Source organism: Enterococcus sp. DIV0755f (assembly GCF_051713725.1).
Taxonomy (GTDB): Bacteria; Bacillota; Bacilli; order Lactobacillales; family Enterococcaceae; genus Enterococcus_D; species Enterococcus_D casseliflavus.
Map to the genome: position 1 here is coordinate 2,028,014 of NZ_JBIOQL010000001.1, position 57,671 is coordinate 2,085,684.

Below are 57,671 nucleotides of genomic sequence, written 5' to 3' on the forward strand. Positions count from 1 at the left end.
GAACAAGTCTTGATGGCGCGTGCACAAGATGAAGCCACCTTTGAAAAAATTCTCCATCTAATCAACGACTTTAAAGATTATTTCCTTGCATACGGTGAACCAGTCTATGAAAATCCTTCTCCTGGCAATAAGGCAGGCGGTATCACTACGCTAGAAGATAAGTCATTAGGCTGTACCCAAAAATCTGGGACTTCCGCTGTCGTCGATGTCTTAAAATATGGGGAAAAACTCCGTAAGCCAGGCTTGAGCCTGCTGGAAGGTCCAGGAAACGACCTTGTTGCCGCTTCTGCACTGGCTTCTGCCGATTGCCAACTCGTCTTATTTACCACTGGTCGCGGCACGCCATTTGGTGCCTATGTGCCGACCATGAAAGTTGCCACGAATCAAGAGATTTATCATAAGAAACCCCACTGGATGGATTTCAACGCTGGCCGCTTGTTGGAAGAGCCGATGGAGGTCGTGCTGGAAGATTTTATTCAAGCGATCATCGATACTGCCAGTGGAAAACCGACGCGTAATGAAGCCAACAACGTTCGTGAGATCGCCATCTTTAAAAATGGCGTGACACTATAATCAAAGAAAAGAGGTCCGACATGTTTTTAAATGAAAACTATTTATTGCCAAATGAAATTGCTCAAACACTATACCATGACTATGCCAAAGAGCTGCCGATTATTGATTACCACTGCCACCTAGACCCGAAAGAAATCTATGAGGATCGGCCGTTTAAAACTATCACCGAGGCATGGCTAAGTGGTGATCATTACAAATGGCGATTGATGCGCGCTTGTGGCGTACCCGAAGAAGCGATTACGGGCAATGCCAGTGATTATGAAAAATTTTTGGCATGGTGTCAAACAGTGCCAAAATTGGTGGGAAATCCCCTTTACAGTTGGACCCATTTAGAATTAAAGCGATTTTTTGAGATCGATCTTCCCGTTACTGAAGAAAACGCCGAAACTTTGTGGAGGCTATGCAACGAAAAATTGCAGCAAAAAGACTTTACCCGAAGAGCTTTGATTGCTCGTAGTAACGTCGAGATCGTTTGCACCACAGATGATCCAGTCGATGATCTTCACTATCATCACCAATTAAGCCAAACAGAACAACGTTTTCGGGTCTTGCCGACCTTTCGACCTGACAAAGCGTTACAAATCGACCATCCGAATTTTCTTACCTATGTTACCAAACTCGAAAAGAGTGTCGAAAACGCGATCACTACCTACGATGCTTTCTTGAGAGCCTTGCGGGACCGTGTAACCTACTTTCACCAGCATCACTGCCGCTTGTCTGACCATGCACTGGATACTTTAGTGTATGCTGCAGACGAACAGTTATCCCTTGAAGCAATTTTTGCCAAATCATTAGCTGGAGAATCTTTGGAGGAAAACGAAGTCTCGTTCTTCAAAACCAATGTTCTAGTTGAACTGATGAAGCTGTATCACGAACATGGTTGGACGATGCAACTGCATGTCCATGCGTACCGTAACTGCAATCAACGAATGTTTGAGCGCTTGGGACCAGATACGGGCTACGATGGCATCAATGATCAACCACTGACTCAAAGCTTGCAGAAATTATTGAACGCTGCTGATGCGCAGGACCATTTGCCTCAAACGATTCTCTACTCCTTAAATCCCAATGACTATGATGCACTCGTCGCTTTGATGGGGTGCTTCCAGCAAGAAGGCAATAATAAATTGCAGTTAGGATCTGGCTGGTGGTATAACGACACCCGCGCAGGCATGCGTCACCAATTGACGAAATTCGCAGACGGCAGTGTGATCTTTAACTTTGTCGGCATGCTGACGGATTCAAGAAGCTTTTTGTCTTACACCCGTCATGAATATTTCCGACGCGTCTTTTGTGAATGGCTTGCTGAGATCGTTGTACGTGGTGAAGCACCTGCTGATCTTCGTCAGCTAAAACCATTAGTAGAAAATGTCTGTTATCAAAACGCCAACAACTACTTCAAATTTTAGGAGAAAGACAATGGAAAAAATCGTCATCGTCGGTGATTCCACCGCATCGATCAAAGAGCCTAGCGCTCGTCCAGAAACGGGTTGGGGTGAAAAGATCTCACGCTATCTCCCCCAGCATCAAATCGTCAACTTGGCAAAAAATGGGCGTTCCTCCAAAAGCTTCATTGAAGAAGGACGCTTGTTGCAGGCAAAAAAAGAACTATATGCTGGTGATTATCTCTTGATTCAATTTGGACACAACGATCAAAAAACAGATAGTCGTGGTACGACACCTGTAGAATATCAGCATAATTTAGCAACCTTCGTGCAAACGGCACGCCAGCAGCAAGCGACACCGATCCTATTGACCTCGATCACTCGTTTGCATTACGTGGACCAACAGCAACTTGATCCTTTGGCAGTCGGTCCTTACCCAGAAGCAATGCGTGCTTTGGCTACCTCCTTGGATGTGGTCTGTCTGGATCTTTTTGCCGCAACACAACGGTTCTTTTCAGCACTGGAACCACAACAGGCGAAAACCTATTTTCTTCATTTAGAAAAAAACCAGCACCCCAATTATCCAGCCGGCATTACGGATAACACGCATTTGAATGACCAAGGTGCTACAGCCGTCGCCAAATTAGTTGCCAAATGTTTGACAAATGCTCCATTACCGCTTGCACAACAAGTTTTGTTAGATTGAAACTCATTGTTCGTGTTGAATCTTCCCCTAACATAAATACGCTACCTGATTTGATAAAGAGCTACTCAAGCAAAACGCTGCGAAGAACATTTTCCTTCACAGCGTTTTGCTTTTGATTCTTTTTAAAAGATTTGTTTGCAGTTCCTTTGCTTCAACTCATTTATTTTTAAAGCCCTTCATTTCTTAGGTGTTGCACCATAAAAATGGGAACGATTGCAATCGTCCCCATCCTTACTACTGATTGTTTTATTCAGGTTGTTTCCCGATATACGCCAAGATACCGCCGTCTACATATAAGACATGGCCATTGACAAAGTTTGATGCCTCAGAAGCTAAGAAAACCGTTGGTCCTGCTAAATCTTCTGGCTCACCCCAACGGGCAGCAGGTGTTTTCGCTACGATAAATTGATCAAATGGGTGACGAGAACCGTCTGGTTGGATCTCTCGTAATGGTGCGGTTTGCGGTGTTGCAATATAACCAGGCCCGATCCCATTACATTGGATGTTAGCTGAACCAAATTCAGCACAAATGTTTTTCGTCAACATTTTCAAGCCGCCTTTAGCCGCTGCGTAACCAGCCACCGTTTCTCTTCCCAATTCACTCATCATTGAGCAAATGTTGATGATTTTTCCATGTCCTTTTTTGATCATTGACGGTAAGACTGCTTTTGAAACGATAAATGGAGCGTTCAAGTCCACGTCAACGACTTGGCGGAAGTCTTCAGCAGACATCTCCAACATCGGAATTCGTTTGATGATCCCAGCATTATTGACTAAGATATCGATCACGCCAACTTCTTCTTCGATCTGCTTGACCATTTCGTTGACTGCTTTTTCATCCGTTACATCACAGACATAGCCGTGGGCTTCGATCCCTGCTTCACGATAGTTTGCTAATCCTTTATCCACTGATTCTTGATCCAAGTTGTTAAAAACGATCGTTGCTCCTGCTGCTGCTAATGAACGAGCGATCGTAAAACCGATCCCATAGACAGCTCCTGTCACTAATGCGATCTTACCATCTAAACGAAATTGATCCATTGAAAAATCCATAATTGATAAACCCTCTTTCTTTTTATTTTAAGTCGTCCATTGCCACCATATCCATGTCGGTATAGGTGATATTTTCGCCACACATTGCCCAGATAAAGGAGTAGTTACTGGTTCCAACACCCGAATGGATCGACCAGCTTGGAGAAATAACTGCTTGTTCTTCACTAACGACTAAATGCTTCGTTTCATCTGGTTTGCCCATCATATGGAACACTTTTGTGTCTTCGTTGGCAAAATCAAAATACACATATGCTTCCATCCGACGTTCATGTGTATGACTTGGCATCGTATTCCAAGCACTGCCTGGTTCTAAGATCGTGTACCCCATTTGTAATTGACAGCTTTCACAAACATTTGGGTGAATGTATTGATAAATTTTCCGTTCATTTAATGTCAAGCCCTCGCCTGTCTCCATTGGTGTGACTTGATCGATACTGATTTTTACATTTGGGTATTTCTTATGTGCTGGCACGCAAGATAGATAGAATTTCGCTGGATTTGCTGGATCATCTGAGTGGAACAAGACTTGTTTGGTTTCCTTGCCGATATAGTAGCCGTCTTGTTTTTTCATTGGTTCTTTTTGGCCATCGATCGTGATCGCACCAGGTCCTCCAATATTGATGACGCCTAATTCGCGACGTTCTAAGAAGTATTCCACCCCTAATTCGCTGCTTAATTGCACTTCTAACGCTTCTTCTGTCGGTGTCACTCCGCCAAAGATCATCCGATCATTGTGGGTATAGGTCAGCATGATTTGTCCTGGTGTGAAAATTTTCTCTACCAAAAATTCTCTGCGTAATTCCTCGGTACTATAGTGACGAATATCAAGTGGACTATGGGTATAGCGTGTTTCCATGTGTTGCATGTTTTATTCCTCCTATCGGATAATTTTTCCTGAACCTGTTGCAATAAATTCTTGTATCTCATTGGCGCTAAACTGATTACAGTCGCCATGGATCGTATGTTTCAAAGCAGATGCTGCAGTGGCAAAATCAATGATTTCTTGGTCTTGTTTCTTCGTGACAAGACCATGTAGGATACCAGCTGAAAAGGCATCGCCGCCTCCGACGCGATCAACGATTGGATTGATCTCATGGGTAGCAGAAACGACATAATTGCCGTTGTGCCATAGGCTTCCTGTCAATTGATTGTGACTTGCTGAGAGCACCTGACGACTAGTTGAATAAAAGAGCTGGATATTTGGATATTTCCGATGCATTTCTTGATAATAGTAGTCATCTTCGACTTCCTCTGTTGGAGCTGATACATCCATAAAGACTTGGGCATCTAACTGTCCTGCCGAGCAATAATCGACATAAGGGAGCACTTCTTGCAAAAAGACGCGCGCTTCAGCGGTCGTCCACAGCTTTCCACGATAATTGATATCAAAACTGATTTTACAACCAGCTGCTTTCGCTTCTTTGATCAACGTCAGTAAAAGTGTCTGCCAAGTCGTTGAAAGAGCTGGCGTGATCCCTGAAAGGTGAACAATGTCAACCCCATCAAAAAGGTCAGATTGCCACTCATTTTCTTTCATTTGAGCAAAGCTAGAGCCTGCGCGATCATAAACCACTCGCGCTGCTCGTTCCCCGATACCGGTTTCAATATAGTAAGTACCTAGTCGGGAACCGCCACGAAGCAAGTGGCGACAATCGACGCCATAGCTTCGTAAATGATGAAAAACGGCGTCTCCTAAAGCATTCTCAGGCACTTTACTAGCAAAAGAAACGCGATGACCAAAATTCGCTAAGGAAATCGCAACATTGGCTTCTCCACCGCCATAATGGGCAGCAAACATCGAACTATGGGCGATTCGGTCGCCTAACGTTGTCGATAGACGCAACATGATTTCTCCTAGTGTCAGAATGTTTGCCATCTTACTTTCCTCGAATCTCTTTTAATTTTGCCGCATATTGTTTCGCTACTTCTGTTACTTTGTCAAAATCCCCACTTGCTGCTGGCGCTAACAAATTCCCCCCTACACCAACGGCTACGACACCCGCCGCAAACCATTCTTGCATGTTGTCTAAGCTGACACCACCGGTCGGCATAATGTTTAATTGTGGCAATGGCGCTTTGAAGGCCGAGATGATACTTGGTCCATACGCACTACCTGGGAATAGTTTAATGATATCTGCGCCTGCTTTTAAGGCGTCCTTCATTTCTGAAATGGTCATGCAACCAGGCAGATACGGGGTTTGATATAAATTACATAATTCAGCCGTTTCTTGATCAAAGGTTGGGCTTACCACATATTGTGCTCCTGCCATGATCGCTAAGCGAGCGGTCACTGCATCAAGAACGGTCCCCGCACCAACGACTACCTCTGGATTATCTTTGAAGGTTGCTACTAATTCAGCGATTACATCCGCCGCTTGAGGCACTGTAAAAGTCAACTCAATGCCAGTGATCCCCCCTGCAACGATCGCTTTACTTGCTTGTAGTGCTTCTTCTTTTGAAGCGCCACGCACAACAGCGATCACGCCGCTTTCTTTTAGTTTCATTAAATTCGCTACTTTTTTCATTGAGACCCTCCATTTATTTCCTATTTGGAAAATGGTATTTATTATAAAGAAACTTACACGTTTATTATACCGTTCTCGTTTTTATTTGCAAGGGCTTTCCACTAAAAAGTTTATAATGCTTGTTCAATTTGTTGTTTTGTCGCAATAATCGCATCGATCAATGTCGTTTTGTATTCTGGGGTCAAGCGGTATTTCGGTAGGCTGATAGAAAACGCCCCAACGATCTCCTGATCTTTTATCAGTGAGGCGCCGATACAATAGATTTCTTGTTCCATTTCTTCATCATCAAACGCTACTTGGTTTTCTTTTGCCTGTTCCAATTCTTTCTTCAACTTCAACTGATTCGTAATGGTGTTTTCCGTATAAGCGGTTAAAGGCGTTGCTGCCAAATATTCTTCCACTTGAGGGGCATCAAACTCCGCTAAAACGGCTTTCCCCATGGCAGAGCTATACAACGGTCTTGTGATCCCTACTTTTGAAGACATGCGGATCGTTTGATTGTGGGGCTCCAATTTATTGACATAAAGAATCTCATTGGCAGTCAAGACCCCTAAGTGGATCGTTTCATCCGCCGTTTTCTGCAATGCTTCCAAGTAAGGCAAGCTGATTTCCACTAAATCAAGCTCTTGAATGTTTTGATTGGCATACTTGATCAGCTTAGACCCTAAGCGATAATTCTTCTCTTTGTCCCGTTTGACATAGCCGATCATCTGCAGCGTTTCTAATATTTTCAAAGCTGTGGATGGGGTCAGTTTCGTTGCTTCTGAAATTTCTTGCAATGGTTTACTTGGCGCTTCTGCGAGATAATCTAAAATGGTTGCTGCTTTGAGTAGTACGGTTCCATATGGTTTTTGCGTCATCATTTCTCCACCTTTATTTTCTATATAAGAAATTATAATATCTTTTTAGGAAATGCACAATCCTTTTTCCTATATATCAGCATGAGGCGATTCCCATTTTACTTTCTGTCGTTATTCATTGTATGATGAAGACAAGACAAAGGAGTGCCGAACAATGGACTTAAATGTATTGATCAAAGGAAAAAAATTGACTGACAATGAGCTGCAAATCCTTGATTATTTGCTTGCAAATACCGCTGCGATCGATGGATTGCCCTTAAGAGAAATCGCTAAAGCGATCTACACTTCTCCCGCAACCATCGTGCGGCTTGCGCAAAAATTGGGTTTTTCTGGCTATCTAGAGCTACTTTACTTCTTAAAGAATCGCTTGAAAAATCAGACGATCACTGAAGCCGCCATCGATTACCAAATTGACGCTGCCAGTATTGCAGATACGATCGACGCGATCAAAGAAATCTATGGACGAAACAAGGACAAGTTTATTACGATTTATGCAACAGGTTTTTCTGGGATCGTGGCAGAATACCTCCACAAAAAAATGCTTGTCAACGGCATCAAAACCTTATTAGTCAGTGCTTCTGACTCAGGTGGGATCATTAGTAACAACATCGAGAACATCAGTATGCTGATCACCATCTCTAAATCTGGCGAAACACAAAAAGTGCTGGAAAAGATGGCATTAGCCAATGAACATCACATACCAACTGTTTTGTTTTGCGGGAACGGTGATCATCGCGCCAATCAACTAGCGACCTTTTCCTTTGAAGTGACCGATGAACGTCCCTACGACACCCAAAACATCCAGTACACTAGCTTCTTTGGTAAACTGCTCTTATTGATGGAATATATCGTCGACGCTTTTACCCATGTTGAAAAAGAAAACCAGCAACCCTAGTGGATTGCTGGTTTTTGCTTATGCTTGAAAATAGGTTTTTGCCAATTCTTGATAGAGCGCTTGGTTCTGCGGATCAGGAACAAATTTTTCATCTGGCTGATCTTGCCGCACAACAGAGCTTTTGTATAAATCATACAAGCCGAATATCGGTTCGTTTTCATCGGAAAGATAACAGGTCAGCCCCAACACATCCGCGGTCATTTGACCTAAAAGTTTTGTTTGAAAGAAACCACCACTTACAGTGACTGCCCCTTCCAACTGCGCCATTTGCTTTAATAAATCGATGTTCATCAGCATGCCTTCGATGACTGCCCGCAACATGTCTGAGCGATTGTGTTTCAGGGTCAAGCCAGAAAAGCCGCCTGTGATCTCATTTGTCCAAAAAGGTGCCCGCTCCCCGTTTAAATAGGGAAAAAAACGTAAGCCGTTACTGCCGATCGGCGACTCCTCCATGACTTGAGGCAGATAATGATAAAACGCATCAGGATCTTCTGATAAGGTCTCTTTTGCCCAAGCAAGGACACAGCCACCATTGTTTGAAGGTGCCCCTACGACATAGAGGTCATCTTGCAGATAGTAGCAAAAATTTTGTTTTTGGCGATCAAAGACGGTGGTCTCACTTACTTTACGAACCGCCGCACTGGTTCCGATCGTCAAGCTGTTGCGGATCCCTGTAGAAATATAGCCAGCATATGCTGCTAAACACCCATCACTAGCCCCACACATCACTTCTACCTCAGGCTTCAAGCCACACCGCTGCGCCATCTCCTCGGTAATCAAAAAACGATCAGTCGGTGCACATAAAGGCGCTAACTGGGCTTTTGAAAGGGATAAATAGTTGAGAATCTTTTGACTCCATTGCTTTTCTTTCAAAGAAAAAAGACCGGTCGCTGATGCGGTACTATAATCGATCCGTGCTTGTCCGGTAAACAACGCCATTGCTAGTTCTTTTAAGCCAAACCATTTCGTCTCTTTGGAATATGAACCATTTGTTTGAAAATAAGCCAGTTTCGCAAAGGGAGACATCGCATGGATCGGTGTCCCTGTCTCTTCATAAAACGTTGCCGCCAGATCCGTTTGACGAAAGTCCGTCATCGTTTGACTCGCTTGATTGTCTGACCAAATGTAAATCTCTTCTGCGGTCTCACCCTCCACTGGCATCAAACTGTGCATGGCGGTACTGAACCCGATCACTGTGATTGCCGCTTTTAATTGAGCGGGAATCGTTGTGACACCACTGATCAATTGGCTACTGATCTGGGTCGCTGATTGGGTCTGTTTTAACCCGTGGCTATGGGTTTTGATTGGTAATGACTGTGAGTAAATGATTTTCCGATCTTCAATGACCCCAAATTTTATGGCTGTCGTGCCGATATCAATCCCTAAAAACATCGCATTGCTCCCTCTCATCTGATTCAATTAGCTTTATTCTACCATAGTTAGTGGCATATTCTAGTATACCTGTCTGATCGTTTTGTTGATAAGACGTTTCGTGGTGATTTTCTTCAGAGAATTATCCTTCCACAACAAAAATCAAAAAAGAGAAAGATTCTTGGAGAATCTTCCTCTTTCAGTTATCCAATCAGCAAATGTTTCGCAAATGTGAAACAAATCAAGACAATCCTGGCCAGTAATCACCATTTTCCGAAACCAAATCATCGAGCAACTCTTTGGCTACTTTTGCGCTAGGAATCGTTTTGGAAAGGCTTAACGCTTGCCACATTTTTTGATAGCTCTTTTCCACATATGCTTCGACCACTAATTTTTCCACAGTCACCTGTTGGAACATGAGCGCTTGTTGGAAGGCAGGAATTTTTCCTTGAGCGAGAGCTTCTGGTCCATCAGAACCGACGATACATGGCACTTCCACCATGGCATCATCTGGGAAGTTCGCAATCGCGCCGTTGTTTTCCACAATCATAACCATTCGCTCATGCGTGTTAAAAGCGATGGCGCGTGCCAAATCAACGATAAAGGTTGCATGGGCATCAATCTCAAAGGCGATCCCTTCAGCAGAGCCTTGGGCGGTGATCTTTTTGGCATGATCGAACACTCGTTTTTCCCGTCCTTCCATCACTTCATTGGAACGCGTATACTCTGGATGTTCTTTCATGTGTTCGTAGACGTAATCTGGGTATAAATAATACTTCAAGTACGTATTTGGCAGATATTCTGGTGTGAGCGCCAAGAGGTCTTTGGCTTTTTTGTGGGTGTCTTGCCAACTTGGGTCAGTATGTTGGGTATCCACTTCGATCTGCGTCAAATAGCCGTGTTCTGCAACGTAGTCACGAATGGTTTGAATGTACTCCGTGCCTTCTTTGTCTTTGACGCTGGTCCACCAACCAAAATGATTCAAGCCAAAGTAGCGAACTTCTAGTTCCTCTGGCTGTTTGCCAATGATTTGCGACATGCGACGCAACGTGCCCACGGGCATGTCACAGATATTCAGAACCTTTGATTTCGGACGCAAGACCCGACACGCTTCAGCTACGATTGCAGCTGGATTGGAATAATTCAGCATCCAACAATCGGGGGAATATTTTTCCATGTAATCAATGATCTCCAGCATACCAGTGATGCTGCGCATCCCATAAGCGATCCCTCCTGGTCCACAGGTTTCTTGGCCAAAGACGCCATGACGCAAGGGGACTTTTTCATCTTTTTCCCGCATGTCATACTTTCCTACTCGGATATGCGCCATACAGAAATCGACATCGCTGAAGGCTTCTTCAGGATCCGTCGTAAACGAAAATTCGATTTGCGGTGCTTGTTCTTTTAATAAAATCGCTAGGGCTTCACCAAGGATCGCTTGGCGTGCTTCATCATTGTCGTATAGTTTCAGCTTTCTTAAAGGAAAGCGTTCTTGATTGTCAAGCAGCATCATAACGATTCCAGGGGTAAAGGTACTGCCGCCCCCTGCGATCACTACTGAAAAATTTTTCATCATTCAATCTCTCCTTCTCTTCCAAGATAATTTTCTAACTCTTCCCGCACTTTCGGCACGGTCAATCCATAGACGACATGGACATTTTCACCGTTTTTGATCACGCCTTTGGCTTGTGTTTCGTCTTTTAGCAGTGCTTCATCCACGAGTTCAGGATCCTTTAGTTTTAAACGTAAGCGGGTATAGCAGTTGTCGATGGTTTTGATATTGTCATCGCCACCTAGCGCTTTGGTGATGATTGCTGAGATACTTGTTTCACTAGTTGGACTAGGGGCGGCTTGGTCACTCGCCATGACCCCGACACCTGATCCAGCAAGTTGTTTTTCTTTGTACTCTTTCTTCGAATACAGTTTGGTCTCTGCCCCTTCTTCTTCACGCCCGACCGTTTTCAAATTCAGTTTCGTGATCAAAAAGCGGAACAAGAAGTAATAAAGAAAGAAGAAGACGACCCCGACGATCAAGTACACTGGCCAGCGAGTTTTCTCGATCCCTAAGGGCAAGTTGTACAAAAGAAAGTCGATGAAGCCATTCGGTCCGATGGCGCGAGAACCAAAGAGATTTAACGCCACCATGCTCAAGCCGCTAAGGGCAGAATGAATGACGAACAAAACAGGTGCCACGAACATAAAAGAAAATTCGATCGGTTCAGTCACACCTGCAATAAAGGAAGTCACAACTGCGGGAATCAAAATGGCTTTGACTTTGACTTTATTTTCTGGTTTTGCCGTTTGATACATCGCCAAACAGGCACCGATCAGTCCAAACATTTTTGAGATCCCACGAGCGTCCCAAATGACACTTTGCGATAATACGCGGACTGCTGGGTCAGCAATTTCCGCAAAATAAATATTCCGTGCCCCTTCAAAGACTTGACCGCCAACTTCTGCGACACCGCCTAATGAAGTATACAAAAACGGCGTGTAGATCAAGTGATGCAAGCCAGTTGGAATCAATAAGCGTTCTAGCGTACCATACAAGAAGATACCAAAGTTGCCCGTTTGTTGAATGATGCCGCCTAAACCGTCAATGCCAGTTTGTATTACTGGCCATACAAACGTGGAAACGATGGCTAATAACACGACGACCGGAATCAAGACAATAAAGACGAAGCGCGCGCCACCATAAACTTGAAAGGCATTGTTAAAGCTCGTATCGATGAAACGATTGTGGACCAATGCCACGACGATTCCTAAAATGATGCCAAGAAAGACCCCCATATCCAGCACTTGGATCCCTAAAACGATCGCTTGCCCTGAACCTTGAAGCGCATCGGCTGGAACCAACATCCCTCGAAGCTCCATGAATTTGTTCATGGCATTTAAGAAGACGAAATATCCCAACAACGCGGTAAATCCCGCTTCAGCCTTTTTCTTATTGGCTAGCCCTAGAGCGATCCCAACACAAAAAATAATGCCTAAATTGGTTAAAATCGGTAATAAGGAAGCGGATAAGATACTACCAAAACCGGTGGTTATCGGATTATCCAAAAAAGGAAACTGCTCAAGCAAGCGGACATTTGTAAACACATTCCCAACGGCAATCAATATCCCTGCGATCGGCAAAATCAAAACGGGCACAAACATTGCCTTGGAGAATTTCTGCATCGCATCCATCACTTTTTCTTTCATTGAGGAAACTCCTTTGTAGTTGATTTGTAGGTTCATTATAGGAAACATTTGTTACTAATAGAATAGCAAACGTTTTCAATTCAATGCGTTTCAAAGATTGGAACATGTTTCATCCTGTCTACTTCCTTGCTAGTGGCGAATACAAGCAAAAAACAGAGTGAATCAAGATTGATCCACTCTGTTTAGATGCAACACTTTTTGATAAAAATACAAGGGCCCAGACAGACAAAACAGATAGAAGATACTTGGTGCTGATTGCCATGTGAAGAAATAGCCGATCGCTGCTAGGACTAAAATTCCGATCCCTTTATGGTAGTGCATCATCGTAAAGAAAAAACTACTACGAAAAAGGTCAAACAGGTTTTGCCGATCTTGCAATTTTGATTGCATCACATACAGGTTAATGTTGTAGGACAACAAAAATGTAAGAAAAATGATGGTCAAAAAAGAGAAAAACAATGAATTCGTCAAAGCAGCAGAACGCCACAAGCTGAGTCCGCATAAAAATGAGAAGAGATTGAAGACCCCTAATGGTAGGGTCTTCAACAATGCGTTTTTGCTGTTTTTCAAGAAGGGGCGTAGCAGTTTTGCTTCAGGATGTTCATAAGCATCTACGACCGCTCGCATAGCTGCAGGAAACGTGATGATCGGAAACGACACCACCAAAAACAAGAGATTCAAAACCAGCATACGAAAAATAACTTCGCAAAGACGATAAAAACGACTCTCTAAAGCAAACATCACACACACACCTTTAGTTTAGTTTTTCAATATTTTCAGCGATTTTCTCATTTCGGTAATCAACGATTGCTGACCACCCATTGTTTTCTCGTTCTTGTAAGTAGTCTTCCCAAATCTGACGTCCCGCTTCTTCAGAGTCTGCTTGAATAAAGTTGACCAACGCTTGCACTCTTGCTGTGTTGATGGAAGTGAGGTTTCTTGCTTCAGAACCGGTGCGAGGATCAATGTCTTCGATCTCAAAACGTGGTGCTAACTTATCTTGAGACCATTCCACCATCTGACGAATCGATGTAGCTGGTTTTTGTCCCATTTGGATAGCATAATTGTCATTCCCAACAAACCAATAAGAACCTAGCCCAACTTCCTTGTCAAAACGAGCTATGTCCGAATTTCGTAAGGCCTCTGTTTCCTCTGAGTATTCAACCACGCCATCTACGAGGTTGTATGTTTCCCCTTCAATCCCAAAGGTCGTGACCATCGTGCCATATTCACTTGCCAAATAGGTCAAAAGCTCCATGGCTTTTTGGGGTTCTTTTGTCGACGTCGTGATAAAGGTTTGTGTCCATCCACCAATATTTCCGCCAGTAAAAGTGGAATCATCGCCATTAGAATTCTTCGGCCCATCGACGGCAATATAGGTTTGTTCAGGATTACGGGCATTATTGTCTGACATGAACTCATTGAGTCCTTTCGTGTTTGTATGCAAGTAAGCAAAGTAACGGCCCTGCCCTAGTTTTTCTTTCATCGTGTTGTCATTGTCTGAAAATTGGTCGTTGGTGATGTATCCTTCATTGTAAGCTTTTCTAAACGTCTCGATCCACGTGATATACTCCTCATCAGCGTCTCGATCATTGAATTGCCCATCAACACTTGGTGCAATGCTTAGAAAATCTTGCAAAGTACCACCATAAGCGCCATCCCCGCCATTGGAAATATCTAATGCAGTCGAAGCAAATGGGACTAATACAGCACCATCATCTGCTGTCGGAAATGCTTCTTTTGCCCGTTTTAACGCATCTAAAAATCCTTCGGGCGTCGACATATCAGGTTCACCTAATGCTTCGTAAATATCTTTGCGGACAATGAAGACTTGATCTCCCACTACATTGCCGTCCTCATAATCTTGCGCAGTCGTTGAAAAGCTTGGGTATCCATAGATATTGCCATCTTCTAAAGTAAACCATTGAACAGATTCAGGCTTCGCTGCATGTTCTAGGAAATAAGGATCGTATTTTTCTGCCAAAAGATTCAGTGGTAAAGCAAATTTCGTCGCTTCGTTGGCAGCAGATAGATTTTTATCGAAGGTCATGATATCTGGCAGATCGCCTCCAGCTAACATCGTGTTAAGGTTCTCATCATTCCCTGAAATAAATTCGACATTGATATTCATATCTTCTTTGATTTTTCGCGTCACAGTATCTTTTCCCCAACCTGGCTGAGCATACCAATCAAAGTTGACATACCACTTCAAGGTCGCTTCATGGTCAGTGTCTTTTTGCCAGCTTGGGGTATCTTTGTCTGCTTCAAAGCGAGCTTCTGGCAGATCTTCTACTACAGCAGCCCCTTTTGACTCACTGTTGGAATTACCACAGGCGCCTAATACCACGACTGATGTACATACGAGACCGATTCCTAAGAATAATTTGCTTGCTTTCATTTTTTTCTCTCCTTTTGTCTATTCTTTTACTGATCCAAGAGTCATCCCTTGAATAAAGTACTTTTGTAAAAATGGATAGATCACGACGACAGGAACCGTCGTTACTACCATAGTTGCTAATTGCAGTGACTGAGAAGTCGTATTTCTGACCACATTGGTGCCTGATGCTACTGCAGGCGATAGATTTTCCGAAACGATCCGAAATAGTAGCATTTGTAAAGGATATAAACTACGATCATCAACATAGATATTGGCGGTCATGTAGTCGTTCCACTGAAAGACGCCGTGGAATAATGCGATGGTTGCCAAAACTGGAAGGGACAATGGCAAAATGATTTTTACGAAAATAATAAAAGGATTGGCGCCATCCATCATGGCAGATTCTTCCAGCGAAAATGGAATGCTCCGGAAAAAATTCATCAAAATCACCATGTCGTAAAAAGAAAATAAGACAGGTATGATGTAAACCCAAAAATTATTTAACAAGCCGAGTTCTTTAAATAAGAGAAAGGTAGGAATCATCCCTCCAGAAACGAACATCGTTAAAATCCCCATGTTCATATAGATTTTCCGCCCCATTAAGTTTCTACGACTCATCCCGTAAGCAACCATCGCCGTCAATGCCGTATGCAAAACAACACCAATCACTGTTTTTGCAACTGAGATGACAAAGGCTTTATAGATCGCAGAATCTTCAAAAACGGTGTAGTAACTTTCTAGTGAAAATTCCCGTGGCCAGAAATAGATCCCCCCTCTTGCGGCATCGGTTGCATCATTGAAAGACAAGGCGACGATATTCCATAGTGGCAACGCAATGATGGCTAAGAAGAACACCATGAAAATCACATTGGCAGTATTGAAGATCTTCTCATCTTTTGAAAATGTTTGTTTCATACTTTCCCTCCTCTAAAAGACTGATTCATCACTGATTTTTTTTGTCAAAAGATGACTACCGACCACAAGGATCAATGAAACAACCGACACAAATAGACCAACGGCGGTCGCATAGGAGAAGTCTCCTTGTTGAATCCCCATTTTATAGACGAATGAATTAATGACTTCACTGGACTGATAATTGACAGGGTTTTGTAAGACGAGTGTTTGATCGAGGTTTGAACCCAATAACCCACCGACTGACAAAACAAATGTCAAGGCGATAATATGACGGATCGAAGGGATCGTGATCCGAGTGATCTGCTGAAACTTCGTGGCGCCATCCATTCTCGCTGCTTCATAAAGAGCTGGATTGATCCCTGTCATAGCAGCAATGTATAAAATCGTATTCCATCCAACTTCTTTCCAAATATCGGAAATGACTGCAATCGCCCAATATTTTTCGGGATCAGTCAAGAAGCGAATCGGTTCATCGATCAACCCAACACCTAACAGTAAATTATTGACCAAACCGGTATCAGACAACCACGTAATAAACATGCCTCCTAAGATGACCCAAGAAAGAAAATGCGGCAAATAAGACACCGTTTGAACGACCTTCTTCAAGCGCACATGAACGATTTCATTGATCAATACCGCTAAGCCAATCGCTGCTGGAAAACCAATCAGTAGTTTAAAAAAGCTGATGCCTAACGTATTACTCATCACCGTCCAAAACATTGAATCACTAAAAAATTCTTGGAAATATTGGGTACCGACCCACTCTGCATTCGCGATCGAATCAAGCACTGAGTAATCTTTAAATGCGATGACGATCCCGTATAGTGGGATAAAATTAAAAATAATCATCAGGATAATCCCTGGCCAAACCATTGCTTGATAAAAACTTTGGCCTTTTAGTTTCTGCAAAAAGGTTCTTTTCTTTGGGGTTGCTTTAAGTACGACTCCTTTAGATTCCATTGTTCCACCCTTTCTAAAACGCTTACTTTTTCATCTGAAGGAAATGAGTTACTTCCTTCGTTGGTTCATCAACTGATAGACCGCACCAATCATACCTGCATCGTTTTTTAATTTTGCACGTCGAATCGGTGCAATCGTGCGTCCTTCTAAGTAACCAATACTTTCATGGCGAGCTTTTAGCTGACAGAGGTTCTCTTCAAGCCTTGCCATAAACCCATCATTTTCACTGATCCCACCACCAATCAAAATCAGCTCGGGATCAAATGTACTGATCAAATTGAGCAAGCCCACCGATAAATCTTGAAAAAACTGTGCAAGCACTTGGTTCGCTACCACTTCTCCTTGCGCTCCTCGCTGAAAGATCTCCACCGCATCTTGAGGGAAATCACTCCGACCAAGCTGTTGAAGTGCCAACTGGTACTGATGGAAAAGACCACCCACGACAGCAGCTCTTTGGTTCAAGGAAACAGTTTCTAAATTTCCTTGGTCAGGTAAGCTATCGATCAGCATCCATCCGAATTCACCTGCCATGCCATGGCTGCCGCGATAGAGCTGATCATTAACAATGATCCCACCGCCAATGCCTGTACCGACGACAAGGCATAGATAGTTCTCACAGTTCTGTGCGTGCCCAAGCCATTTTTCAGCGATCGCCGCTGCATTGGCATCATTTTCAACCATGACCGGTAGCTTGACACGTTCTTCTATTTCTTGCTTTAAATTGATTCCATAAAGGGATTTGATTGATCCTGCTGTAATCATCGTGCCATCTTTTTGGATGATGCCCGGTGCGCTAATCCCGACACCATCGACTATTGCTTCTTGCTGCAATGATTTGATCAATGCTGTGATGGATTGCAAAAATCCCTCCTTTTCATGGATCGTCGGCATCTGTCCTTTTTTGACAATTTCACCGTTTTTCAAGATCACACCATATTTGATGGTGGTTCCTCCAACATCGATTCCAATAAACATTGCTTCACCCTCATTATTCATTTACTTGTTTTGTCGATTGATTGATGCACAATTCCCCTGATAAAACGTAGGAGATCCCAATGGCATTTTCCTCAATCATTTCGATCAAGTGTTTGACTGCCGTGACCCCTTGCAATTGGATTGGATTTTTGACAGTCGTCAACCGAGGCATGAAATAGTCCAAAAGATCGATGCCATCAAAACCAATTACGCTGAAATCATCTGGCACCCGCCACTTGGTCTCATGGATCGCCTTGACCGTTCCGATCGCACTAAGATCATTTCCCGCCAGAAACGCTGTGGGTAAATCTTTCTGCTCTAACAAAAACTGTTGCACACGGACTCTCGTTCGTTCTTCTTCAAAGAACCCCTGTAATTGATAGTCCGACCGTTTAGAAACCCCTGCCTCGTTTAATGCTTCTAAATACCCTCTTAAGCGCTCATCACTATCATAAACACCAGTGATACCACTGATAAAGGCAATTTTTTTGTGGCCAAGTGACAAAAGATACTCGGTGGCTGCTTTTCCTTTTTCGAAAGAATCAAAGACTACACTGCCGAAGTTCTTCTCTTGGATGTTTCGATCGATAAAGACGGCTTTGATTTGTTCTCGTTCCATTGCAGCCAAATCCTGCTTCGTTAAAAAATCTTCAAAGCCAATAATGCCATCAACAACACCGCCTAATATACTATTGAGAACCACTCGTTTATCCGTGGATAAGAAGACATTGACCGCATAACCATGTTTTTCTGCCTCTCTGGCAATCGCTTCAACTAATACGCTAAAGTAAGGCCCTTTCATGCTGGTAGTGTAGAAACCGAGCATTTTCGTTTTCGTGTTTTTCAATTGTTTGCCCATTAAATTGGGAACATAATGCAAACGTTGTGCTGCCGCCATCACGCGTTCTTTCGTAGCTGGACGAACAACATCGACACCGTTGAGTGCTTTAGAAACCGTCGCAATCGACACATTTGCTTCTTTCGCCACTTCTCGGATCGTGATTCGATTTGCCAAATGACCCTCACCTCCTAAACTGATCCCACAAAAATAAAAACGTTTTTATTTTATCGGAAAAATGAACGACCGCTTCCTCACTGGTCATCTGATAATCCAACTATATATAAAAACGTTTTCATCCACAATGATTCTAGGGCTGATTGGCGTTTGTACCAGCAACTTGAAACCTGTGCCATCATGGTACAAGTTGTACCTACAAAAAAAAGCCTCGAAAGGCTTTTAAATCGTGAGCGTACCAATCAACTTCGCTGAGGCAGCAGCAAAGCCAAGGTATAAAGAAATCGTACCAGGATCACTTTTTGTCGAGAAATCGGAATGAACATAAGCAAAATCCTCTGGTGTAACATAGAATGAATGCTGCCTTTCTTCGGCTGCAGCAAGATGGATTTTTTGCCATTGTTTTAATTCCCGCATCGGTCGCGCTACTTCTGTAACATCGTCTCTGCTATAGAGTTGCAGTGTCGTGGTATGCGGTACATCTCCCTCATTTTTCAGCGTGCAGCTGACCTCAAATGGTGCATCCTTTTCCTGAGGATTAATGATTTGGGTGTGGGTGATCGTGCATCGACCATAGCCCATCCCCGAGCCAAAAGAAAACAATGGCTCATTTTTTTCATCCATATAACGCGAAATGTATTTTTGATCACTATTCTCTTCAGTCAGTGGACGCCCTGTAGAGAGTTGAGCATAGGTCATCGGTAATTGGCCTTCTGCTCGAGGAAAACTCATAGCTAAACGTCCTTGCGGTTCAGACTCGCCCATCAACAAATCTGCCAACGCATTGCCTCCTTCTGATCCAGGGAACCAGGCAATCATGATGGCTTGGCAAAGAGGCTCGATGGCGGTCAAAACCAGTGGTCTGCCACAGAAAAGAATCGTTGCGATCCTAGGATTGACCTGACTTACTGCTTCAATCAATGCTTCTTGCTTTCTTGATAAAGAAAGTTTGGTCAGACTTGCCGCTTCTCCCGCTTCCTCGCTAGTTTCCCCCAGAGCCAATAAAACAACCTCAGCTTCTTTAGCAACTTTACACGCCTCATCAATAAAGGTACTCGTCAGCATTTCCCCATCAGGATACGATAAGACAGTTAAGTCAATTTCTTTTTTAGAAAGACCCTCCGCTAAGGAGACCGCAGCCTCCGGTTTGCCGATCCACGACCAAGCCCCCAAAAGATCCTTCGAAGCTGCTTTGGGGCCGATCAACGCGACCTTTTGCTTTTTCTGCAACGGTAACAGTGCTTGGTTTTTCAGAAGAACCGTTGTTTTCTTTGCTGCTTCTCGTGAAAGGTGGCGTGTTTCCTGCGCTAATTTTGGTGCTAAGTTGCCCTGCACTAATCCTCTAAAAGGGTCTTCAAAAAGACCCAACTTATTTTTTAAGCTTAACACATGAAAGACAGCCTTATTTAGCTGCTCGTTCATTTCAGGTTCTGCATGAATGATTTGTTCCAATGCATTCAGATAGCAATCGCTCATCATATCCATTTCCACGCCAGCAGTAAAAGCTTTCTTTGCGGCTTCCTTTCGATCAGCAGCGACACGATGCGCCATCAATTCCGCTACCGCTGCCCAATCTGAGATGATCAAGCCGTCGAATCCCAGCTTTTGTCGTAATACTTCCTGCAATAAGGGTTGATTTGCGGTGGCAGGAACACCGTGGATCGTATTAAAGGAGGTCATTACTAATTGTGCCCCTGCTTCAATCGCAGCCTGAAACGCGGGCAAATAATTCTGATAGAGCTCCAGATCGGACAAATCAACGGTATGGTAGTCCCGTCCACCTTCTGCAGCGCCATAGCCGATAAAGTGTTTGACACAAGCGGCAATTCGCTGTTTATTTTCTGCAAGGGAAGCAGTTCCTTGATACCCTCGTACATAAGCAGCCGTCAATACAGAAGATAAGGTGGGATCTTCCCCATTACTTTCCAAGACCCTTCCCCAGCGCGCGTCTTTGACATGATCCGCCATCGGTGAAAACGTGACATGGACACCAGCTTCTGCCGCTTCTTTCGCTGAAGCTTTAGCAACCTCTTCCACTAACTGCGCATCAAAGGAAGAGGCTAAGGCAAGCGGAATTGGGAAAATCGTTTCATACCCATGGATAACATCTGCCATAAAAACAAGGGGAATCTTTAAACGACTTTTCTTAAGATAAGACGTTTGGATGGCATATACTTGTTCAGCAGTATGAGTGCCCAACACAGAACCAATCGTAAATAATTGGTCTTCACTCATTTGCCATTGCTGCATCGGACCCGTGATTTCTCCTCCTTGTGCAAAAAAATCTGGCGTCAGTTGGACTAACTGGCCCACTTTTTCAGCTACGGTCATTTTGTCAATCAGTTCTTTTAGTTTTACGGTCTCCACTATTATTCTCTCCAATCATTCGGTTCTCTTCTTTTGCTTAAAAAAAGCCCTATTTGCGCCTTCTTAGCAGAAGCAAAAAAGTATCTATTCCTTTCATCCAGTATAATTAAAAACGTTTTCAAAAAAAGATAGTATTCCTACTTTGGTGCAACTCATGGGAAAAAGGAAAAATCTTCATCATGGTACAAGGTGTACCACAAAAAATGGATCGCACCGAATCCCCTGATACGTCCGACATTGTCTCTTCCATGATTCTAATAAAAAGAAGCTGCAACTAGCTGCAGCTTCTTTTTACTTTATTCTTAAGGAACAAAGGAAAGTTCCCAGAGGATCGTTGCTGTATATCGCGTGGCTTGAGGTGCTGCACTCACTGGCACCTCAAGTTTCACACTTTGATCCATTGTTTCTCGATCGCCAAAGCGCTGGACCCAAGTGCCTCTACCTTCGTTGGCATTTGCTTGCGCAATCACTTCAGCCTGTCCAACAGTCAGGGTTGCTTGCGGTTTATACGTAGGGGGATCAGACGCATTTTCTCGAGTCGTTGCTACATCGATATTGTTTAACAAAATTCTAGCACCATTCAGTTGATGCCCTTCATCACTTTCAAAAGGGGTTCGTAAGGTTGCACGGAGGGTCCAACCAGAATTTTCCCGCCTCCGATCCGAAACTTGCACATAATTAGGGCGTAGATTATCATTTGGATCAGCCGGATGAAGCAATTTCTGCGGCAAGGCATCATAGGTCGTCGTTTCTGACCGAATGCCAACTGTCCCAAACTGGAATTGGGAAACAAAATCCAAGCTGACAAACCCTTGTTCTTCATCAATCTCAGGCGGATTCTCAGGGTTTACTTGCGTATCCGGGTCAAGAGGATCTACTGGTTGCGGAGTACTTTCTAAACCATACACCAGCCAGTATTCTTGTTCATCTCGGGTGACTCTTGTTTCCAGCGGCTGACCGTCCCGCTCGTAAAGATATTGATAATAAGGAATCTCCTCAGGCAGTATATCAACCGATTCATTTACGAATTCTCCTTGATAGGTGGGTTCCCTCAGTGCTACCCCTTCTTCATCTATGTGATTGATCTTGATGTTCGATGGCACGCGATCAAATAAAAAAGTCACCTCCTGATGGAAAGGCTGCGGCATAATGTCAAATGTATCTGGGTCAAAGTATTCTGCTTCATACTCAACACCATAATAGTCATACCCTAACTGATAAGGTTCATCGCTTTCTCGATTCTTGGGGTCCAGTGTATGAAGGAAACGTAATGGCAGTTCTAATGTTTCAGTTGGTAAAATATCCACCCCTGTCTCTCTATCTCGATAATTCACATGGACGGTTCCGGTACCAATGTAGTAATTCATCTCTTCAAAATAAAAGGTATGACGATCACTTCTCGCCCCTGTACTACCAGATATTATAAAAGCCATTGCAGAAATATCAGCGGGTTGCCAATCACTGATATCACGTCGCCAAGTCCGATCTCTATACGTAACTTGAAACCAGCGGCCTTGACTATCTGGCCTGTACTCAATCAAGATCGGGTCATTTGCTCCATTCCTAACACCCGTTCTTGCTGCTGGAGCGTCATTTCCCATATATGTTTCCAGTAACAATGGCGTCCTATGATAGATAAAGCCAGCAAAAGGTGCTCCACCGACGGCTATAGGGTCCCTTTCAACAATAAACCTATTCTCGTCAAAAAAACCTCGAGTATCATTATAGTTATTGTCTAGCTTAAAAGCAAAAGCATCCCTCAATCATCCAATTCCAAACGCATTGCCTTCGTGACCTCTTATGTGAGTCTCAGAATTGTGAAAGCCAAACGCCATCCCATCAGCACCATTCAGTTTAGCCCCTATATTAGCTCTACCTTTAAGCGTAAATGGCTGATCCAGACTAATTCTGTCTTTTAAGGTAACATAACCGACTGACCAAGTGATATCTTCTGTCAAGACTAATAGTCCAGTTTCTTCATTGTAAGTAGCAGTGCCTTGGACATCAAAGTGTTCTCTAAAATTGTTTTTGTCAATCGTCACTTCGACCATTTGATCACTTCTATCATCCACTTTCGCCTCTTTTGCTGCCTCATCCGAAGCCTCGTCTACTTCTTCCTCTGGTGCAGCTTCCGCAGAATCATTTTCATCTTCGTCTTGATCAATATCTTCAATCACCGTATTTTCAACTATCAGAAGCCGTTGTGACGCAGAATCGGCAACGATGATCTCATATTCTCCGATCGTATCCACAATAATCGGTAAGACAAAGGTGGTTTGTGGGGTCTCGCTGGTCAGCTGCCACACACCTTCGTTTTCTGTTTCTACAGCAGTTAGCCCCTCAATCAATGATTCCTGATCGATGATTACTTGTTCAGGCAAAGCGAGGTCCACCGTTTCAAGGGCATCTTCTGAGTAGAATATAAAATCTAGTACATGATCGACTTCTCCTTGGATCATTTCTTCTGGAAAAGAAATTTCTCCGATTACGTCTTCAGCTGATTTTTCCTCTTGCTCATTCTCTGGGGTCCACGAAAAAATCGTCTCGGCATTCATGATCGTGAACGTTGTAATCAGTGGGAGTAAGACAAGCAAAACCAGCAATCCTTTATTTTTTTTACGAAAAAATGAGTTCATCCCATTCACTCCTAAATGTCATTCTCTTGTTTGTTTAATGGACGCTATCCCCAGTCAGGGGATGCAACTTTTCCTTTTCGAATGATTAGTTTTAACACATATAAGTCAAGCGCGATAATTAGCAAAAGACCGCCTAGGATCACCCAATCCAATCGCTGAACGGTGTTGGTCTGAGGCAGTTCTCCCCCCGGCTTCACCGTGTCTTGCGGCGGACGTGGGACTGGTCCTGTTGGCGGTGACGGTACTGGGGGATCTAGCGGTTCATATACTCCTGTATACTGCACGGTCCCATCTGTTTCGGTTGATCGCAGCTCATTGCTGAAGCTTGTTATTGGAAAGCTGCAAGCGACCCATAAGACGAGAAAGCCTTTTAGAAGTTTTGCTCGAAAAGGCGCACCTTTGATGTTCATTCTCCCTCCTCCTTTTATAGAATTCACTTCAAAAACCATCGTTTTTGGGATTATAAAAGGATTTGCAAGAAATACAGGAGAAAACCATTTTAAAGCATGGTTTACCAGCCTTATTAAAAATATCGCTCAAAATAAAATAACACGTCTCAAAAACGATGGTTTTCAAACATGTTCTATTTATTATATCGTTGTTTGACTTTTGATAAAATTCACATTCTTCATCGAATGGTGAATATTGTGAATCTTCGTTATCTTTCGTGGCTCATTCCTTCCAAAATACTCGTCATTCTATAAAAATCTAGTGAAAATGACACGAATCCAAGTCATTTTTTACTGCACACTTTATCTCAACCCTCGTTTCCCCTTGCTTGTCACTTTACTTTTTTTCATACAGCAAACTTTTCAAGTCGACTTTTAACGATACCTAAACCTATTTTTTTCTCTTTTTCCTAATAAAAAAAACAAACAGCCGAATCATTCCATCAAAGGAATCCCTTTTGATGGAATGAAGCTGTTTGTTGATTTACATGTGAATAAAGAGAAAAATCCGTTTACAATTCTTCTGCTGTTAACGAAAACTGACGAACCGTCTCTGATAAAGCTTCCACTAAGAAAAGACAAGGGATTTGCGTCGTCAAATCTTCATACTTGTTGATGCGTTTTACATCAACTGAATAATCCAAGACATAATCGGACATTCGTCCCAGAGTGCTATTGGCGTCACTGGTGATCGCTACCGTGGTGAAGTCTGGATTGTTACGAAACCCATTGACGACTTCAATGATCTCGGTAGTCGTTCCCGTGATGGAAAGGACGACGATCATATTATCCGAAGTATGCTTCAGCTTAGCAAAAATGGGGTACGTATTATCCACTAATGCATAGCTATTAAACCCAATCGTAGCAAAACGGCGGGCAGCGTATTCACACATGGAACCAGAGGCACCGATGCCATAAAAAATGATGTTGTCGCATTCCAACATTCTTTCTGCGATCCGACGAATCTTTCCTTCAATATCTCGCGGAAAATGTTCAGCATTCAGGACATTCATGCTGCTATAAAAACTAACGGCATCTAATTCAGGGACTTTAAACTGGGTACGAAACTCCGTAAAGCTTTCGTACCCTAATTTACGGATAAAGCGCATGACCGAAGAAGCTGAAGTGTGGGATTCAAGCGCGATCTCCCGGACACGCATGTAAGGAATTTTATCACTTTGGCTGGACATGTAATGATAGATTGCACGATCGGTCTCTGATAACTCATTGAAATCGATTTTTCCAAAAAAAGACATGTTAAACGCTCCTATTTTTTTGTTCTCCTATCAATGTACCATAAGCAGGCAGAAACATCACAACTGTTTGACAAGGAACAATTCCATCGGCTGTTCAAATCCAGGACTTGTCAAAAGTAACCCACCGGCATCTTGGTAACCGAGTTTGCGATAGAAATGCTGTGCCTGCTCGTCGACTTGTGAGGAAGTCAAGCAAAGAGCGTGGCCAGCTGCTTTTTGCTGTTGTTCCCAATAAGTAACCAACCGTTTCCCGAGTCCCTTGCCTTGATGCGCTTCTGCAATCACTAACATGGTACAAAAAGGAATCGTGTCCCAGAAAAAATTGTAGCGTAGCAACCCTACTGGCTGGTCGTCTGCAACTACAACATAAGCAGTTTTTTCCATTATCTTTTTGGCGAAGACTTCCGTTGGTAAGTGAGTATCCAAAGAAAACCAAAATGCTTGATCTGCAGCTACTGCCGGTCGAATCGTAATCACTGATGTTTCGTCCCTTCCTGCTGTCTTTTTTGTCTTATCTTTGAAAAATGGTCTATTTTAGTCACTTTCCGTCTTTTCGTATTCAGAAAGCAATGCTAAAAAGGCGTCGCCATACTTATCCAACTTGTTTTGGCCAACTCCTTTGATCTGTAAAAACTCGATCGGCGTTTTTGGCTGAACTTCCGCCAATTCTCGTAGTGTTTTATCAGAAAAAACCACATACGGCGGCAAATTTTGTTCTTGTGCGAGATTCAATCGTAAGGTGCGCAGTTGATCGAATAGCTCATCGTCCACCACTAACTGTTTGACTTTGGTTTGTTTTCTATAAACTTTTGCTTTTCCAAGCAACACATCAATCCCCGCATTAGTCACACTTAACAACGGGTATTGCCCTTCAGACGGCAAAAGATACCCTGATGCTGTTAAATAATCGATCAGCTGATTGACTTCCTTTTGGGACCAATCTTTCATTAATCCATAAGTTGGTAACTTTTCAAAGCCCCACTGTTTGACTTTTTGATCGCCTGAGCCAGTTAGCACTTTCCCTACCAGGGCTTTCCCAAAGCGTTCGCCCATTCGTTTCACACATGACAACACTTTTTGTGTATCCACTGTGATATCCACTTGTTCTCTTTCATCAAGACAATTGCTGCAACGACCGCAATCGGGACCATCTTCTCCGAAATAACGCAAAATATAGCGCTGCAAACACAATTGGGTATGTCCGTATTGGCTCATCTCCCGCAACTTCAAGTATTCGTTTTGGCGATAAAGAATGTCTGATTCGGATTGATCGATAAAGAATTGCTGGATCTGCATGTCTTGCGGCGCATAAAGCAAGATCGCATCACTGGGTTCCCCATCTCGTCCAGCACGCCCTGCTTCTTGATAATAAGACTCCAAATTACCTGGTATCTGGGCATGGATCACGAAGCGGACGTTGCTTTTGTTGATTCCCATTCCGAATGCATTGGTGGCTACCATCACTTGCAGGCGGTCATAGAGAAATTCTTCTTGGAAAAAGGAGCGCTCTTCTTCTGAAAGCCCGCCATGGTAATATCCGACTGACACGTGTTCATGCTTCAACAGGTGATAGATTCGTTCCACTTCTTTACGGGTGCTGGCGTAAATAATACCTGATTGTCCTTGGTTCATTTTCAAATACGTCGTTATGTAGGTATCTTTTTGATCCTTGACGACTTGAAAAGCCAAATTTTCCCGCGCAAAGCCGGTCTTGACTTGATTTTCAGCTGGAATCGAAAGTAAATTTTCGATATCTTCGGCAACTTTGGGCGTAGCTGTTGCGGTAAGGGCTACGATCGTTGGCTTTTGTTCCCAATTGTCGATCGTTTCGGCGAGCCGCAGATAGCTCGGGCGAAAATCGTGCCCCCATTGGGAAATACAGTGGGCCTCATCAACGGCTAACAAAGCGATCGGCATCTGCCGCAGCGAATAGCGAAAAGCTTCTGAGTCCAGACGTTCTGGAGAAACGTACAGCAGCTTGATTCGTCCTTGGCGAGCTTCTTGCAAGCGTTGATTGATCTGTGCTCCTGTCAAGGAAGAATTGATGTAAGCAGCGGGGATCCCCATATCAACGAGGCTGTCTACTTGATCTTTCATTAAAGAAATCAAAGGGGAAATGACCAAGGTGACCCCATCCAGCAAGAGCGCTGGCAACTGATAACAAATCGATTTCCCGCCACCAGTAGGCATGATTCCCAAAACATTTTGTTGTGTTAAAATAGATTGAATAATCGTCTCTTGACCTTCACGAAACTGTGAATAGCCAAAATGTTCTTTTAAGACTGTTTGAATAGTTTGCATAATACCCTCTTTTCCATTTCCTTATTATACGCAATTAAGTACGCAAAGAAAACGGCATTAAGAGAACTTTCGCTTTTTATTCGCTTTTCATTGAAATCAACCAAAGGAGTCTTCTACTATGAAAAAAGTTGTGATTATCGGCGGTGGGATCATTGGATTGACCCTCGCCAATTATCTTGATAAAACCAAATTTGACGTGACTGTCGTTGATTCACTTATCGGACAAGCAACGTCTGCTAGTGCTGGCATCATCTCCCCTTGGCTCTCCAAACGCCGCAATAAAAAATGGTACCAGCTTGCACAAGACGGTGCCGCGTTTTTCCCACAATTGGTGCGGGATTTTGCATTAGATGAATCCATTTATGCCCCCTGTGGCACGTTGGTGGTGCGTCCCGAAAACGCGCTTCAGGAGCTGGCAGATCTGGCTGTGAGTCGCCGCAAAGAAGCCCCAGAAATCGGCGAGATCGATTTGCTGACAGGACCACAAACCAAAGAGGCACTGCCATTATTGAAGGAAATATCCTCATTACGGATCTCAGGAGGTGGTCGTTTAGATGGTCGTGCTTATCTTGCGCACGTAAAAGGAGTTGCCTTACAGCAGCAAGTGACTTTTATCGAAGAAAAAGCCGAGATTTTAAGAAAGGACAGCCATTGGCAAATCAAAGCAAAGGATCAACTCCTTGAGGCAGAGGTTCTTTGTCTGACAGCTGGACCTGGATTGTTAGACTTGTTATCACCTTTGGGGTATCACGTTGATATTCGTCCGCAAAAAGGCCAATTGCTTTCCTTTGCTGCCAACTTGCCGACAGATAATTGGCCAGTCGCCATGCTAGAGGGTGAAGGCGACTTGATCCCCTTCTCAAATGGTCAAATTTTATTAGGCGCTACGCATGAAAATGATGCTGGTTGGGATCTGACGCCTACGGAAGCTGCCAAGCAGCAATTGATGACAGGAATCGGTGCTTTTCTTGAAGATCCCGAAGCACTCTTTGCCACGCCTGTGACCATGCGCGTTGGCACACGTGCCTATACTTCTGATTTTGCGCCGTTCTTTGGGGAAGTGCCTGATGAAACGAATTTGTTCGCCGCCAGTGGACTTGGTTCTTCTGGGTTAACGACCGGGCCTTATATCGGTTATCTCCTAGCCAATCGGATCAATGATGGACGATCTCAACCAAAAAATTTCTTGAGCTACACAAAACCGATGACAGAATATATCAAGAAGCGTCTTTGACAGAAGACTAAAAAACCACCAGAACCGCTAGGGTCTGGTGGTTGTCATTGATAGTCTTGCAGAGTTACGATACAGTCTTCTAGCTGATCGCTAAACATATTCTCCTGTTTCCCAATAATCGAGTAACATTTCATTGATGATCTCGCGATCCAGTGGTTCTCGGAAATCGTCATCAAAGGCATCTTCAATTGGAACATCGCCAACAGCTTTGATACAAACTGGAACGACGGGATCTGGGTGATCTTCTGTCGTCAACACTTTTTCAATTTTGATCTTATGTGTCCAATCTGCCCCCATATCATAAATGTAGGTCATGGACTTGCAATACTGAAAATCTTGGTCAATACCGGATGCATCCGTTGGTACGGAATTGCCTAAGCCGATCGATTTCGAACCGGCAATAAACAAGTACAAATGTTGATTCATCCACTCAAAGGCAATCTGGATCAAAATATGCAGCTGCTCATAAGTCAGCCCTGCAGGAATGATCAAACGACGCCAAATTGGCGGACGGTATCCTTCTAAATCAATACGGATCTGATAGGCGACTGGTCTATTCGCCGCTTCATCAAAGGCCGTATGTTTCGTTGGAAATGGGACGATTTTTGGCGAGATTGCAGCAATACGCGGGTCATCAACGGGCAATAGTTCATGTTCTTCAGGATCGGTGTCTTGAATCATCGCTAACATCGCTTCTTTCTTTTCAGCTGACCAAAACTGGGGTTTGGACATCCGTGCGAAAAAGATAGGTTGTTTTTCAGCCAATACAAAGGCGATTTCTTGGTATTGTGATTTGGTGATATGCTTTTCTTTATACATGCAGTAATAAAAGTCTTCAATGGCTGTTTTGGCAAACGGAAGAAAATTTAAACTGTACGGTACTTCTTGAGGCAGCATTTCGGTGTACACCGATTCGACAAAGACTTTGTCTTTTAATTTAGTCATGCCACCATCTGTTTCCGCGCAAAAGATCAAGTAAAAAACAGGATCTAAGTAGTGTTCAAGATCGTCGTCACTAACCACACTTGGTCCGCCATACAAATCAACGTGATCCATCATACGGTCAATCACTTTCGCTAATTTCTTCAATGTTTTTTCCAAAAAAATTCTCGCTCCTTCCTATCAAGTTTACTTTGACGAAAAGAGCGAGGATTGTCAATCTTTTTTTTAATGGGAAAGCATTTCCTGTGCAATTTCTAATCCGCTCATCCCAGTTGGATAATAGGTTGGCCAATGATCCATTTCTTCTAATAAGGCTTCATGACTATCATTGCCGAAGTAGATATGGAAATGATGGGACGCACTTGGTGCGATCATATGGTCGCTGAATTGGATGTATTTGAATGCCGCATCTTCGTCAGTGCTTTCAAACAAGAAACGTACGCCACGATTACCAGCGGAATAGTTCAAAATCTCTTTGCCAGTATACACATAATTTGCTTCTTTCTTCGTACCATCATCGAAGATAAACGTCATTGTATTGTCTGTGATCTTGATCTGAGCAACATCTGTTTGATAACCGGTCGTATAATACTCTTTGTATTCGTCAGCCGTCATTTTCTTGTCCATTTTTGCTTTATAATCAAATACTTGGTCTAATGTTCCGTCTTGTAAAAATGGATACACGGATTGCCATTCCCCTGCCCAATCAGATAAGGGACGATCTTGAACATCTGCATCCTCGAAATAGCCGTTATAAACCGTTTTTTCTTTTTCGGCTTCCGCTATTTCTTTGTCATTTGCTACATCGGTCGTTTTTCTCAAGGCATCACGGTTTTGTTCCATGATCGAAATATAGTCTTCCCCGTTATCCATTTGTTCTTGGGTCAACCCTTCTAATGGATTCAAGACAGCCAGTTCGACACCTGCTTCTGAAGCTAACGTTCGTGCAATGCTGTCTTTGGCATTTTCTTCAAAGTAAATCGTTTGGATACCTGTTTCTTGAACGAACTCTTTTAGTTCTGCGATTCGTGAAGCGGAAGGTTCCTCGCTTGGTGAAAGACCAGAGATCGGTACTTGGGTCAACCCATATTCCAATGCCAAATAACCAAAAGCTGCGTGCTGGGTCACGAAGTGATTTTGCGCTGGATTGCTAAACGCTTCTTCATAAGACGCATGAAGCTCTTGTAACTTCGCTAAATAATTCGCAGCATTTTCAGCAAAGGCTGTTGCTTTCGCTGGATAAGCCTCACTTAGTTGGTCACGGATCGCCTCTACTTGTTTCATGGCTAAGCTTGGTGCTAACCAAACATGGGGATCCAATTCATGGGAATGACCATCGTCGCCATGATCGTGGTCATGATCATGATCCTCGTCTCCTGGAAGTAAGACCATTCCTTCTGTGGCTTTGACCACTGTCACATCGCCATCATTTAACGTAGCTTCAATCGAAGGAACCCACATTTCCATGTTTTCATTGTTGTAGACAAAGACATCCGCATCTTGGATCTTTGCCATGTCCTTTGCAGAAGGTTCGTAGTCGTGGGAATCAGTGCCTGCGGGCATCAATAATTCGACCTGCCCTTCCTCCCCTACGACTTGGCGTGTAAAATCATACATCGGATAAAACGTGGCCATGACCTGAATTTGTTCATTCTCAGAAGAGGCGTTTCCTGACTGCTCCGTAGTGTCAGATCCACCTTGACCACAGGCAGCCAATGCGAGGGCTACTGCTGATAACATCGTTATTTTAAAAAACTTCTTCATTTTCTAACTACACTCCTTTTATTTTTCCTCTTTTTCTTTCCCTTGGTAAAATACTGATAAATCAATTACGATTTATAAAAACAAAACGTAACGTTTACGTTTTACCATCGGTTTTATACTTTACACAACTATTTGCAACCTGTCAACCGCTTTTTCACTTGTTTTTTTATATGTAAAAACCTTCATATGTACCACCACAGATATCAGTGAAGAAATTTCCTTGAAAGACTTGCTCTGCTGATTTTTTTCAATCGTCGAACATCTCTTTTTATTGTCCTTTACTGGGTCCTGTGCTACACTCGAGGGGTAATTGAATAGAAGATTATCCACTAGGGGCGCTTTATGCTGAGATAGACGTAAGTCTGGTCCCTTAGAACCTGATTTGGTTAGTACCAACGTAGGGAAGTGGCAGCGCATGATTTTTCGCGTTCCCATTTTTTCTGTCTACGTGTGGATAGAAAAAGGAGGAACGCTTTTTTTGTAGACAGAAAAACCATCGAGAGGAGAAGAGAAAATGACAAATGAACCAATCGCCTGTGCCGCAGGCGGGATCGATATCACTGGGTGCCGAGTAAGTTTGTACCCCATGAAAGACCACTTTGCGCAACAAATCGTAACGAGCATTGAGCGGACGGATACAACAGCTGTTTGGCAGCAAACCGATCTGTTCAGCACCCTTTTTCGAGGGGAAGCCCCAAGTGTTGTCGATGCGGCAGCTGGGCTATTTATCAACGCTTACGAATCCAAGACACACCTCGTGGGTGAGTTTACTTTTTCTAAGGGCTGTCCTGGCGATTCTGCAGGTGACGCGTTTTTGAATGGAGAACAGGCACAACCCAATAAAGCAAGCAATCTTATGAATGGTACGTTTGACGTGGATTGTAAATACTCGTTTTATGTATTTGGGGAAAACAATTATATGGAAGAGATCGCCACCATCGTCCAACTGGCAGAAACCTATGGTTTGGCGCCTCGCTCCGCCCATTATGTCACGATGCTGACGGGAACGGCCAACCGACTCTTTGGGTATTTTGAAGCGGCATTAGCGTATGCCCATGACCATCTTCCCCATTATGTGTTAGAAGCAACGGTCTCAGTCAACAGTCCTTCCAAAAAGAAGGCGGTGTCGCATGACTAAATGGGTCTTAAAAGATGTCATTATGGTGGGGATCGCTTCGTTGATTTTTGGCGTGATCTATTTGGGCGCTGTTCATTTTGGGCTGTTGTTAGGTACGCTTTTAACACCCTTTGGTTTGTCTGTTTTAGCGAATGAGTTTATTTTCGGGGTTTGGTTCATGGCAGCGGCTTTTGCTGGCTATGTGCTGCGCAAACCGGGCGCAGCGACGATCACTGAGATGATCGCCGCACTTTTAGAAGTGTTTATGGGGAATTTTTATGGACCGATTATTTTTATCAGCGGGTTTGTACAAGGGATTGGAACAGAAGCTGGCTTTGCATTAGGTGGCTACCGTCGCTATGGCTGGTTCCCTTTGATCACTGGTGCCATTGGCGCCACGATCACGAGTTTTCTTTGGGGGATCATTCGGTCAAATTTCGTTGACTTGCAATGGCAGTTGTTGGTGGTGATTTTTATTATTCGCTTGCTTTCTTCTTTATTCTTTTCCGCCTTTTTGGTCAAGATCGTCTGTGACCATCTGACACGCATGGGCGTTCTCAACAGTTACCCGATTGCTGAAGACCAAACCATTAGCGCCAAACGAGAAGCGGCATGAGCCTGCTCGTGAAAAACGGCTGCTTTTTCGTGGATCAAAAACGGCTTGATCTAACACTGTCTTTAGCCCCCGGAGAAACAAAAGGAATCTATGGTGCTTCAGGAACAGGAAAAAGCACTCTTTTCCACCTCTTAGCAGGGCTTAACGAGAAAGGGTTTGAAGAAGGAACCTATACGATTGATGACCGAACGCTAAACCAGCTTTCCATTCGAGAAAGAAGCACGTCGATCAGCTTACTGTTTCAAAATCCAGATATGCAATTTTGTATGGCCACGCCTCGAGAAGAACTACTGTTTTGTCTTGAAAATCAATGTATTCCCCAAGCCGACATGCCAAAAAAAGTAGCGGAAGCCTTGACGTTTTGCGAGATCAGCCATCTTGCCGATCAGCCCTTTACGACCTTGTCTGGCGGTGAGAAACAGTTAGTAGCATTGGCTTGTTGTCTGATTTTAAAGAGTCGCTACTTGCTTTTGGATGAACCATTTGCCAATTTGGACGCTGACACAAGTCAAAAAATCATTCGAAAACTGCGACAGCTCCAAAAGCAACATGCCATTGGCATCTTACTGATCGACCATCAAATCAAAGAAACTGCTGACTGGGTAGCTGAGTGGCTGCTGATTGAAGAAGGATTCAGATCCGTCGATCAAGATAAGATGCGCACACTCGATCAGGAGCTGCGCAGGTCACTACCGCCTGTTGAGATTAAGAAACTTTCTGCAAAAGAGCGGCTATCTTTTCAAGATTTTCGCCTGCCGATCCGTAACCAAGCGATTGTTTTTCCCAATCTTACCTTTGATAGTGGGACAATGATTGGGCTCACCGGACGTAGCGGCAGCGGCAAATCTTCGTTTTTAAAAGCGATCTTGCAGCAGCAGGCGTACTCAGGAACCATTCGCCTGTGCGGGGATCCAATCAAGAAGCATCCCTCCCCTTTTCGGTCCATCAGCTGGATCATGCAAAATCCGCAGGACCAGTTTTTGGCTGCTACAGTGGCACAGGAGCTTAGCCAAGGACGTGCAGCGACCGAGAGTGCCAAACTGCTGGAAAAATTGCGACTACAAAACAAGAGTACTCAGTCCCCTTTTCTACTCAGCCAAGGCCAGCAAAGACGCTTGGCAGTAGCAGCTTTATTGCAGCGACCAGTCAAATTACTGTTGGTGGATGAACCGACCTATGGCCAAGATGTCAAGCAAGCTTGGCAGGTCATGCAGCTGTTAGCCGAAAAAGCCGCAAGCGGCACCTTGGTTTTGATCGTTAGTCACGATGTCTTATTATTGGAAGCATTTTGTTCACAAATCATTGATTTTAATCATTATGAAAAGGAGGACATAGATGCGCACCCTCAACCCGACAGTCAAGTTATTCGCCGTTTTAGGACTCGCCTTACTGGTTTCTTTTCAAAATAATTTCAGATTGAATCTGCTACTCTGTGTCCTGTTCTTTGCTGTTTCTGTAAACGAACGCTCTTTGAAAAAAAGCCTTTTGCTTGTTTCTGCATTGACCTTGGCAGCTGTGGGGGTCTTTTTCACCGGACTCCTTTACTACCAGGACAACCAAGGTGGCTCCTCCTCAGCAGCAGCTATGCGCTATGGACTTGACATGGCAAGCCGTATCTATTGCTTTGGTATGTTGGGCAGTTCTTTCAGTGTATCGACCACGATCAATGAGCTGATTTATTCGCTGCAGCAACAGCTGCGACTCCCCGCCGTTTTTGCCTATGGTCTGCTCGCTGCGTTTCAAATTGCGCCCATCATTCCAGCCGAGTACCAGAATATCCGTAATAGCATGCGTTCTAGAGGAATCCCCGTCAATCCATTTTCATTCAAGATGCTGATCCCTTTACTGGTCAAATCGATTCGTTGGTCTGAGCTCTTGGCGACTGCGATGCTTTCAAGAGGATTTGACAGCGAGGCAAAGCGAACCTACGCCAAGTCATTTCGCATCACTTTCGCCGATATGCTCTTTCTATCTTTTTGTCTGATAATCGGCCTCGCTGGAACACTGCTCTTATAAAGGGGAAAAAGAGAAAAAGCCAAAGAAACGGCAGTGTTTCTTTGGCTTTTTCCTTCTTATGGCTAAGAGATGATTGATTTTTTTATGGATCCAGATTTGATTTGATAGAGCGTTACAAACAAGGTGGTCACTAAAATATACAATGCGAAAAGGAAATACATGTTTTTAAAAAACTGGATCGTCGTTTGATTGAGCCAAGCCCCTACTTTAGGGATATAAAAAATGGGTTGCCCAATCAATTGGCTTTTTTGGATTTCTTTTGGTTCCATCTGGCTTTGGTTATCACCGATCGTATAAAGCACCGATTGGTTTTCTCCCACTGCAACGATTCGCCGTGTGCGCATTTGTCTGCCGTGATCGACATAATAGGTCACTTCATTACCAACGACCAAATTGTCTTCTGAAGCCTTTTTAACAAAAAGTAATGTCCCTTCGGAATATGTAGGTTCCATTGCATCGCTGTTAACGATGGCCATTGTGAAACCAAACGCATGAGGAATCACGACCGCTAAAACAGAAATCAGCATAAACAACAATACAAAAAGTGAGAGCATGATACTTTGTTTTGGCAAAAGTTTCATTTTCTTTTCTCCTTCTAAGGCTCAGTTTCTTTTTCGATTCTATAACATATTTAAATTTTTTTCAAATATTTAAAAACGATTCATTGAATTTTTATGCGTATTTTTTCTGATTATTATTTGACTTTATTTTACTATTTATATTATGCTAAAGGCGATTAAAAAACATAGGAGAAAAAGTATGCTTTTTTTAAATAACAAGTTCTTTTTTAAACGTTGGATTCCCTTTATCCTACTCGTTCTATTTTTGCTAGGAAGCATCGGTTTTTTTCTTATACTCTTCCTATCTCCTACTTCTGATAACCATACCGTGGAGAAGAAGGAAGATTGGATTTTTTATGCGGAAGACAATCCTGATTCTACTTTTATTAGCCGTTATGTGAAATATTTACCTAGCGTAAAAGCCAATGAGCGATTTGTCATGCAGCGAAAAATGACCAATGAATACAAATATCCAACGATGCTGCTGATTGGCGATCATCAACACATGACCGTCTATTTGGATGATCAAGAAATTTATACCAATGAAGCTGCCGAACATTCATTGACCTTCAACCATCCTGGCAAAACCTTATCTTTTATCACATTGCCAGAGGATTACGTTGGAAAGACGTTGAAGATCTACGTGACTAGTCCTTTTGACACCTATTCTGGCTTTCCAGCCGAAGTCTTTTTTGGTCCTGCCAATGCATTGATCGGTTATGTTTTTAGTCTATCAATTTTGAATATCTATATCCTCCTATTTACCGGATTTATTTGTATCCTTAATTTATTTTATCTCTTCGTTTCTTTTATCAACCAAAGAAAGCTGAAAGTATCTTCCATTTTATTCAGTGGCTTTGCCTTAAGTGCAGGTTTAGAAGCAGGCTTCGGGGATCTGCTGGGTGGACTGCTTTTTTCTCCCATCGTGAATTCATTTATGTTAAATTTTCTTTCGATTATTACGCCCATGTTTTTGATTGGGTTTTACTACACAAACATGCACTTCGTACGTAAGTATTATCAGAAATGGTTGTTTGTTCACTACTCCTTCGGGATCTTTGCCATGTTTTTGGCACTTTTTCAAAAACAAAGTTTGCCAGTCGTCATGAACTATCTGTTTTTATTAAATATCACCAGCACCTTTGTGACTTCGTTTGCGGCGATTTATGAGGCGTTAAAAAAGAATCAATTTTATGTCCTTTGTGCACCTTGGATCGTTGTCGCGGCAATCGGTCATGGGTTCTTGTATATCCAGGATATTTTAGTCCTCCCGCAATCTGACATCAATTGGCGCTCGATCATCTTTTTCTTACTGATACTTATTTTTACTTGTTATGGGTTCCTCGAACTCTTTTTTGCCAGTGAAGGCAAAAATAAGCAGATCGACACAGCAGACATCAAAGTGCGATTATATGAAAATCAGCAGGCGATCGGTCCAGATCAAACGGCACAATGGCAGCAAGTTTTACAAACCATCAAAAAGAGAACCCATACCATTAAAGACATGTTAGAAGATGAACAACTAGCGGCTGCGTATGAAGGTCTTTGCGAGATTGAAGAAGAAATCAAGCAGCAGCTAACGATCCCTGCGGTTGAAAAAGAATCGATCACGACGATGCTGCTTGCTGATTATCAACACACTGCCGCTCAAAAAAGAATCACGCTTACCTGCGATGACCTCACGGAACCACTGGAACGATTGGAAGAAAATGATCGTCTGTCCTTGATCGCCCATTGCTTAGAGTACGCCATCCGCTACACCTGTTCGGTCACAGATCCTCAAAATCGCAGGCTTTCGTTGAAAGTGACTGACACAAAAGAACAGCTACATATCGACTGTCAAATGCCGCTTTTGACAGAGGATGAGGCAGAAAAACTGCAAACTGACGAAGCAAAACGACAGGCGATCCATACCGATGTGCAAATGCTGGAACAAATATGTCTTGTCTATCAAGGAAGTATGCGTATCGAGGATTCAGATGGTTTTCATTTTTTGCGTTTGACACTTGCCGCTAAAGCGGATCTGCTGTCTTTTGACTGACTGCCTTTTCTCCGATACGTTAAACGGTCTATTTTAAGAAAAAGCGAAAAAACTCTTGCTTTTTTCGCTTTTTCGCTTTAGCATGATAAAGAACAGCAACAAGCATTGGAATAGTAATTTTATGATGGTCTTAGAGAGTTGATGGCAGCTGAAAAATCGACACCCGCTGATAAAATGAACCTACCCAATGGCAATGACCGCAAAACGGTCGGTGGAAAGGCCTTATCCTTTACGAGTTGGATTATCCCGATCGATAATCAACAAAGGTGGTACCGCGAAATCCAAGCATTTCGTCCTTTTTAGGACGAGATGCTTTTTTATTTTTTTAAGGAGGAAAAACAATGACACAAAAAAATGATTTTACAGAATGGTATATCCAAACGATCCAAAAAGCCGAATTGATGGCTTACTCCCCAGTGAAAGGTTCCATTATTTTCCGTCCTGACGGCTTCGAACTTTGGGAGCATATTCAAGAGGAGTTCAATCGTTTCTTGAAAAAAGAAGGCATTCGCAATGCATACTTCCCAATGCTGATTCCGCAAAATTTCTTTATGAAGGAAGCGGATCATATCGAAGGCTTTGCCCCTGAATTACCTTGGGTCACAGAAGTCGGCAACGAAAAACTGGAAGAACCTTTGGCCTTGCGTCCAACCTCAGAAACCATGATCGGCTCTGCCTTTTCTGATTGGATCAACTCCTACCGTGACCTGCCTTATGAAATCAATCAATGGGCAAACGTCTTTCGTTGGGAAAAGAAAACATTGCCTTTCTTGCGTACCTCAGAGTTTTTATGGCAAGAAGGTCATACCGCTCATGAAAATGAAGAAGATGCTCGTCAACGCACCATGAAAGTCTTAGATGAATATGCCCGCCTTTGCGAAGAATTTCTAGCGATCCCTGTTTATCGTGGACAAAAAACCCCATCTGAGCGCTTTGCGGGGGCAGTAGATACTTATTCGATCGAAGCGATGATGAAAGACGGCAAAGCAGTCCAAGCAGGAACCAGCCACTACATGGGGACAAAATTTGCTGAAGCATTTGATATTACGTATTTAACGAAAGAAAACAAGCATACCCATGCCCACACAACCTCTTGGGGTGTCTCTACCCGCTTGTTAGGTGCCTTGATCATGACCCATGGCGATGAAAATGGTTTAGTTTTCCCACCAACCATTGCACCAACCCAAGTTGTGTTGTTACCAGTCGGTCCTTGGAAAAAGAATCCAGCCATCTTAGAAAAATTAGAAGAACTGTATGCCAACTTTAAAGCCAAGGGCATTCGTGTTCGTTTGGATGATTCTGATAACTCACCTGGCTATAAATTCAATGAATGGGAACTAAAAGGCGCTTGCTTGCGAATCGAATGTGGCCCAAGAGATTTAGAAGCTGGCAAAGTCATGGTCAAAGTCCGTGACCTACCTGACAAGCAAACGGTGGCGCTTGAGGAATTAGAAGCGTTTGTTGACCAAGAATTACAAGCAATGACTCCACGTTTATTAGCAGCTGCGAAGGAACGAAACAAAGAAAATGAGTACACCAACATCGATACATTGGATGAACTAAAAGCCCATATCGAAACGTGCAAACAAGAAGACAAAGTGACTGGTTTTGTTTTGATCGGTTGGGACGGCTCGGAAGAAACCGAAGACAAAATCAAAGAAGAAACTGGCTTTACTACCCGAAACATTCCGTTTGAAGCGCCAATGGAAAAAACGGTCGATATCGTCAGCGGGAAACCTGCCAAACACACCGTTTGGATCGCCCGCGCATACTAATAAAAAACGAAGCAGCCAGATGGAAAAGGCTGCTTCGTTTTTTGATTAATAAATCAATGAAAGAAAATCTTCAGGCGTGATGTTGCCAAAATATTTTTTGACATCAATGTTGGCAATGACTTGTGCCAAATCTTCTTTGGCATAACGAGTACCGATCAGGGCTTGTTCTACATCTGCAATGTCCCCTAGGCCGAAAAAGTCGCCAAAGATTTTGGCATCTGTGATTTTTCCTTCTGCCACATTTAAACGAACTTCGATGGAGCCGATCGGGAATCGATGACGACGTTCGATATCAAAGGCTGGTGATTTGCCGTAATTCCAATCCCAATTACGATAATACTTATCGGAAATCTCATTGATCTTGACCCAATCCTCTTCTGTTAGTTCATAGGTTTTGACGTCTTCCACGGAATCGACACCAAAAATCTTCAATAAGATTTCTTGACGGAACTCTTCAGTCGTCATGTCTTGCTTCTCTTTTGGCAAGAATGGTTTGATGTTGGTCACTCTTGAACGGATCGATTTGATGCCTTTTGATTCGATTTTGTCTTTACGGACTTTCAAGGCGTTGACTACTTCATTGATATCACTGTCAAACATGATCGTGCCATGAGCAAACATCCGGCCATTTGTTGCGTACATCGCATTCCCAGAAAACTTCATGTCATTGATCACAAGGTCGTTGCGGCCTTTTAGTTGCGCCCCTTCAACCCCCATCTCATGTAAAGCTTGGACGATTGGTTTGGTCAGTTTTTCAAAATCTCTGAAAGAATTCCCATCGTCAGGCATAATAAAGCTGAAATTCAAGTTTCCGAAATCATGATAGACTGCACCGCCGCCGCTGAAACGACGAACGACATGGATCCCATGTTCATCCACATATTCCTTATTGATTTCTTCGATCGTATTTTGATTGCGTCCAATGATAATCGATGGTTCATTAATGTAAAAAAGTAAGATGGGTTCATCCACTTTCATTTCTTGAAGAAGAAAAATCTCGATGGCTAAATTGATGCGTGGGTCATTCAGTTCGTTCGGTACAAAAAGCATACTATTCGTTCCTCCTAATTAGATGATTTCAATTATTTTTTGAACAGCCGCCAATTCAACGGGGATCCCATTGGCAGCTAGTGCAGCCTCTTCTCGTAACTGTTCTAAATCACCGTGTTGCGGCAAATGCGTCAACATTAATTTTTTTACCTGCGCCGCATGGGCGATCTCGCCTGCTTCTTTTGACGTAAAATGAGCCTTGTGCCGCTCATTACCTGCAAAAAGATAGGTATCTGCCAAAAACAGGTCAGCTCCTTGTGCAAACGGAACAAAAGATTCTAAGTAGCCAGAATCGCCTGTAAAAACAAAAACCTTGCCTGTGCTTTTCTCAACAAATCGCATGGCATAGCAAGTGACTGGATGGATCGTTTTCATAAAGGTAATGGTAAACGGGCCCAATTCCAATGACTCCGTTTGGAGGTAATCAATTCCTTGAGTCACTCCAGGCATCGTCAGGCTTTCAAAATGAACCGTGTCCTCCCCATGTCCGTAGATCGGCAAAACCTGGCGTTCTTCGTTTCCTGGATATAATTGCCAATAGTATTGCAATACCCCTAGATCCGCAATATGATCGTGATGGTAATGCGTCAGAATCACTGCATCTAAGTCTAAGGGATCAAGGATTTTTTCTAGTTGGACCAAGGTGGTGCTTCCCGCATCAAGCAGCAAATGAAAGCCTTCCGACTCAATTAAATAGCCAGTAGTCCCTTCACCATTATACGGATAGGCACCTAAACAACCTAAGACAGTTATTTTCACTTGTGTTTCCTCCTCTTTGGCTCAAGCTGGTTTTCTACTTCTTTTATGCTATCACATCTCAGCTGATTTGACTAAAATCCGACCATTTTTTTGCAAAAAAAGATCGAGAAAACGAGAAAAAAACGACGTCTATTGGTAGAACCCTATGAATGAGTTTTTTACTCTATCTGCAGGGAGCCAGACCAATGGGCCATCGTCTTTTTTGTTTATCTGATCATCGCTCGTTGTTCATTGATCAATTCCTCATAAAATACTGCATTGACTGCATAAGCGTAGGCGTTTGCCCATAGCATCCCGATCATCAATGCCAAAAAGCCGAGAATAAACCAACCAATCAATGATAACTGTAGCCAAATGTATTGACCCAGATGTGGACGCAAGAGCGCAAAGGCCACTTTAATTGACTGAAGAACCCCTAATTCCGGTTGATCATAGCGCAGATAGATCGCTAATTGGATCACACCAGTAACGACTTGTGACAAAAAGAAGAACAAAATGATGGCGAGAAAAGTCCCGAGTACAAAAGCCAGGGAGCCATTAAACATCGCCAAATCAATAGAGATTCCCCGATTAAAATTGAATACCAAGTCCAAATATTGATTGAGCCCTGATAAGACAAACTGCGGCAAGAAAATCGCAAAACTCAAAAGATAATTTAAAAGCGCGCTCACTAAATTTAGTAGCAAAAACGGTACATACAGACGCTTATCAAAGACGAGAAAAATATCCCCCACGTTGATTCCTCTGCCACGAACCAGATAGAGTGCCATGATACTCAACGCTACCGAAAACGCAAAGAAGACAAAATTGTCCAAGATCAGATCGATCCAGCTCCCTGCATTGTTTGCACCAAAAGAAGTCCCAATACTACTAAAAAGCGAGCTGACCACCGCTTGTACCGCAACCGTCGCTAAAATACTTAAGACGAACGTTCCCCAGAATCCGCGCAAGGAGTTTTTGGCGGTCTCTCGAATCATTGTATTTGATCTCATAGACTCACCTTAATAACTGCGCAATGCTTTAACGGTCTTATCGTCTAAGCGGCGAACCACTTCCGTCACAAGCTTGACTGTATTGAAGTAGTCATCCTCATGAATGACAGAAGTATGAGAATGCAGGTAACGAACGGGCACGGTAATAGCGATCGAAGGGACCCCATCACGAGTCAAATGCATTTGACCAGCATCGGTTCCTCCACCAGTGATCACGGTATATTGGAAAGGAATTTCCATCTCTTCTGCGACATCGATCACAAAATTCAATAATTTCTTGTGAGGAATCATGGAAGCATCGAAAATCAAGACTTGTGGGCCTTTGCCTAACACAGAATCCGCTTCTTTTGGTGTCATTCCAGGTGTGTCCCCAGCAGTACCAGTATCTAGTGCGATCGCGATGTCGGGATTCACTAAGTGAGTGCTTGTTCGCGCCCCTCTTAGGCCAACTTCTTCCATCACGTCACTGCCAGCAAACAAGCAGTTGGGATGTCCTTCGGCTGCCAAGGTTTCTAATACCCGCAGTGATACTGCCGTACCGATTCGATTGTCCCATGCTTTGGCTAATAAAAATTTGCTGTCGTTCATCCGTTTGTATTGGATATAAGGTGTGATCATATCTCCCGGACGGATCCCCCAGCCTTTGGCTTCTTCTTCACTTGAAGCGCCAATATCAATGAACATATCTTTGATATCATACGGTTTATTTCGAGTCTCTGGACTCAAGACATGGGGTGGTTTTGAACCGACGACACCGTGGATCAATTTGCCTTCATTGGTTTTGATCTCGACTTGCTGTGCCAGCATCACTTGCCCCCACCAACCACCAAGGGTCTGGAATTCAATAAAGCCTTTTTCTGTGATTTTAGTTACCATAAAGCCGACTTCATCCATATGTCCCGATATAAAAATTTTCGGTCCACCGCCATCACCAACATGTTTGGCAATGACACTTCCTAAACCATCAAAAAAGATATCTTCAGCAAAGTCTTTGGCATATTCTTTAAAGACTTCACGCACTTCCTCCTCATTCCCAGGAACCCCACATGCAGTCGTTAGGTCTATTAAAAGCTGTTCTTCTTTTTTCTCCATCTTGCTTCCTCCTTTGTCTCATTGATTATGATTATACCATTCTCTTAATCTGGTGCCAGAGGGAAATACAAAAAGATTGGTTAAATGAAAAAACGATCCTCGTTTTGTAGTGATCCTCAAGATTAGATTTTTTGGTCTAACTTGTAAGGTTCGCTTCAATTCTAAGGATCGTTTTATCAAGAATTCAATCAAGTTTCAATTATTCGCAGACACAGCTTGACGGTAATCAAATAGGCAAATAGATAGACGACTGCTGCAACTGCCGCAAACAAATGAGCGACCCAATACCCAGGACTGTCGATGATTTGGGTGAAGGTATTGATGGCAAAGACGGCATGCAAGATAGCCAGTAGCGTACCTGGCATAAAAATCCAGATGTTTTGCCAGTAAACGAGTTTGCGTACTTCTTTTCGGGTGTAACCTAGTTTGGTCAATAATCGGTAATTGTGTTTCTCCCGCTCGGTATTTGAAAATTGCCGAACGATCAAACTGCTGGATGTCGTGATCAAAACGATCACACCTACAAATAATGACACAAACAAAACGATTCCTGCTTGCCGCCGCACGCCGCGCATCGTTGTAAAACGATTCGCTAAGGTCAGTCGATATGCGGTCATCTGGTTATTCTCACTGGTGGAATCTCGGGCAGTCTCTGGATAAAAACGCACGCTTTTTTGGTCATCGCTAAACTCATAGGTCAAAGGATGCGTCCACTCAATCGGCAGCTCTTCATCTAGCAGCTGAGTCAAGCTCTCCGTTTGCACCTTGTCTGTTTGTAAATAAGCAACGCTATAGGTGAAGCCCTCAACTTGCTGGTACGCATCATCTTGGATGACAAGGACATTCGGCAAGGAATAGCGCAAGGCAGAATCCCCAAAATAATCCTGTTCTGCTTGAATGAGTTTGAACGTATGTTGACTGCCGATTTTGACCTCATCGCGATAGGTGATAAACGAACGAGTCACATCGTATTGACTGTCAAAAAGCACCGCTTGTTTATCGGTACTCAGTTGAATCTCCGGGGCATCGGGAACCAGTTTTCGCAGACGCTGATAATCAGAAAAAGCGACCAGATTCACCATGATATTTTCAATATTTTCGTCTTGCAACTCTCCAAGGTAACGGGTTTGAACCGTCATATTGGTCATTTTATAGGGAATCGATTGTTCGGCAATAATCGGTGTATCGGCTTTTTCTAAAAGGTCCCGCAAGGTATCTGCCTGCTCTTCTGACACTTGAAAGGACGTTGGATAAATGCGGTTCGTTGCTTGATAGTTTAATGAGATGACCCCCATCGTTCCCCCGATCAGGGAGATTGCGATCGCTGTGATGATCGTCAAAAGCGCATAGCTTTTCCACGTTCTTTGCAAGTAAGCCCGCACGTTATTGTAAGCAATCAGTTTCGCCCCTTTGATAAGACGTTTTTTCGGCTTGCTCAAAAAATATAACAATGCTGGCAAGGAGCAATCAAAAAAAAGATAGGTTGCCGTCACACAGCAAAACAGAATCAATAAAGGAATCCATAAAATTGCTGAAAAATCTTGTGTGTACGTGATATAGTTGGTCCACGTTTCCCGCAGGGTCAAAGACAAATAGTAGCCTACCCCCAGTAGAATCAGACCTAGAACCCCCATTAATGAACGAAACGGGGTCATTTTCATTTTCTTGATCGGTAAGCGGTATTCAGTCTTGATCAGCTCACTCATTGGGGTACGCCATACAAAAAGGATCACTTGAATACTCAAAATAATCATCGCCGCGATAAAGACAAAAACCGTTGAAAAAATCGATTGGGGCGAATTAAAGAAATGACTCGTTAAATTCAAGCCCATCGCTCGAATCAAAATCATAGAAAAAAATTTCGAAAAAATAATCCCCATAAAGATGCCGGTCACTAAAGAGAAAAAGTTCAATAGAAACGTTTCCCGCAGCAACAGCCAAGCCAGACGACCTTGCCGCAGCCCCAAAAGCTGGTAAACACTGATTTCTTTTTGCCGCTGACTAAGAAAAAAATGATTGGCACTCAGCATAAAAAACAAGACGACAAAGGCAACCACACTGCTGCCGAATCCTAAAACCCCTTCAATGCGTATATCTTGCTGGACCCGTTGATTCAGCAGACGATCATTCATCAAGGCGTTAAAGGAATAGAAAATCATCACGGCGGTCATCATACAAATAAAGTACACCATATAGTTGCGAAACTGCCGCAGAAAACTCCGCCAGCCGATTTTAAACAACATGGCGCGGACCGCCTCCAATCGTTGCCTGCATATCGATGATTTTTTCAAAAAATTCCTGACGCCCGCCTTTTTTGACGACTTCTGCAAAGAAGACACCGTCTCGGATGAATAAAATTCGGTTGCAGTAGCTGGCGGTGAAAGGATCATGGGTGACCATCAAGATCGTTGTTTTCTCTTGTTGATTGATTTGTGCTAAATACCGTAATAATTCTGTCGCCGCTTTTGAATCAAGGGCGCCAGTGGGTTCATCAGCAAAAAGGACCGCCGGACGACTGATGATTGCTCGAGCAGCAGCGACCCGCTGTTTTTGCCCTACAGACAATTCTTCTGGGTAGCGATCTAACAAGTGCTCGATTCCTAACAAATTGGCCGTTTGTTCAATGCGCTCTTGGGTTTCACTCACGGGCAAACGATCAATGGCAAGGGGAAGCAAGATATTGTCTCTGGCAGTCAACGTCTCTAAAAGATTAAAGTCTTGAAAGATAAAACCGATCTGCTGACGACGAAAATCACTGAGGGCTTTTTCCGACATTCGGGTAATGTCTTTGCCATCGATATAGATCGAGCCTAAGCTAGGTCGCATAATTGAAGACAACAGATTCATCAAGGTCGTTTTCCCAGCGCCGCTGGGCCCCATCACCCCGACAAATTCTCCTTGATCCACTGCAAAAGAAAGGTTATCTAATACTTTGGTTTGATTGAAACGAGTGCCGTAACTTTTGGTCAGATGCTTCACATCAATCATATTTTTCACATAGAACCCTCCTTTAATAAAATTCTCTCCTTATGGTAGCATACTTTTTCATTGAATACTTCTGCTTCAAAACAGAGAAAAAATAAATTTAAAAAAGTTTTTTATTCATTATGTGAAACATGGAACAACCAAATCCTTAATCTTATCAGTTTTCTCAGAAAACACTCCAATGAATATACACCATATATTGTGTATATCCAATTTACCAACCCTTATTCACCACTATATATAGTTGCTCATTTCTACAATTTGTTTTATTATATTGAGGAAGATAAGGAGTGGTAGAAATGATGAACATTAAGAGAAATCCTGAGCAAGGGTTGGAAAGACAGTCCGCTTTGCGTCAGTTAAAAATCGTAAAACGTGATGGACGGCTTGTCGATTTTGATGATCAAAAAATTTACGATGCGTTAGTGAAAGCCCTAAGAAAAATCAATGGCGAGCTTTCTCCCATCGACCACGAAAAAATCACCGAGATCGTTGACAGTGTCGATCACGAGATCGCGGAACGTTTTCGTACGAATGTAAAAATCTATGAGATCCAAAATATCGTCGAGCATATCTTATTAGCAAAAAACGAGTATGCCTTGGCTGAAGAATATATCAACTATCGGACCCATCGTGATTTCGAGCGCAGCAAAGCCACAGACATCAACTTTACGATCAACAAATTGATGAATAAAGATCAATCGGTCGTCAATGAGAATGCCAATAAAGATAGCAATGTGTTCAATACACAACGTGATTTGACCGCTGGGATCGTAGGAAAATCGATCGGTTTGAAAATGCTCCCTCCTCACGTGGCAAATGCTCACCAAAAAGGCGACATTCATTACCATGACTTGGATTATCATCCTTACACCCCAATGACCAACTGCTGCTTGATCGATTTTAAAGGCATGCTGAATAATGGGTTTAAAATTGGGAACGCCGAAGTGGAATCGCCAAAATCGATCCAAACGGCCACCGCTCAAATCTCACAAATCATTGCAAACGTAGCATCGAGTCAATATGGCGGCTGTTCTGCTGATCGAACAGATGAATTATTGGCTCCTTTTGCTGAGTTGAATTATCAAAAGCATCTAAAAGATGCCGAAGAATGGATCGAGTCGCCTGAACGTCGGGAAGCTTATGCGAAGAGCAAAACGCGCAAAGATATCTACGATGCAATGCAAAGTCTAGAATACGAAATCAATACGTTATTCACCTCAAACGGACAAACGCCGTTTACTTCCCTTGGCTTTGGTTTAGGAACCAATTGGTTCGAACGGGAAATCCAACGAGCGATTCTCCAAATTCGCATCAACGGGTTAGGCAGTGAAAAGCGTACCGCTATTTTTCCAAAATTGATCTTTAGTATTCGCCGTGGCGTCAACTTTGCCCCTACCGATCCGAACTATGATATTAAAGAACTGGCTTTAGAGTGTGCCACCAAACGGATGTATCCTGATATTTTGAATTATGATAAATTGGTTGAATTGACCGGCAGCTTTAAAGTGCCGATGGGCTGTCGTTCTTTCTTGCAAGGCTGGAAAAACGAACGTGGCGAAGAAGTCAATGTCGGTCGGATGAATCTAGGCGTCGTAACATTGAATATTCCTCGGATCGCCTTAGAAGCAAATGGTGATCAAGAAAAATTCTGGACGCTGCTGGAAGACCGTCTGCAAATCGTCAAGGATGCTCTTGTCTATCGGGTGGAGCGCTGTAAAGAAGCCAGCCCTGCGAATGCGCCGATCCTTTATATGTATGGGGCTTTCGGTGAACGTTTGGATCGCAAAGACAATGTGAATGAACTATTCAAAAACAAACGTGCTACTGTTTCTCTTGGATATATCGGTTTGTATGAAGCTGCTTCGGCTTTTTATGGTGGAACATGGGAACAAGATCCAGAAGCAAAAGCCTTTACCCTAGCGATCGTGAAAGAATTGAAAGCTCATGCAGATGCTTGGGGCGATGAATACGGCTATCATTTCAGCGTGTATTCGACGCCTAGTGAAAGCCTGACTGATCGTTTCTGCCGCTTGGATACCGAAAAATTCGGTGAAGTTGAAAACATTACCGACAAAGAATACTACACCAACAGCTTCCACTATGATGTGCGGAAAAATCCGACACCATTTGAAAAACTTGATTTTGAAAAAGAATATCCAAAATACTGTTCTGGCGGGTTTATTCATTACTGTGAATACCCAGTCTTGCAGCAAAATCCAAAAGCGTTAGAAGCGGTTTGGGATTACGCTTATGATCGGGTCGCCTATCTTGGAACAAATACCCCTATCGATCACTGTTATGAGTGTGGGTATGAAGGAGATTTCAATCCAACCGAACGGGGATTCGAATGCCCGCAATGCGGCAATCATGACCCAAAAAGTTGTGACGTCGTCAAAAGAACCTGTGGGTATCTTGGAAATCCTCAAGCTCGTCCAATGGTCAATGGACGGCACAAAGAAATTTCTGCCCGGGTCAAACATTTGCAAGAATAAACGAAAAAGGAGTGCTAGAATTCTTCTACACTCCTTTTCTTGAAGACCAATCCCTGTAATTCATGATAGAAAGAAGTTTTCTTATGAGAAATCCGAAACCTAAAGAATGGCAAGCCAAAGAATATAGCCAAAATTATATTGCTGATTACAAAGCCTTCAACTTTGTTGATGGTGAAGGCATTCGAAATAGTTTATACGTGAGCGGCTGTCTCTTTGCTTGTGAAGGCTGTTTCAACAAAGCGGTCCAAAACTTTCGCTATGGTACACCTTTTACGCAAGAACTAGAGGATCGAATCATCGAAGATCTGCGGCATGATTATGTCCAAGGGCTGACCCTCCTAGGCGGCGAACCTTTCTTGAACACAACAGTCTGTCTGAAAGTCGTTGATCGGGTTCGTGCTGAATTTGGGCACAGCAAAGATATTTGGAGCTGGTCAGGCTACACCTATGAAGAATTGCTTTTGGAAACACCCGATAAATTGGAACTTTTATCCAAAATCGATATTTTAGTCGACGGTCGTTTTGAACTGAGCAAACGAAATTTAAACTTGCAGTTTCGCGGCAGCAGCAATCAACGAATCATTGATCTTGCTGCATCTCGGGAACAAGGAAAAGCGGTTATCTGGGCAAAGTGCAAAGATGCTGAAGCAAGTTACGAACAAATCAAAAAACAAATTTAAAAACTAAAAACACCGTGCATCTTGAGGTGACCCCAAAAGTTAGACCAAAAAATCGAACTTTTGGCGGTCACCTCCTCTTTCTTCAAAGATGATGCACGGTGTTTTTTTATGTTATCTCAACTCAGTGACCAAGCTTTTTACAGGTACTTACTTGCTTCACGAATCGTCAAAGGCGCCAGACTTGTTTGATAGCGAAGAAGAAAGTCTTGGACCCACTGAGGATTCGTCTTGGCATAATCTCGTAAGCTCCAACCAATAGCTTTGTTGATAAAGAATTCAGAACTCCCCAAATTATTGACGAGGACCTCTTCAAGCAGTGGTTGATCCATCCGTTCTTTTTGCAGCAGTTGATGGAGTATTGCCACTCGCCGCAACCAAAAATTTTCCTCAAGACTCCAGCGAAGCATTTCAGCTTTTAACGCTGGCAGTCGGCGAACTAGTTTTCTGACAACCTCACTTAGGGCATCCACGCTATCCCACCAAGCTTTTGTTATGACTAGCTGTTCAATTTTTGCCAGATCGATGGCCGCTAGAAACGGCTCCATCACCACTAAATAATCAATCGCAAGGTATTGGTGTTCACGATAGCTGCTTTGCCAACAATGATCGATAAAGTCCCAATCAACCGTTTTCGTTTGTTTTGCTGCTTTGAAGGTCGCTTTCTCCTGCTGGCGGCGCAACGGCGTAGGAATGCCTAAAAAATCAAACTGATGCCGCATGTAGGCGGCCATTTTTTCACTTCGCTCCTGATCAGCCAACCCCACCATCGTGTCATATACTTGATAGAGTGTCATTTTGCTCCTCCTCTTCTGACTACTGCTCGTCAGATAGTTGCCATAAGGGCAGTACGATATTTTCATAGGTCAGTGGATCAAGATTTGTGACGGTGATCCCCAAAAGACGGATGCCTTTTTCCAGACCTAAAATTTCTTCCCAAATCAGACTTGCTTCGGAAAATAGCTGTTCTTTTTTATGAACATAGGTTGGCAAGGTCACTCGCTTGGTGATCGTAGAGTAATCACTGTAACGAACTTTCAACACGACCGTCTTGCCATGTTTTTGTGTGCGCTTCAGTGATCTTTCGACTTCTTCTGCGATAGCCCGTAACTGGCTCAATACTTGTTCTTCACTGGTTAATGGATTGCCGTATGTATGCTCTTTTCCAACTGATTTCCGTTCTCTCGTCACACTAACTGGGGAATCATGGATCCCTCTAACTTTCCGATACAAGGAATACCCCATTTTGCCAAATTCACGAATCAGCGCCATCTCACTCCAGCCATACAGATCAGCTCCTGTAAAAATACCTAACTCATGCATCCGCGGAACAGTTTTCTTCCCGATCCCGTGAAATTTATCAATGGGTAATTGTTGCAAAAATGCCACTGCCTCATCTGGCATCACCACCGTCAATCCTCGTGGTTTATGATAATCCGAAGACAGTTTTGCCAAGAATTTGTTGTAACTGACTCCTGCCGAACAGGTCAGATGAGTCTCTTGCCAGATGTCTCGTTGAATCAAACGAGCGATCTTAATTGCTGAAGGACAATTGATCTTGTTGACTGTGACATCTAGATACGCTTCATCAATAGAAACTGGTTCGATGATGTCGGTGTACCGATGAAAAATTTCTCTGACTTGCTGGGACACTTCACGATACTTTTGATGATTTCCCGGTTTAAAAATTGCTTGCGGACAAAGCTCATAAGCTTTTTGCGCACTCATTGCCGAGTGGATGCCATATTGTCGTGCCAGATAATTGGCGGTCGTGACCACTCCTCGTCCGCCAGTATCACTTGGGTGACGGGCAATGACGAGGGGATGCTTAGCAAGCTCTGGATCATCCCGTTCTTCCACCGAAGCAAAAAAAGCATCCATATCAATATGAATAATTTTGCGGCTCGTATCATTTTTTAAGGGAAATTGCAGTTCCGACATCGTTGTTCACCTCACTTCTTATTATAAACGAACAGAGGTTCCCTATCAAGCAAGGAATCGAGGGAAGCACGCAAAAAGGACCAATCTTCATTGGTCCTTCCTTCTACATTCACTGCTTTTGCGGCCCTCTTCATGGTCCAAGAAGTTCTACTATAAGGCAGCTTCCCCTCGTTCATTAGTGCGAATCCGAATCGCTTCTTCCAACGGGTAGACGAATATTTTGCCGTCACCGACTTCATCTGTCCGACAGATCGATACAATCAGCTCAATCACCGCATCGACTTTTTCATCTGCTAAAACAAAACGGACATTTACTTTTGGTAAAAGAGTTGTGATCACTTCTTGGCCACGAATAAACTCTTTGAGGCCTTTTTGATTGCCACAGCCCAGCACTTGACTGACTGTCATGCCGCTGATCAAATCAGAATGATCCAAAGCGGCCTTTAGTTCTTCTAATTTTTCTTGGCGAATAATCGCTTCAACTTTTTTCATGACTGCTCCTCCACTCTTAAGAGTCTAACCCCATAAAGGTAGGATAGGCCGTTTCGTCATGTTCGATCCGATCCATCCCCACTGCTTCTTCTTGTTGCGATACGCGAATCGGCATTACCCATTTGATCAAAGTGATAATGACAAAGGATAAGATACCTGCGAATAGAATCGTAAATACGATACTTTCGGCTTGTGCGAGAAAAAGATCAACGCCGCCATAGAGCAATCCTGACCGTCCACCCACTGCTGGATCCGCAAAGATCCCCGTCATCAAACCGCCAAAGATTCCGCCTACGCCATGGCAGCCAAAGGCATCCAGCGCATCATCTAATCCTAGACGATGTTTGATGACAGAAATAAAGAAGTAGCAAAACGGACTGACTAAAGCGCCAATGATAAAGGAAGACCAAAGCGAGACAAATCCCGCACCTGGTGTGATGGCAACTAAGCCCACGACGGCTCCAGTACACGCACCAACGATCGTCGGTTTGCCCAACACGATTTTTTCGATCAGCATCCAAGAAAGCATCGCACTGGCTGCTGCCGTATTCGTGGTCATTAGGGCGTGGATCGCTAGACCATCAGCTGCTAACGCAGAGCCAGCATTAAAGCCAAACCAGCCAAACCATAAAAGGCCAGCACCTAGTACAACAAAGGGAATATTATGAGGACGATATTCGGTTTGATGAAATTCTCGCCGCTTACCGACAACGATCGCTAAGACTAACCCACTGATACCCGAACTGATATGAACGACATTGCCTCCTGCAAAATCGATCGAGCCGATCGCATCTAAGAAACCGCCGCCCCATACCATATGTGCCATTGGAAAATACACGAGAACTAGCCAGAAGCCGATAAATAGGAAAATAGCTGAGAAACGCATTCTGCCCACGACAGATCCAGTAATGATCGCCGTGGTGATCAAGGCAAACATCATTTGAAAGGCCGCAAATAACCCTTCAGGAATCCCTTCTCCTTCTGTCATCGAGACATGATTGAAAAAGACTTTATCTAAATTCCCAATAAATGAGCCTGTGCCGCTAAAAGATAAGGTATACCCTAAAGCGACCCATAGCACAGACGCCAAGCCCATCGTACAAATCACCATCATCATGGTATTGAGGATGTTTTTGCGACGTTCCAATCCTCCGTAAAAAAATGCCAATGCTGGAGTCATAAGAAAAACCATGCCGCTACAAATTAAAATAAATGCAATATTCCCTGTGTTCATTTTTGACGCCTCCTTTTCTTTATGTTAGCTATCCTAACATCATATTTTCAAATAATCTAGATTTTTCTGAGAAAACCGTGAATTTTCTGAAAATAGCTAACTATTGATGTCAGATATTTTAACACAAGTCCGAAAAAAGATAAAAAAATACCGAGAGAATTCTCGGTATGATTACGTTTCTAATTGATGGTAGGCTTGATAAACAAGCTGTTTCTTCACTTGATTGCGTTTAGCCACTTCTTTGATGGCTTCTTTCGAAGACAAGTCTGCCTCTTCCATCAAGGCTGCCACCTGTTCAGCATAGCTTCCTTCATAAACGACTTCAGGGATTTCAGAAGCGCCTTCCACTAATAGACAGCATTCCCCTTTGATTGGTTGTTGGTCGAGGTATTCAATCAATTCTGAAAAGGTCCCTCGCAAGTATTCTTCGTGGATTTTCGTCAATTCACGGCAGATAACTGCTTGACGTTCTCCCAATACCTCTTTCATCGTTTCGATCGTCGCTGCGATTCGATACGGTGACTCATAAAAAATCATCGTAGCTTTTTGGCTTGCCAATTCACTTAACGCTTGCTTTTGTTCTTTTTTCTTACGAGGTAAAAAGCCATAAAAAAGATTCGGCTGCGGTGATAAGCCAGAAGCGATCAGCGCGGTCAAACCAGCCGTAGGACCTGGGAGCGCAATCACTGCGATTCCTTCGACCAAGCACGCCTTGACTAATTCATGACCTGGATCACTAATGGAGGGCATACCAGCATCACTGCATTGGGCAATAGTCTTGCCCATTTGCAGCTGTTCTATCAGCTGTGGCACCCGTTCTTTATAATTGTGTTCATGTAAGCTTTTTTGCGGTGTCGCAATCTCAAAATGATTCAACAATTTTTGGGTATTTCGAGTATCTTCACTTGCGATCAGGTCCGCTTCTTTTAAAATTTTGACACCTCGGAATGTCATATCTTCCAAGTTACCGATCGGTGTTGGAACAAGATACAGTTTCCCAGTGTCTTGTTTATAACTTTGCTGCTTTTGCATGTACTGCTCCTTTCGAAAAAAAGACCAGCAGAAACTGATCTTTTTTCTAACGAACCGCTTCGTCTGTCAGCTATTTGCCGCTTTCACGATAAATCACTTCTAGACAAAACGCACAAGGTTCGTCATGTTCTCTGCGAGAACCGTATAAGTCATAACAAACATGAAATCCTTCTTCGTAAATCTTTTCTAAATTCATCCGTGATTTAGAAAGCTCTTGTTTGACCGATTCAGCGGGTGCATCTGCCACTTGGTTCAACTCACGAATGTGTTCACGTAAGCGTTGATTTTCCAATTCTAATGTCGTATTTTTTTCGACGATTTCTTGCAAAGACTGCTTCATTTCCGCTAGATTATTCAAGGAATTTTGCAACTCCACTTCTAACTGATTCAATCCGTCATATATTGATCGTTTGTCCATGCTCATTATGGTCACCTACTTATTTTGTCACTAGTTCTTCATAATCATACTCGATTGGTGTTTGCCGATCATGCAAACGGACTTTGATCACTCGGCTCAACAGATCCAGCCCGACCACACGTCCTTTGCCATCTGGCGTTTCAACTTCCTTGCCGCGATCCGGCAATTCTTTTTTTGCACGCTCATACTCTTCACTTTCGTACTTAAGACAACACATCAAACGACCACATAACCCTGAAATTTTTGCAGGATTTAAGGAGAGTCCTTGATCCTTAGCCATCTTGATGGACACTGGGATAAAATCGCCTAAAAACGTCGCACAGCATAGTTTGCGACCGCAGGGTCCAACTCCGCCTAGCGCCTTTGCTTCATCCCTGACACCAATTTGGCGCAGTTCGATCCGTGTATGAAATTCACTTGCCAAGTCTTTGACCAACTCACGAAAATCAACGCGGCTTTCTGCCGTGAACGAAAAAATCAGTTTTGTGCGCTCAAAGGTATATGCCACCCGAATCAGCTTCATTGGCAGCTGGTGTGCTCGGATTTTTTCTTTTCCGATTTTCAACGCTTCGTCTGCTGCTTTTTGATTGGCGGCAGCTTGCTCCAAATCTGTTTTCGTCGCTCGACGCAGGATCGGTTTGACTGCTTGAGGCAAATCGCTCTCATTCATTTTTCTGCTTTTTGTAACCACCGTGGCAAGACATTTGGCATCTTGTGATTCCACGATGACTTGTTCATTTATGGTATAGGTCTGTTTTTTTGGTGTGTAAAAATAAATCTGGCCCACGTCATGATAACGCACTCCGACAACTTCGATCATCTCTGGTCTCCTTTTCCGGCTGCTGCGTTTTATCCATAGATGATTTTCACGGAAAATTGTTCTGCCACTCCTTGGAAAGACACATTGGCTTGCAATTTTTTTTGTGCTTGCAATGCGGCTTCAATGGCACGATTGATCTCTTTTCCCCATAAACCTTGTGCCAACAATCGATCTCGTTCCTCTTGAAAGTAAAATAACAAGAGCAAAAAGATTTCTGATTGCTGATTTTTTTCTTTTGCTAGACCCAATAATTTTTTCTGAACAAAAATAAATGCTTGCGGGTCTTTCTTCAAAAGGTAATTCACCCAACGCTTAACAGCATCCTTAGTTTCATTAAACCATTCATCCTGCGAGATTTCAACTGCTTTATGATAACTATTCGTCAAGTGGCTCAGAAGTCGACTCGTCTCTTTAGAAAGTCCTTCTTCTTGGAGCTTCTCCTGTAGTTTTTCTTTTGACAGCTGCGAAAAATGAATGATCTGACAGCGAGACTGAATCGTCGGCAAAATACGTCCTAAACTCTCAGTTTCTAAAATCGCCAAAAAGTTTCCCACCGGTTCTTCCAAAAACTTTAATAGGCTGTTGGCAGCGCTGTTGTTCATTTTGTCAGCTTGAGACAAAATAAAGATTTTCAGACGACTTTCAAAGCCGCTTTTTGAGAACTCCTCTTGCAGCTGCCGAATCTGGTCGACTTTGATCATCTGCCCATCCGGCTCGATTTGGATGACGTCAGGATGCTCTCCTTGGGCGATCCGCAGACAATTGCTGCATGTGCCGCACGGGGCTTCTTCTTGCACATTGATACAAAAAAGGCGTTTTGCGAGCCACAGACTTAATTCGTGCTTGCCAGTCCCCTTGTCCCCTTCAAAAAGATAAGCATGAGCAATGCGCCCATGCTTGATACTTTTTTTTAGTTGGGCAAAAACAAGAGGCTGATATTCTTGTAGAAATAACTCCTCCATGAAAAGCTCCTTTTTTAATATTGATGGAATCCGTCAACCGGTAGCACGAACACAGTTGCTCCGCCGACTTCGACTTCGACTGGATAAGGAACTTGACCGTCTAAGGAAATGTCTAAAGACATCGGTGTCGAGACATATTGTTTTCTTGATTGACAGGTTTTTTTGATCAATTCTAATGCATCTTGTACCCGATCGTCTTCAATACCAATGATAAACGTACTGTTGCCAGCCTTTAAAAACCCACCCGTTGAGGACAATTTTGTAGCACGGATATTGGCATCAATAAACTCATTTGCCAAACGATTACTGTCTTTGTCTTGTACGATTGCCATAATTAATTTCATGGGACCATCTCCTTTGTGTTATCCAACCTACTCTAGATTGACTTGAAGTAAGCAGGATACGATTCAACGATTGCTGAATAGCTGGATTCAACAACTTCTTGTAACCCCATTCTAGCATCAATCTTATGAATGCGTACAGGATTTTCTTCCGCCAGCTTAAGATACGCATGACGAACCCGTTGATGAAACTCCAATCCTTCCGAATCTAAGCGGTCATATTGATGTGCGCGGTTTTCTTGGATGCGACGCAAGCCAGTATCAGAGTCAACATCTAGATACAAGGTAAAATCAGGCGTCGTTCCTTCCGTCGCAAACTCGTTGATCCGTGCGATCTCAGGAATCCCGATGCGGCGTCCAGCTCCTTGATAGGCAAGCGAACTGTCAACAAAGCGGTCACAGATCACGATGTGTCCAGCATTCAATGCCGGCAGGACAACCTCAATCAAGTGTTGGCGGCGGGCCGCTGCATAAAGTAAGGCTTCCGTCCGCTCAT

At 43.3% G+C, this 57,671-nt stretch carries 51 protein-coding genes, 1 pseudogene, 1 riboswitch and 1 other annotated feature (2 of these 54 running past the window's edge); of the genes and pseudogenes, 13 read left to right on the forward strand and 39 right to left on the reverse strand.

The window, feature by feature from the left end; all coding sequences use genetic code 11:
* The 3 genes in view from IGI73_RS09190 to IGI73_RS09200 are tightly spaced (at most 20 nt apart) and all read left to right on the forward strand, a layout consistent with a single transcriptional unit that may run on beyond the window.
* A protein-coding gene (locus tag IGI73_RS09190; protein WP_015509921.1) for a UxaA family hydrolase crosses the window boundary here: on the forward strand, nucleotides 1–573 show its 3' end. It extends 939 nt beyond the left edge of the window; 573 of the gene's 1,512 nt are visible here — the last part of the coding sequence; the start codon falls outside the window, past its left edge; the stop codon is at nucleotides 571–573.
* Nucleotides 574–593: 20 nt separating this feature from the next.
* The gene (uxaC, locus tag IGI73_RS09195; protein ID WP_438759191.1) at nucleotides 594–1,982 is read left to right on the forward strand and encodes a glucuronate isomerase; all 1,389 of its coding nucleotides are present in this window, start codon (nucleotides 594–596) and stop codon (nucleotides 1,980–1,982) included.
* A gap of 10 nt (nucleotides 1,983–1,992) precedes the next feature.
* Nucleotides 1,993–2,664 (forward strand): rhamnogalacturonan acetylesterase, encoded by a 672-nt coding sequence (locus IGI73_RS09200; RefSeq protein WP_115232474.1) that lies wholly within the window; start codon nucleotides 1,993–1,995, stop codon nucleotides 2,662–2,664.
* 246 nt (nucleotides 2,665–2,910) lie between these two features.
* On the opposite strand, the gene IGI73_RS09205 is transcribed toward IGI73_RS09200, so the two are convergent.
* From IGI73_RS09205 to IGI73_RS09225, 5 genes are all read right to left on the reverse strand, one after another.
* Nucleotides 2,911–3,717: a gluconate 5-dehydrogenase gene (locus IGI73_RS09205; protein ID WP_005229917.1), complete on the reverse strand. Its 807-nt coding sequence runs from the start codon at nucleotides 3,715–3,717 to the stop codon at nucleotides 2,911–2,913.
* A 22-nt stretch (nucleotides 3,718–3,739) separates the two neighbouring features.
* Nucleotides 3,740–4,582, reverse strand: a complete 843-nt coding sequence (gene kduI, locus IGI73_RS09210; RefSeq protein ID WP_005229915.1) for a 5-dehydro-4-deoxy-D-glucuronate isomerase — start codon at nucleotides 4,580–4,582, stop codon at nucleotides 3,740–3,742.
* Nucleotides 4,583–4,594: 12 nt separating this feature from the next.
* A complete protein-coding gene (locus tag IGI73_RS09215) occupies nucleotides 4,595–5,593 on the reverse strand; it encodes a sugar kinase (RefSeq protein WP_005229911.1) in 999 nt (332 codons plus the stop codon).
* Between the two features lies 1 nt (nucleotide 5,594).
* Nucleotides 5,595–6,242 carry a bifunctional 4-hydroxy-2-oxoglutarate aldolase/2-dehydro-3-deoxy-phosphogluconate aldolase gene (locus tag IGI73_RS09220; RefSeq protein WP_428207200.1) on the reverse strand — a complete coding sequence of 216 codons (648 nt, stop codon included), beginning with the start codon at nucleotides 6,240–6,242 and terminating at the stop codon, nucleotides 5,595–5,597.
* 110 nt (nucleotides 6,243–6,352) lie between these two features.
* A complete protein-coding gene (locus IGI73_RS09225; protein ID WP_016610978.1) occupies nucleotides 6,353–7,105 on the reverse strand; it encodes an IclR family transcriptional regulator in 753 nt (250 codons plus the stop codon).
* Nucleotides 7,106–7,256: 151 nt separating this feature from the next.
* Here IGI73_RS09225 and IGI73_RS09230 point away from each other — a divergent pair, with 151 nt between their 5' ends.
* Nucleotides 7,257–7,997 carry a MurR/RpiR family transcriptional regulator gene (locus tag IGI73_RS09230; protein WP_060792114.1) on the forward strand — a complete coding sequence of 247 codons (741 nt, stop codon included), beginning with the start codon at nucleotides 7,257–7,259 and terminating at the stop codon, nucleotides 7,995–7,997.
* Nucleotides 7,998–8,015: 18 nt separating this feature from the next.
* On the opposite strand, the gene IGI73_RS09235 is transcribed toward IGI73_RS09230, so the two are convergent.
* The 15 genes and pseudogenes from IGI73_RS09235 to recQ form a co-directional block, all read right to left on the reverse strand.
* The gene (locus tag IGI73_RS09235; RefSeq protein ID WP_428207199.1) at nucleotides 8,016–9,389 is read right to left on the reverse strand and encodes a gluconokinase; all 1,374 of its coding nucleotides are present in this window, start codon (nucleotides 9,387–9,389) and stop codon (nucleotides 8,016–8,018) included.
* Nucleotides 9,390–9,609: 220 nt separating this feature from the next.
* A complete protein-coding gene (locus IGI73_RS09240) occupies nucleotides 9,610–10,941 on the reverse strand; it encodes a 6-phospho-alpha-glucosidase (protein ID WP_034858513.1) in 1,332 nt (443 codons plus the stop codon).
* Complete coding sequence (locus IGI73_RS09245) at nucleotides 10,941–12,569, reverse strand: PTS transporter subunit EIIC (RefSeq protein WP_325837592.1); 1,629 nt, start codon at nucleotides 12,567–12,569, stop codon at nucleotides 10,941–10,943. The genes IGI73_RS09240 and IGI73_RS09245 overlap by 1 nt, the downstream gene beginning before the upstream one ends.
* Nucleotides 12,570–12,731: 162 nt before the next feature.
* Nucleotides 12,732–13,310 carry a hypothetical protein gene (locus tag IGI73_RS09250; protein WP_115232481.1) on the reverse strand — a complete coding sequence of 193 codons (579 nt, stop codon included), beginning with the start codon at nucleotides 13,308–13,310 and terminating at the stop codon, nucleotides 12,732–12,734.
* 13 nt (nucleotides 13,311–13,323) lie between these two features.
* Entirely contained in the window at nucleotides 13,324–14,967 is a 1,644-nt protein-coding gene (locus IGI73_RS09255; RefSeq protein WP_428207198.1) for an ABC transporter, read from the reverse strand.
* Nucleotides 14,968–14,985: 18 nt separating this feature from the next.
* Nucleotides 14,986–15,861: a carbohydrate ABC transporter permease gene (locus IGI73_RS09260; RefSeq protein WP_438759192.1), complete on the reverse strand. Its 876-nt coding sequence runs from the start codon at nucleotides 15,859–15,861 to the stop codon at nucleotides 14,986–14,988.
* A 12-nt stretch (nucleotides 15,862–15,873) separates the two neighbouring features.
* Nucleotides 15,874–16,821 carry an ABC transporter permease gene (locus tag IGI73_RS09265; RefSeq protein ID WP_016610970.1) on the reverse strand — a complete coding sequence of 316 codons (948 nt, stop codon included), beginning with the start codon at nucleotides 16,819–16,821 and terminating at the stop codon, nucleotides 15,874–15,876.
* Between the two features lie 48 nt (nucleotides 16,822–16,869).
* Nucleotides 16,870–17,796 (reverse strand): ROK family protein, encoded by a 927-nt coding sequence (locus IGI73_RS09270; protein WP_181409206.1) that lies wholly within the window; start codon nucleotides 17,794–17,796, stop codon nucleotides 16,870–16,872.
* Between the two features lie 13 nt (nucleotides 17,797–17,809).
* On the reverse strand, nucleotides 17,810–18,811 hold the full coding sequence (locus IGI73_RS09275; protein WP_225001069.1) for a LacI family DNA-binding transcriptional regulator: 1,002 nt from the start codon (nucleotides 18,809–18,811) through the stop codon (nucleotides 17,810–17,812).
* A 222-nt stretch (nucleotides 18,812–19,033) separates the two neighbouring features.
* Nucleotides 19,034–21,178 (reverse strand): glycoside hydrolase family 3 N-terminal domain-containing protein, encoded by a 2,145-nt coding sequence (locus IGI73_RS09280; protein WP_428207197.1) that lies wholly within the window; start codon nucleotides 21,176–21,178, stop codon nucleotides 19,034–19,036.
* 302 nt (nucleotides 21,179–21,480) lie between these two features.
* Nucleotides 21,481–23,814: pseudogene (locus tag IGI73_RS09285) on the reverse strand (lectin-like domain-containing protein).
* Between the two features lie 44 nt (nucleotides 23,815–23,858).
* Complete coding sequence (locus IGI73_RS09290) at nucleotides 23,859–24,224, reverse strand: hypothetical protein (protein WP_428207196.1); 366 nt, start codon at nucleotides 24,222–24,224, stop codon at nucleotides 23,859–23,861.
* A gap of 551 nt (nucleotides 24,225–24,775) precedes the next feature.
* Nucleotides 24,776–25,519, reverse strand: coding sequence for a MurR/RpiR family transcriptional regulator (locus IGI73_RS09295; RefSeq protein ID WP_015509932.1), 744 nt, complete (start codon nucleotides 25,517–25,519; stop codon nucleotides 24,776–24,778).
* Nucleotides 25,520–25,576: 57 nt separating this feature from the next.
* A complete protein-coding gene (locus tag IGI73_RS09300; protein ID WP_266166394.1) occupies nucleotides 25,577–25,996 on the reverse strand; it encodes a GNAT family N-acetyltransferase in 420 nt (139 codons plus the stop codon).
* 57 nt (nucleotides 25,997–26,053) lie between these two features.
* Entirely contained in the window at nucleotides 26,054–27,820 is a 1,767-nt protein-coding gene (recQ, locus tag IGI73_RS09305) for a DNA helicase RecQ (protein WP_010749536.1), read from the reverse strand.
* A gap of 118 nt (nucleotides 27,821–27,938) precedes the next feature.
* On the opposite strand from recQ, the gene IGI73_RS09310 reads away from it, so the two are divergent.
* Complete coding sequence (locus IGI73_RS09310; protein WP_428207195.1) at nucleotides 27,939–29,054, forward strand: NAD(P)/FAD-dependent oxidoreductase; 1,116 nt, start codon at nucleotides 27,939–27,941, stop codon at nucleotides 29,052–29,054.
* Nucleotides 29,055–29,144: 90 nt separating this feature from the next.
* Here the strand turns inward: IGI73_RS09310 and IGI73_RS09315 are convergent, their stop codons facing one another.
* Entirely contained in the window at nucleotides 29,145–30,155 is a 1,011-nt protein-coding gene (locus IGI73_RS09315; protein ID WP_015509935.1) for a plasmid pRiA4b ORF-3 family protein, read from the reverse strand.
* Between the two features lie 66 nt (nucleotides 30,156–30,221).
* Complete coding sequence (locus IGI73_RS09320) at nucleotides 30,222–31,760, reverse strand: metal ABC transporter solute-binding protein, Zn/Mn family (RefSeq protein ID WP_428207194.1); 1,539 nt, start codon at nucleotides 31,758–31,760, stop codon at nucleotides 30,222–30,224.
* A 321-nt stretch (nucleotides 31,761–32,081) separates the two neighbouring features.
* Nucleotides 32,082–32,181: riboswitch (TPP riboswitch) on the forward strand.
* A 93-nt stretch (nucleotides 32,182–32,274) separates the two neighbouring features.
* On the opposite strand from IGI73_RS09320, the gene IGI73_RS09325 reads away from it, so the two are divergent.
* From IGI73_RS09325 to IGI73_RS09340, 4 genes are read left to right on the forward strand one after another with little or no spacing between them, the layout of a single operon-like run.
* Complete coding sequence (locus IGI73_RS09325) at nucleotides 32,275–32,898, forward strand: YkoF family thiamine/hydroxymethylpyrimidine-binding protein (RefSeq protein ID WP_428207193.1); 624 nt, start codon at nucleotides 32,275–32,277, stop codon at nucleotides 32,896–32,898.
* The gene (locus IGI73_RS09330) at nucleotides 32,891–33,493 is read left to right on the forward strand and encodes an ECF transporter S component (protein WP_010749530.1); all 603 of its coding nucleotides are present in this window, start codon (nucleotides 32,891–32,893) and stop codon (nucleotides 33,491–33,493) included. Before IGI73_RS09325 ends, IGI73_RS09330 begins: the two co-directional genes overlap by 8 nt.
* On the forward strand, nucleotides 33,490–34,902 hold the full coding sequence (locus IGI73_RS09335) for an ABC transporter ATP-binding protein (RefSeq protein WP_428207192.1): 1,413 nt from the start codon (nucleotides 33,490–33,492) through the stop codon (nucleotides 34,900–34,902). Before IGI73_RS09330 ends, IGI73_RS09335 begins: the two co-directional genes overlap by 4 nt.
* Nucleotides 34,829–35,509, forward strand: a complete 681-nt coding sequence (locus IGI73_RS09340) for an energy-coupling factor transporter transmembrane component T (protein WP_428207191.1) — start codon at nucleotides 34,829–34,831, stop codon at nucleotides 35,507–35,509. Before IGI73_RS09335 ends, IGI73_RS09340 begins: the two co-directional genes overlap by 74 nt.
* Nucleotides 35,510–35,571: 62 nt before the next feature.
* Here the strand turns inward: IGI73_RS09340 and IGI73_RS09345 are convergent, their stop codons facing one another.
* The gene (locus tag IGI73_RS09345; RefSeq protein ID WP_438759193.1) at nucleotides 35,572–36,090 is read right to left on the reverse strand and encodes a S24/S26 family peptidase; all 519 of its coding nucleotides are present in this window, start codon (nucleotides 36,088–36,090) and stop codon (nucleotides 35,572–35,574) included.
* 142 nt (nucleotides 36,091–36,232) lie between these two features.
* On the opposite strand from IGI73_RS09345, the gene IGI73_RS09350 reads away from it, so the two are divergent.
* Both IGI73_RS09350 and proS read left to right on the forward strand, forming a co-directional pair.
* A complete protein-coding gene (locus tag IGI73_RS09350; protein ID WP_151195013.1) occupies nucleotides 36,233–38,110 on the forward strand; it encodes a hypothetical protein in 1,878 nt (625 codons plus the stop codon).
* A gap of 96 nt (nucleotides 38,111–38,206) precedes the next feature.
* Nucleotides 38,207–38,411: a binding site (T-box leader), on the forward strand.
* 40 nt (nucleotides 38,412–38,451) lie between these two features.
* Nucleotides 38,452–39,885 carry a proline--tRNA ligase gene (gene proS, locus IGI73_RS09355; RefSeq protein WP_428207189.1) on the forward strand — a complete coding sequence of 478 codons (1,434 nt, stop codon included), beginning with the start codon at nucleotides 38,452–38,454 and terminating at the stop codon, nucleotides 39,883–39,885.
* 45 nt (nucleotides 39,886–39,930) lie between these two features.
* Here proS and IGI73_RS09360 read toward each other — a convergent pair whose 3' ends face one another.
* From IGI73_RS09360 to IGI73_RS09385, 6 genes are all read right to left on the reverse strand, one after another.
* The gene (locus IGI73_RS09360) at nucleotides 39,931–40,935 is read right to left on the reverse strand and encodes a lipoate--protein ligase (protein ID WP_015509943.1); all 1,005 of its coding nucleotides are present in this window, start codon (nucleotides 40,933–40,935) and stop codon (nucleotides 39,931–39,933) included.
* A gap of 18 nt (nucleotides 40,936–40,953) precedes the next feature.
* Nucleotides 40,954–41,694 carry an MBL fold metallo-hydrolase gene (locus IGI73_RS09365; RefSeq protein ID WP_005229857.1) on the reverse strand — a complete coding sequence of 247 codons (741 nt, stop codon included), beginning with the start codon at nucleotides 41,692–41,694 and terminating at the stop codon, nucleotides 40,954–40,956.
* 206 nt (nucleotides 41,695–41,900) lie between these two features.
* Nucleotides 41,901–42,686, reverse strand: coding sequence for a DUF975 family protein (locus IGI73_RS09370; protein ID WP_249641247.1), 786 nt, complete (start codon nucleotides 42,684–42,686; stop codon nucleotides 41,901–41,903).
* Between the two features lie 9 nt (nucleotides 42,687–42,695).
* Complete coding sequence (locus tag IGI73_RS09375) at nucleotides 42,696–43,778, reverse strand: M42 family metallopeptidase (RefSeq protein ID WP_428207188.1); 1,083 nt, start codon at nucleotides 43,776–43,778, stop codon at nucleotides 42,696–42,698.
* Between the two features lie 188 nt (nucleotides 43,779–43,966).
* Entirely contained in the window at nucleotides 43,967–46,021 is a 2,055-nt protein-coding gene (locus tag IGI73_RS09380; protein WP_060793061.1) for an FtsX-like permease family protein, read from the reverse strand.
* Complete coding sequence (locus tag IGI73_RS09385; RefSeq protein ID WP_005229848.1) at nucleotides 46,011–46,775, reverse strand: ABC transporter ATP-binding protein; 765 nt, start codon at nucleotides 46,773–46,775, stop codon at nucleotides 46,011–46,013. The genes IGI73_RS09380 and IGI73_RS09385 overlap by 11 nt, the downstream gene beginning before the upstream one ends.
* A 287-nt stretch (nucleotides 46,776–47,062) precedes the next feature.
* Between IGI73_RS09385 and nrdD the strand changes: the two genes are divergently transcribed.
* Together nrdD and nrdG are read left to right on the forward strand one after the other, a co-directional pair.
* Complete coding sequence (gene nrdD, locus IGI73_RS09390) at nucleotides 47,063–49,258, forward strand: anaerobic ribonucleoside-triphosphate reductase (protein WP_428207187.1); 2,196 nt, start codon at nucleotides 47,063–47,065, stop codon at nucleotides 49,256–49,258.
* A gap of 83 nt (nucleotides 49,259–49,341) precedes the next feature.
* A complete protein-coding gene (gene nrdG / locus IGI73_RS09395; RefSeq protein WP_005229836.1) occupies nucleotides 49,342–49,938 on the forward strand; it encodes an anaerobic ribonucleoside-triphosphate reductase activating protein in 597 nt (198 codons plus the stop codon).
* A 137-nt stretch (nucleotides 49,939–50,075) separates the two neighbouring features.
* On the opposite strand, the gene IGI73_RS09400 is transcribed toward nrdG, so the two are convergent.
* The 10 genes from IGI73_RS09400 to tmk form a co-directional block, all read right to left on the reverse strand.
* A complete protein-coding gene (locus IGI73_RS09400; RefSeq protein ID WP_428207186.1) occupies nucleotides 50,076–50,732 on the reverse strand; it encodes a DNA alkylation repair protein in 657 nt (218 codons plus the stop codon).
* Nucleotides 50,733–50,751: 19 nt separating this feature from the next.
* Nucleotides 50,752–51,876, reverse strand: a complete 1,125-nt coding sequence (gene dinB / locus IGI73_RS09405) for a DNA polymerase IV (RefSeq protein ID WP_005229832.1) — start codon at nucleotides 51,874–51,876, stop codon at nucleotides 50,752–50,754.
* A 150-nt stretch (nucleotides 51,877–52,026) separates the two neighbouring features.
* A complete protein-coding gene (locus IGI73_RS09410) occupies nucleotides 52,027–52,368 on the reverse strand; it encodes a P-II family nitrogen regulator (RefSeq protein ID WP_428207185.1) in 342 nt (113 codons plus the stop codon).
* A 16-nt stretch (nucleotides 52,369–52,384) separates the two neighbouring features.
* Nucleotides 52,385–53,602 carry an ammonium transporter gene (locus IGI73_RS09415; RefSeq protein ID WP_005229828.1) on the reverse strand — a complete coding sequence of 406 codons (1,218 nt, stop codon included), beginning with the start codon at nucleotides 53,600–53,602 and terminating at the stop codon, nucleotides 52,385–52,387.
* A 171-nt stretch (nucleotides 53,603–53,773) separates the two neighbouring features.
* A complete protein-coding gene (gene rsmI, locus IGI73_RS09420) occupies nucleotides 53,774–54,634 on the reverse strand; it encodes a 16S rRNA (cytidine(1402)-2'-O)-methyltransferase (RefSeq protein WP_428207184.1) in 861 nt (286 codons plus the stop codon).
* Nucleotides 54,635–54,704: 70 nt separating this feature from the next.
* On the reverse strand, nucleotides 54,705–55,052 hold the full coding sequence (locus tag IGI73_RS09425; RefSeq protein ID WP_026008088.1) for a DNA replication initiation control protein YabA: 348 nt from the start codon (nucleotides 55,050–55,052) through the stop codon (nucleotides 54,705–54,707).
* A gap of 19 nt (nucleotides 55,053–55,071) precedes the next feature.
* Entirely contained in the window at nucleotides 55,072–55,872 is an 801-nt protein-coding gene (locus tag IGI73_RS09430; protein ID WP_438759194.1) for a PSP1 domain-containing protein, read from the reverse strand.
* A 29-nt stretch (nucleotides 55,873–55,901) separates the two neighbouring features.
* Complete coding sequence (gene holB, locus IGI73_RS09435) at nucleotides 55,902–56,834, reverse strand: DNA polymerase III subunit delta' (RefSeq protein WP_428207183.1); 933 nt, start codon at nucleotides 56,832–56,834, stop codon at nucleotides 55,902–55,904.
* 14 nt (nucleotides 56,835–56,848) lie between these two features.
* A complete protein-coding gene (locus tag IGI73_RS09440) occupies nucleotides 56,849–57,178 on the reverse strand; it encodes a cyclic-di-AMP receptor (RefSeq protein WP_005229817.1) in 330 nt (109 codons plus the stop codon).
* A 32-nt stretch (nucleotides 57,179–57,210) separates the two neighbouring features.
* A protein-coding gene (gene tmk, locus IGI73_RS09445) for a dTMP kinase (RefSeq protein WP_005229815.1) crosses the window boundary here: on the reverse strand, nucleotides 57,211–57,671 show its 3' portion. Its footprint extends 187 nt past the window's final position; the window shows 461 of its 648 coding nt (coding positions 188–648); its start codon lies off the right edge, out of view; the stop codon is at nucleotides 57,211–57,213.

Bases quoted from the DNA above. Each gene is read 5' to 3' on its own strand.
- IGI73_RS09295 (WP_015509932.1), bottom strand. From the start codon at position 25,519: ATGTCTTTTTTTGGAAAAATCGATTTCAATGAGTTATCAGAGACCGAT.
- nrdD (WP_428207187.1), top strand. From the start codon at position 47,063: ATGATGAACATTAAGAGAAATCCTGAGCAAGGGTTGGAAAGACAGTCC.
- IGI73_RS09330 (WP_010749530.1), top strand. From the start codon at position 32,891: ATGACTAAATGGGTCTTAAAAGATGTCATTATGGTGGGGATCGCTTCG.
- IGI73_RS09250 (WP_115232481.1), bottom strand. From the start codon at position 13,310: ATGTTTGCTTTAGAGAGTCGTTTTTATCGTCTTTGCGAAGTTATTTTT.
- IGI73_RS09360 (WP_015509943.1), bottom strand. From the start codon at position 40,935: ATGCTTTTTGTACCGAACGAACTGAATGACCCACGCATCAATTTAGCC.
- IGI73_RS09375 (WP_428207188.1), bottom strand. From the start codon at position 43,778: ATGGAGAAAAAAGAAGAACAGCTTTTAATAGACCTAACGACTGCATGT.
- recQ (WP_010749536.1), bottom strand. From the start codon at position 27,820: ATGCAAACTATTCAAACAGTCTTAAAAGAACATTTTGGCTATTCACAG.
- IGI73_RS09380 (WP_060793061.1), bottom strand. From the start codon at position 46,021: ATGTTGTTTAAAATCGGCTGGCGGAGTTTTCTGCGGCAGTTTCGCAAC.
- holB (WP_428207183.1), bottom strand. From the start codon at position 56,834: ATGGAGGAGTTATTTCTACAAGAATATCAGCCTCTTGTTTTTGCCCAA.
- IGI73_RS09235 (WP_428207199.1), bottom strand. From the start codon at position 9,389: ATGTTTTTAGGGATTGATATCGGCACGACAGCCATAAAATTTGGGGTC.
- IGI73_RS09215 (WP_005229911.1), bottom strand. From the start codon at position 5,593: ATGGCAAACATTCTGACACTAGGAGAAATCATGTTGCGTCTATCGACA.
- IGI73_RS09220 (WP_428207200.1), bottom strand. From the start codon at position 6,242: ATGAAAAAAGTAGCGAATTTAATGAAACTAAAAGAAAGCGGCGTGATC.
- dinB (WP_005229832.1), bottom strand. From the start codon at position 51,876: ATGTCGGAACTGCAATTTCCCTTAAAAAATGATACGAGCCGCAAAATT.
- rsmI (WP_428207184.1), bottom strand. From the start codon at position 54,634: ATGCAAAAGCAGCAAAGTTATAAACAAGACACTGGGAAACTGTATCTT.
- IGI73_RS09430 (WP_438759194.1), bottom strand. From the start codon at position 55,872: ATGATCGAAGTTGTCGGAGTGCGTTATCATGACGTGGGCCAGATTTAT.
- IGI73_RS09370 (WP_249641247.1), bottom strand. From the start codon at position 42,686: ATGAGATCAAATACAATGATTCGAGAGACCGCCAAAAACTCCTTGCGC.
- IGI73_RS09410 (WP_428207185.1), bottom strand. From the start codon at position 52,368: ATGAAAAAAGTTGAAGCGATTATTCGCCAAGAAAAATTAGAAGAACTA.
- IGI73_RS09265 (WP_016610970.1), bottom strand. From the start codon at position 16,821: ATGGAATCTAAAGGAGTCGTACTTAAAGCAACCCCAAAGAAAAGAACC.
- IGI73_RS09325 (WP_428207193.1), top strand. From the start codon at position 32,275: ATGACAAATGAACCAATCGCCTGTGCCGCAGGCGGGATCGATATCACT.
- IGI73_RS09260 (WP_438759192.1), bottom strand. From the start codon at position 15,861: ATGAAACAAACATTTTCAAAAGATGAGAAGATCTTCAATACTGCCAAT.
- IGI73_RS09400 (WP_428207186.1), bottom strand. From the start codon at position 50,732: ATGACACTCTATCAAGTATATGACACGATGGTGGGGTTGGCTGATCAG.
- IGI73_RS09415 (WP_005229828.1), bottom strand. From the start codon at position 53,602: ATGAACACAGGGAATATTGCATTTATTTTAATTTGTAGCGGCATGGTT.
- IGI73_RS09290 (WP_428207196.1), bottom strand. From the start codon at position 24,224: ATGAACATCAAAGGTGCGCCTTTTCGAGCAAAACTTCTAAAAGGCTTT.
- IGI73_RS09245 (WP_325837592.1), bottom strand. From the start codon at position 12,569: ATGAAAGAAAAAGTGATGGATGCGATGCAGAAATTCTCCAAGGCAATG.
- IGI73_RS09425 (WP_026008088.1), bottom strand. From the start codon at position 55,052: ATGGACAAACGATCAATATATGACGGATTGAATCAGTTAGAAGTGGAG.
- IGI73_RS09270 (WP_181409206.1), bottom strand. From the start codon at position 17,796: ATGTTTATTGGAATCGATGTTGGAGGAACCACCATCAAATATGGTGTG.
- IGI73_RS09200 (WP_115232474.1), top strand. From the start codon at position 1,993: ATGGAAAAAATCGTCATCGTCGGTGATTCCACCGCATCGATCAAAGAG.
- proS (WP_428207189.1), top strand. From the start codon at position 38,452: ATGACACAAAAAAATGATTTTACAGAATGGTATATCCAAACGATCCAA.
- IGI73_RS09310 (WP_428207195.1), top strand. From the start codon at position 27,939: ATGAAAAAAGTTGTGATTATCGGCGGTGGGATCATTGGATTGACCCTC.
- IGI73_RS09230 (WP_060792114.1), top strand. From the start codon at position 7,257: ATGGACTTAAATGTATTGATCAAAGGAAAAAAATTGACTGACAATGAG.
- nrdG (WP_005229836.1), top strand. From the start codon at position 49,342: ATGAGAAATCCGAAACCTAAAGAATGGCAAGCCAAAGAATATAGCCAA.
- IGI73_RS09340 (WP_428207191.1), top strand. From the start codon at position 34,829: ATGCGCACCCTCAACCCGACAGTCAAGTTATTCGCCGTTTTAGGACTC.
- IGI73_RS09205 (WP_005229917.1), bottom strand. From the start codon at position 3,717: ATGGATTTTTCAATGGATCAATTTCGTTTAGATGGTAAGATCGCATTA.
- uxaC (WP_438759191.1), top strand. From the start codon at position 594: ATGTTTTTAAATGAAAACTATTTATTGCCAAATGAAATTGCTCAAACA.
- IGI73_RS09240 (WP_034858513.1), bottom strand. From the start codon at position 10,941: ATGAAAAATTTTTCAGTAGTGATCGCAGGGGGCGGCAGTACCTTTACC.
- IGI73_RS09225 (WP_016610978.1), bottom strand. From the start codon at position 7,105: ATGATGACGCAAAAACCATATGGAACCGTACTACTCAAAGCAGCAACC.
- kduI (WP_005229915.1), bottom strand. From the start codon at position 4,582: ATGCAACACATGGAAACACGCTATACCCATAGTCCACTTGATATTCGT.
- IGI73_RS09350 (WP_151195013.1), top strand. From the start codon at position 36,233: ATGCTAAAGGCGATTAAAAAACATAGGAGAAAAAGTATGCTTTTTTTA.
- IGI73_RS09335 (WP_428207192.1), top strand. From the start codon at position 33,490: ATGAGCCTGCTCGTGAAAAACGGCTGCTTTTTCGTGGATCAAAAACGG.
- IGI73_RS09345 (WP_438759193.1), bottom strand. From the start codon at position 36,090: ATGAAACTTTTGCCAAAACAAAGTATCATGCTCTCACTTTTTGTATTG.
- IGI73_RS09440 (WP_005229817.1), bottom strand. From the start codon at position 57,178: ATGAAATTAATTATGGCAATCGTACAAGACAAAGACAGTAATCGTTTG.
- IGI73_RS09255 (WP_428207198.1), bottom strand. From the start codon at position 14,967: ATGAAAGCAAGCAAATTATTCTTAGGAATCGGTCTCGTATGTACATCA.
- IGI73_RS09320 (WP_428207194.1), bottom strand. From the start codon at position 31,760: ATGAAGAAGTTTTTTAAAATAACGATGTTATCAGCAGTAGCCCTCGCA.